General features: G+C 63.8%; 58 protein-coding genes and 1 tRNA gene (1 of these 59 only partly in view). 32 read left to right on the top strand and 27 right to left on the bottom strand.

The genetic code is table 11. The features are described 5' to 3' along the window. On the bottom strand, positions 1-304 hold the beginning of the coding sequence (locus V5735_RS16045) for an SLC13 family permease (protein WP_423744421.1). The gene continues 1487 nt to the left of window position 1, outside the view; the window shows 304 of its 1791 coding nt (coding positions 1-304); the start codon lies at positions 302-304; its stop codon lies beyond the left edge, outside the window. Positions 305-551: 247 nt separating this feature from the next. On the opposite strand from V5735_RS16045, the gene V5735_RS16050 reads away from it, so the two are divergent. The 4 genes from V5735_RS16050 to rqcH all read left to right on the top strand — a co-directional run bounded on the left by V5735_RS16050 (position 552) and on the right by rqcH (position 4508). After that, the gene (locus tag V5735_RS16050; protein ID WP_423746039.1) at positions 552-1418 is read left to right on the top strand and encodes a universal stress protein; all 867 of its coding nucleotides are present in this window, start codon (positions 552-554) and stop codon (positions 1416-1418) included. 43 nt (positions 1419-1461) lie between these two features. Then, on the top strand, positions 1462-1986 hold the full coding sequence (locus tag V5735_RS16055; RefSeq protein WP_423744422.1) for an SHOCT domain-containing protein: 525 nt from the start codon (positions 1462-1464) through the stop codon (positions 1984-1986). A gap of 117 nt (positions 1987-2103) precedes the next feature. After that, complete coding sequence (locus V5735_RS16060) at positions 2104-2343, top strand: hypothetical protein (protein WP_423744423.1); 240 nt, start codon at positions 2104-2106, stop codon at positions 2341-2343. Between the two features lie 83 nt (positions 2344-2426). After that, positions 2427-4508: a ribosome rescue protein RqcH gene (rqcH, locus tag V5735_RS16065; protein WP_423744424.1), complete on the top strand. Its 2082-nt coding sequence runs from the start codon at positions 2427-2429 to the stop codon at positions 4506-4508. A 2-nt stretch (positions 4509-4510) separates the two neighbouring features. On the opposite strand, the gene V5735_RS16070 is transcribed toward rqcH, so the two are convergent. Then, entirely contained in the window at positions 4511-4960 is a 450-nt protein-coding gene (locus tag V5735_RS16070; RefSeq protein WP_423744425.1) for a hypothetical protein, read from the bottom strand. A 162-nt stretch (positions 4961-5122) separates the two neighbouring features. Between V5735_RS16070 and V5735_RS16075 the strand changes: the two genes are divergently transcribed. The 3 genes from V5735_RS16075 (at position 5123) to V5735_RS16085 (ending at position 7600) form a co-directional block, all read left to right on the top strand. Next, positions 5123-5815, top strand: coding sequence for a DUF4013 domain-containing protein (locus tag V5735_RS16075; RefSeq protein ID WP_423744426.1), 693 nt, complete (start codon positions 5123-5125; stop codon positions 5813-5815). Between the two features lie 84 nt (positions 5816-5899). Next, positions 5900-6985 (top strand): mRNA surveillance protein pelota, encoded by a 1086-nt coding sequence (locus tag V5735_RS16080; protein ID WP_423744427.1) that lies wholly within the window; start codon positions 5900-5902, stop codon positions 6983-6985. Positions 6986-7063: 78 nt separating this feature from the next. Further along, positions 7064-7600: a hypothetical protein gene (locus V5735_RS16085; protein WP_423744428.1), complete on the top strand. Its 537-nt coding sequence runs from the start codon at positions 7064-7066 to the stop codon at positions 7598-7600. Positions 7601-7615: 15 nt separating this feature from the next. On the opposite strand, the gene V5735_RS16090 is transcribed toward V5735_RS16085, so the two are convergent. Continuing rightward, positions 7616-8350 (bottom strand): MBL fold metallo-hydrolase, encoded by a 735-nt coding sequence (locus tag V5735_RS16090; RefSeq protein ID WP_423744429.1) that lies wholly within the window; start codon positions 8348-8350, stop codon positions 7616-7618. Positions 8351-8787: 437 nt separating this feature from the next. Here V5735_RS16090 and V5735_RS16095 point away from each other — a divergent pair, with 437 nt between their 5' ends. From V5735_RS16095 to V5735_RS16105, 3 genes are all read left to right on the top strand, one after another. Next, on the top strand, positions 8788-9843 hold the full coding sequence (locus V5735_RS16095; protein ID WP_423744430.1) for a succinylglutamate desuccinylase/aspartoacylase family protein: 1056 nt from the start codon (positions 8788-8790) through the stop codon (positions 9841-9843). Positions 9844-9900: 57 nt separating this feature from the next. After that, a complete protein-coding gene (locus tag V5735_RS16100) occupies positions 9901-10314 on the top strand; it encodes an SRPBCC family protein (protein ID WP_423744431.1) in 414 nt (137 codons plus the stop codon). Positions 10315-10384: 70 nt separating this feature from the next. After that, entirely contained in the window at positions 10385-13111 is a 2727-nt protein-coding gene (locus V5735_RS16105) for an ATP-dependent helicase (protein ID WP_423744432.1), read from the top strand. A gap of 35 nt (positions 13112-13146) precedes the next feature. On the opposite strand, the gene V5735_RS16110 is transcribed toward V5735_RS16105, so the two are convergent. Further along, positions 13147-13317 (bottom strand): hypothetical protein, encoded by a 171-nt coding sequence (locus tag V5735_RS16110; RefSeq protein WP_423744433.1) that lies wholly within the window; start codon positions 13315-13317, stop codon positions 13147-13149. Between the two features lie 322 nt (positions 13318-13639). Between V5735_RS16110 and V5735_RS16115 the strand changes: the two genes are divergently transcribed. Next, entirely contained in the window at positions 13640-15259 is a 1620-nt protein-coding gene (locus V5735_RS16115) for an SLC13 family permease (RefSeq protein ID WP_423744434.1), read from the top strand. Between the two features lie 27 nt (positions 15260-15286). Here V5735_RS16115 and V5735_RS16120 read toward each other — a convergent pair whose 3' ends face one another. Beyond that, a complete protein-coding gene (locus tag V5735_RS16120; RefSeq protein WP_423744435.1) occupies positions 15287-16516 on the bottom strand; it encodes a lactate racemase domain-containing protein in 1230 nt (409 codons plus the stop codon). Positions 16517-16549: 33 nt separating this feature from the next. After that, a complete protein-coding gene (locus tag V5735_RS16125) occupies positions 16550-19246 on the bottom strand; it encodes an AAA domain-containing protein (RefSeq protein ID WP_423744436.1) in 2697 nt (898 codons plus the stop codon). A 138-nt stretch (positions 19247-19384) separates the two neighbouring features. On the opposite strand from V5735_RS16125, the gene V5735_RS16130 reads away from it, so the two are divergent. Further along, positions 19385-21406, top strand: a complete 2022-nt coding sequence (locus V5735_RS16130) for a prolyl oligopeptidase family serine peptidase (protein ID WP_423744437.1) — start codon at positions 19385-19387, stop codon at positions 21404-21406. A 1-nt stretch (position 21407) separates the two neighbouring features. Here the strand turns inward: V5735_RS16130 and V5735_RS16135 are convergent, their stop codons facing one another. Then, positions 21408-22598 carry an alanyl-tRNA editing protein gene (locus tag V5735_RS16135; protein WP_423744438.1) on the bottom strand — a complete coding sequence of 397 codons (1191 nt, stop codon included), beginning with the start codon at positions 22596-22598 and terminating at the stop codon, positions 21408-21410. A 32-nt stretch (positions 22599-22630) separates the two neighbouring features. After that, positions 22631-23146, bottom strand: coding sequence for a helix-turn-helix domain-containing protein (locus tag V5735_RS16140; RefSeq protein WP_423744439.1), 516 nt, complete (start codon positions 23144-23146; stop codon positions 22631-22633). A 108-nt stretch (positions 23147-23254) separates the two neighbouring features. On the opposite strand from V5735_RS16140, the gene V5735_RS16145 reads away from it, so the two are divergent. Continuing rightward, a complete protein-coding gene (locus tag V5735_RS16145; RefSeq protein WP_069449898.1) occupies positions 23255-23458 on the top strand; it encodes a TOBE domain-containing protein in 204 nt (67 codons plus the stop codon). A gap of 43 nt (positions 23459-23501) precedes the next feature. Then, positions 23502-23855, top strand: a complete 354-nt coding sequence (locus V5735_RS16150; RefSeq protein WP_423744440.1) for a VOC family protein — start codon at positions 23502-23504, stop codon at positions 23853-23855. A gap of 26 nt (positions 23856-23881) precedes the next feature. Here the strand turns inward: V5735_RS16150 and V5735_RS16155 are convergent, their stop codons facing one another. Further along, positions 23882-24076, bottom strand: coding sequence for a hypothetical protein (locus V5735_RS16155; RefSeq protein ID WP_423744441.1), 195 nt, complete (start codon positions 24074-24076; stop codon positions 23882-23884). A gap of 123 nt (positions 24077-24199) precedes the next feature. On the opposite strand from V5735_RS16155, the gene V5735_RS16160 reads away from it, so the two are divergent. Then, the gene (locus V5735_RS16160) at positions 24200-24556 is read left to right on the top strand and encodes an SH3 domain-containing protein (RefSeq protein ID WP_423744442.1); all 357 of its coding nucleotides are present in this window, start codon (positions 24200-24202) and stop codon (positions 24554-24556) included. 48 nt (positions 24557-24604) lie between these two features. Further along, positions 24605-25003, top strand: a complete 399-nt coding sequence (locus tag V5735_RS16165) for an acyl-CoA thioesterase (RefSeq protein WP_423744443.1) — start codon at positions 24605-24607, stop codon at positions 25001-25003. A gap of 77 nt (positions 25004-25080) precedes the next feature. Here V5735_RS16165 and V5735_RS16170 read toward each other — a convergent pair whose 3' ends face one another. Both V5735_RS16170 and V5735_RS16175 read right to left on the bottom strand, forming a co-directional pair. Then, a complete protein-coding gene (locus tag V5735_RS16170; RefSeq protein ID WP_423744444.1) occupies positions 25081-26694 on the bottom strand; it encodes a hypothetical protein in 1614 nt (537 codons plus the stop codon). A 396-nt stretch (positions 26695-27090) separates the two neighbouring features. Beyond that, positions 27091-27175, bottom strand: a tRNA-Leu gene (locus V5735_RS16175). A gap of 310 nt (positions 27176-27485) precedes the next feature. Here V5735_RS16175 and V5735_RS16180 point away from each other — a divergent pair. Together V5735_RS16180 and V5735_RS16185 are read left to right on the top strand one after the other, a co-directional pair. Next, entirely contained in the window at positions 27486-28046 is a 561-nt protein-coding gene (locus tag V5735_RS16180) for a DUF420 domain-containing protein (protein WP_423744445.1), read from the top strand. Between the two features lie 101 nt (positions 28047-28147). Then, on the top strand, positions 28148-28324 hold the full coding sequence (locus V5735_RS16185) for a hypothetical protein (RefSeq protein WP_423744446.1): 177 nt from the start codon (positions 28148-28150) through the stop codon (positions 28322-28324). Between the two features lie 34 nt (positions 28325-28358). On the opposite strand, the gene V5735_RS16190 is transcribed toward V5735_RS16185, so the two are convergent. The 5 genes from V5735_RS16190 to V5735_RS16210 all read right to left on the bottom strand — a co-directional run bounded on the left by V5735_RS16190 (position 28359) and on the right by V5735_RS16210 (position 32079). Continuing rightward, positions 28359-28910 carry a hypothetical protein gene (locus V5735_RS16190; protein WP_423744447.1) on the bottom strand — a complete coding sequence of 184 codons (552 nt, stop codon included), beginning with the start codon at positions 28908-28910 and terminating at the stop codon, positions 28359-28361. A 59-nt stretch (positions 28911-28969) separates the two neighbouring features. Next, positions 28970-30433 carry an amidophosphoribosyltransferase gene (gene purF, locus V5735_RS16195; protein WP_423744448.1) on the bottom strand — a complete coding sequence of 488 codons (1464 nt, stop codon included), beginning with the start codon at positions 30431-30433 and terminating at the stop codon, positions 28970-28972. Between the two features lie 162 nt (positions 30434-30595). Continuing rightward, on the bottom strand, positions 30596-30772 hold the full coding sequence (locus V5735_RS16200; protein ID WP_007977666.1) for a 50S ribosomal protein L37e: 177 nt from the start codon (positions 30770-30772) through the stop codon (positions 30596-30598). Next, the gene (locus V5735_RS16205; protein ID WP_007977665.1) at positions 30769-30951 is read right to left on the bottom strand and encodes an LSM domain-containing protein; all 183 of its coding nucleotides are present in this window, start codon (positions 30949-30951) and stop codon (positions 30769-30771) included. Before V5735_RS16205 ends, V5735_RS16200 begins: the two co-directional genes overlap by 4 nt. 60 nt (positions 30952-31011) lie before the next feature. Next, positions 31012-32079 (bottom strand): M20/M25/M40 family metallo-hydrolase, encoded by a 1068-nt coding sequence (locus tag V5735_RS16210; RefSeq protein ID WP_423744450.1) that lies wholly within the window; start codon positions 32077-32079, stop codon positions 31012-31014. 111 nt (positions 32080-32190) lie between these two features. Between V5735_RS16210 and V5735_RS16215 the strand changes: the two genes are divergently transcribed. Next, positions 32191-32418: a hypothetical protein gene (locus V5735_RS16215; RefSeq protein WP_423744451.1), complete on the top strand. Its 228-nt coding sequence runs from the start codon at positions 32191-32193 to the stop codon at positions 32416-32418. 42 nt (positions 32419-32460) lie between these two features. After that, positions 32461-33408, top strand: coding sequence for a zinc-dependent metalloprotease (locus tag V5735_RS16220; protein WP_423744452.1), 948 nt, complete (start codon positions 32461-32463; stop codon positions 33406-33408). Positions 33409-33418: 10 nt separating this feature from the next. On the opposite strand, the gene V5735_RS16225 is transcribed toward V5735_RS16220, so the two are convergent. After that, positions 33419-34540 (bottom strand): carbohydrate kinase family protein, encoded by a 1122-nt coding sequence (locus tag V5735_RS16225; RefSeq protein WP_423744453.1) that lies wholly within the window; start codon positions 34538-34540, stop codon positions 33419-33421. Between the two features lie 32 nt (positions 34541-34572). Between V5735_RS16225 and V5735_RS16230 the strand changes: the two genes are divergently transcribed. After that, positions 34573-35712, top strand: a complete 1140-nt coding sequence (locus tag V5735_RS16230) for a Gfo/Idh/MocA family protein (protein WP_423744454.1) — start codon at positions 34573-34575, stop codon at positions 35710-35712. 10 nt (positions 35713-35722) lie between these two features. On the opposite strand, the gene V5735_RS16235 is transcribed toward V5735_RS16230, so the two are convergent. Further along, positions 35723-36574, bottom strand: coding sequence for a translation initiation factor eIF-2B (locus V5735_RS16235; protein ID WP_423744455.1), 852 nt, complete (start codon positions 36572-36574; stop codon positions 35723-35725). A gap of 121 nt (positions 36575-36695) precedes the next feature. Between V5735_RS16235 and V5735_RS16240 the strand changes: the two genes are divergently transcribed. After that, on the top strand, positions 36696-37001 hold the full coding sequence (locus V5735_RS16240; RefSeq protein WP_423744456.1) for a hypothetical protein: 306 nt from the start codon (positions 36696-36698) through the stop codon (positions 36999-37001). Here the strand turns inward: V5735_RS16240 and V5735_RS16245 are convergent. The 3 genes from V5735_RS16245 to V5735_RS16255 all read right to left on the bottom strand — a co-directional run bounded on the left by V5735_RS16245 (position 36998) and on the right by V5735_RS16255 (position 39673). Further along, positions 36998-37537: a hypothetical protein gene (locus tag V5735_RS16245; RefSeq protein ID WP_423744458.1), complete on the bottom strand. Its 540-nt coding sequence runs from the start codon at positions 37535-37537 to the stop codon at positions 36998-37000. The two genes, V5735_RS16240 and V5735_RS16245, sit on opposite strands and share 4 nt — an antisense overlap. Before the next feature lie 94 nt (positions 37538-37631). Continuing rightward, positions 37632-39134 (bottom strand): RtcB family protein, encoded by a 1503-nt coding sequence (locus tag V5735_RS16250; protein WP_423746040.1) that lies wholly within the window; start codon positions 39132-39134, stop codon positions 37632-37634. Between the two features lie 128 nt (positions 39135-39262). Further along, the gene (locus tag V5735_RS16255) at positions 39263-39673 is read right to left on the bottom strand and encodes an archease (protein WP_423744459.1); all 411 of its coding nucleotides are present in this window, start codon (positions 39671-39673) and stop codon (positions 39263-39265) included. Between the two features lie 102 nt (positions 39674-39775). Between V5735_RS16255 and V5735_RS16260 the strand changes: the two genes are divergently transcribed. The 4 genes from V5735_RS16260 to V5735_RS16275 all read left to right on the top strand — a co-directional run bounded on the left by V5735_RS16260 (position 39776) and on the right by V5735_RS16275 (position 43577). Further along, positions 39776-40264, top strand: a complete 489-nt coding sequence (locus tag V5735_RS16260; RefSeq protein WP_423744460.1) for a GNAT family N-acetyltransferase — start codon at positions 39776-39778, stop codon at positions 40262-40264. A 107-nt stretch (positions 40265-40371) separates the two neighbouring features. Then, on the top strand, positions 40372-41544 hold the full coding sequence (priS, locus tag V5735_RS16265; protein ID WP_423744461.1) for a DNA primase small subunit PriS: 1173 nt from the start codon (positions 40372-40374) through the stop codon (positions 41542-41544). Further along, on the top strand, positions 41541-42500 hold the full coding sequence (locus V5735_RS16270) for a hypothetical protein (protein WP_423744462.1): 960 nt from the start codon (positions 41541-41543) through the stop codon (positions 42498-42500). Before priS ends, V5735_RS16270 begins: the two co-directional genes overlap by 4 nt. A 60-nt stretch (positions 42501-42560) precedes the next feature. Further along, positions 42561-43577 carry a sodium:calcium antiporter gene (locus V5735_RS16275; RefSeq protein ID WP_423744463.1) on the top strand — a complete coding sequence of 339 codons (1017 nt, stop codon included), beginning with the start codon at positions 42561-42563 and terminating at the stop codon, positions 43575-43577. A 9-nt stretch (positions 43578-43586) separates the two neighbouring features. Here the strand turns inward: V5735_RS16275 and V5735_RS16280 are convergent, their stop codons facing one another. Next, positions 43587-44222 carry a helix-turn-helix domain-containing protein gene (locus tag V5735_RS16280; protein ID WP_423744464.1) on the bottom strand — a complete coding sequence of 212 codons (636 nt, stop codon included), beginning with the start codon at positions 44220-44222 and terminating at the stop codon, positions 43587-43589. 98 nt (positions 44223-44320) lie between these two features. Between V5735_RS16280 and V5735_RS16285 the strand changes: the two genes are divergently transcribed. Then, positions 44321-45394 carry a medium chain dehydrogenase/reductase family protein gene (locus V5735_RS16285; protein ID WP_423744465.1) on the top strand — a complete coding sequence of 358 codons (1074 nt, stop codon included), beginning with the start codon at positions 44321-44323 and terminating at the stop codon, positions 45392-45394. Positions 45395-45691: 297 nt separating this feature from the next. Here the strand turns inward: V5735_RS16285 and V5735_RS16290 are convergent, their stop codons facing one another. Both V5735_RS16290 and V5735_RS16295 read right to left on the bottom strand, forming a co-directional pair. Next, the gene (locus tag V5735_RS16290) at positions 45692-47953 is read right to left on the bottom strand and encodes a CDC48 family AAA ATPase (protein WP_423744466.1); all 2262 of its coding nucleotides are present in this window, start codon (positions 47951-47953) and stop codon (positions 45692-45694) included. Next, the gene (locus tag V5735_RS16295) at positions 47950-48192 is read right to left on the bottom strand and encodes a DUF7127 family protein (RefSeq protein ID WP_423744467.1); all 243 of its coding nucleotides are present in this window, start codon (positions 48190-48192) and stop codon (positions 47950-47952) included. The genes V5735_RS16290 and V5735_RS16295 overlap by 4 nt, the downstream gene beginning before the upstream one ends. A 183-nt stretch (positions 48193-48375) precedes the next feature. Between V5735_RS16295 and V5735_RS16300 the strand changes: the two genes are divergently transcribed. Beyond that, positions 48376-49152 (top strand): alpha/beta fold hydrolase, encoded by a 777-nt coding sequence (locus V5735_RS16300; RefSeq protein ID WP_423744468.1) that lies wholly within the window; start codon positions 48376-48378, stop codon positions 49150-49152. Positions 49153-49166: 14 nt separating this feature from the next. On the opposite strand, the gene panB is transcribed toward V5735_RS16300, so the two are convergent. After that, positions 49167-49976 carry a 3-methyl-2-oxobutanoate hydroxymethyltransferase gene (gene panB, locus V5735_RS16305; RefSeq protein ID WP_423744469.1) on the bottom strand — a complete coding sequence of 270 codons (810 nt, stop codon included), beginning with the start codon at positions 49974-49976 and terminating at the stop codon, positions 49167-49169. 104 nt (positions 49977-50080) lie between these two features. On the opposite strand from panB, the gene V5735_RS16310 reads away from it, so the two are divergent. After that, entirely contained in the window at positions 50081-50329 is a 249-nt protein-coding gene (locus V5735_RS16310; RefSeq protein WP_073096571.1) for a DUF5822 domain-containing protein, read from the top strand. A 194-nt stretch (positions 50330-50523) separates the two neighbouring features. Beyond that, positions 50524-51174 carry a helix-turn-helix domain-containing protein gene (locus V5735_RS16315; protein ID WP_423744470.1) on the top strand — a complete coding sequence of 217 codons (651 nt, stop codon included), beginning with the start codon at positions 50524-50526 and terminating at the stop codon, positions 51172-51174. Positions 51175-51213: 39 nt separating this feature from the next. On the opposite strand, the gene V5735_RS16320 is transcribed toward V5735_RS16315, so the two are convergent. After that, complete coding sequence (locus V5735_RS16320; RefSeq protein ID WP_423744471.1) at positions 51214-51732, bottom strand: HAD family hydrolase; 519 nt, start codon at positions 51730-51732, stop codon at positions 51214-51216. A 72-nt stretch (positions 51733-51804) separates the two neighbouring features. After that, positions 51805-52929: an acyl-CoA dehydrogenase family protein gene (locus V5735_RS16325; RefSeq protein ID WP_423744472.1), complete on the bottom strand. Its 1125-nt coding sequence runs from the start codon at positions 52927-52929 to the stop codon at positions 51805-51807. Positions 52930-53082: 153 nt separating this feature from the next. Between V5735_RS16325 and V5735_RS16330 the strand changes: the two genes are divergently transcribed. Both V5735_RS16330 and V5735_RS16335 read left to right on the top strand, forming a co-directional pair. Beyond that, positions 53083-53646, top strand: coding sequence for a hypothetical protein (locus V5735_RS16330; protein WP_423744473.1), 564 nt, complete (start codon positions 53083-53085; stop codon positions 53644-53646). A gap of 100 nt (positions 53647-53746) precedes the next feature. Beyond that, entirely contained in the window at positions 53747-54583 is an 837-nt protein-coding gene (locus V5735_RS16335; RefSeq protein ID WP_423744474.1) for a hypothetical protein, read from the top strand. Positions 54584-54605 lie beyond the last annotated feature (22 nt).

Raw genomic sequence — 54605 nt, forward strand, 5'->3', positions numbered from 1 at the left:
CCGCGAGGCCGACCGTTGCGAAAACTTGTTTGAACTGGCTGTCACCGACGAGTCCCGCTACACGGTGGCCGAGCAGTTGCACCGCGCCGGTTCGCCGGACGCTCTCGCTGAGGATGAGCATTGCGAGGACCGTGATGGTCGCCTCGTTCGAAAATCCCGAGAGGCCGTCCGTCGGCGACACCTTCGTCCACGGCCCGAGCACCATGAGGAGGACGAGGACGATGAGCGCCGTCACGTCCACGGGGAACAGTTCCGTCACGAACAGGACGAACGCGACGAGGATGATTCCGAGAACGACGAGCATACTGTTCGTTATCGGTGGAATCGGAACACCTGTTTGAAGCGGAATCACCATTCGTACCCCCGTAGTCACGCGTCGCGCCGCTCACGTGCGACCCCACCGTTCATTCATCGGTCGGTGACAAATGGCTACCTCAATAATTCGGGCGCTCCCGACAAAATCCATCGTGTCGCCGAATTTTCCTTTCCACCCTCCGACCGGCGGCGGGGAAATCGATTGAAGTCCGTGCCCGTCGAACGCATCGGTGACGATGTTCGACTCGATTCTCGTTCCGACGGACGGCGGGAGAGCCACGGCGGGGGCCATCGAACACGGCCTTCGAATCGCCGAGAAAACCGGTGCGACGGTCCACGCGCTGTACGTTATCGACACGCCGCAACTGCAGGTGGGCAACGCCGACGAGGGGCTGGCCACGCTCGTGGACCTGCTCGAAACGGAGGGACAACAGGCGACCGCGGCGGTGGCTGAACGGGGGCGCGAGCGCGGCATCGACGTGACGGAAGCGATGACGTCGGGACTCCCGTTCCGGGAAATCCTCGACTACGCGGAGGAGCACGACATCGACGGCATCTCGATGGGTACGGGACACCGCGGCCGCATCGAACGCTACTTCGTGGGGAGCACGGCGCGCAAGGTCAACCGACTCGCCCGCGTTCCCGTGCTGACGGTTCGAGCCGGGGACGACGTTCCCACGCCGGAGTACGAAAACGTCCTCTTGGCGGTCGACGGGACGCAAGGGTCCGAGCGCGCCATCGAAGTGTGCGCCGCGCTCGCGGCGGAGTACGACGCCTTCGTGCACGTCGTCTACGTCGTCGATTCGCGCATCGCCCGGTCGGGGTCGCTGGCTGAACTGATGGAGGACGAGGGGAGCGGGGCGTGTGCCGATGCCGTTTCGCGAATTCGGAGCGCGGGCGCGGAGGCCAGACGGGAACTCCTCCGCGGACGACCGGCCGAGCAACTCCTCGACTACGCGGAGGACCACGACATCGACCTGCTCTCGATGGGGACCCACGGTCGGACGGGTATCGACCGGTTCGTGATGGGGAGCGTCGCGGAGACGGTGATTCGCCGCTCGGAGACGCCCGTGCTCACCGTGCGGGATTTGGAAGGGGAATAGCGCCGTCGATTAGTTTTTGTGCTATCACATCGACTGTTCGATAATGGCCGATTCGGGAGTCCGAAACCACGTCGTCATCTTCGCCGTCGCCTCGTTTTTCCTCTTTTTCCTCGGTATCGTGGCGCTCTTCGGCGGGAACGCGTTCCTCGCTGTCCTCCTCTGGTCCGTCGTCGTCATCGCCGTCACGCTGTTCGTCGTGTCGAACCGCGAGTCGAGCGGGACGCCCGACTCGATAGTCCACGAGTCGAACGAGCCGCGCACGTCGCCGACGCGGACCGATGCCGGGACGACCGCGACGGACTCGACGGACGACGCCCTTTCGACCTTCCGCCGTCGCTACGCCGCCGGTGAGGTCAGCGAAGCCCAGTTCGAACGCGGCGTCGAGCGATTGCTGACCGTCGAGTCCGACAGGGACGAGGCCGTCGTCGCTCTCCGCAATCGGTACGCCCGCGGCGAACTGACCGACGAGCAGTTCGACCGGAAGTTCGAACGACTGTACGCGACGAGCACCGTCGAGAACGCCGAGGAGTCGGTCGAGCGGGGCGAACTCGCGTTCGAAAACGGGTGAGCGGCGACGGGTCGTCGAAATCGAGTGTTCGATGAACCGTCGAAATCGAAGTCGGACGCCCTCCGAAAATGGGAGTTGGACGACAAGATACTTAGCGGCGTCCTCTGAACTGCCGCCATGGCCGGAATCCAGATCGTCATCCCGTGGTTCCTCGCGATTCCGCTCGCCCTCCTCTGTGCGGCGTGGGTGTACCGAGATGCCAAAGAGCGACGGATGGACACCGCCGACATGTGGGCCGTCGGGATGTTCATCGGGTTCTTCATCCCGCCGTTCATCGGTGCCATCATCGTCTACGCGGTCTACCTCCGGAAGCGGAACCGGCGGCGCGGCGAACCGTACGCCGTTCCCGCGGAGTGACGAACTGTTGATTTCCGTCGAATCGTCCCGTGACCGTCGCGTCGAACGACACGCCTTTCCTCCCGCCCGAGAAACCGTGGGATATGGATAGAAAGCGAGAGCTTTCGAGCATCGACCTCGCCGCCATCACGCGGGAGTTGAACTCCTTCGAGGGCGCGAAGGTCGATAAAGCGTATCTCTACGGCGACGACCTGTTGCGCCTCAAGATGCGCGATTTCGACCGCGGTCGGCTCGAACTGCTCGTGGAAGTGGGCGAGGTGAAACGCGCCCACACCGTCGCACCGGAACACGTCCCGCCCGCGCCGGGCAGGCCGCCGAACTTCGCCATGATGCTCCGCAACCGCCTCTCGGGGGCTGACTTCGCGGGCGTCGAACAGTTCGAGTTCGACCGCATCCTCCAGTTCCGCTTCAAGCGCGAGGACGGCGATACGACCATCGTCGCGGAGCTGTTCGGACAGGGCAACGTCGCCGTGCTGGACGAGAACAACGAGGTCATCGACTGTCTGGACACGGTTCGGCTCAAATCCCGCACCGTCGCGCCGGGGTCTCAGTACGAGTTCCCCAGTTCGCGTGTGAATCCGCTCGAAATCGACTACGAGGAGTTCGAGTACCGGATGAACGACTCGGACACCGACGTTGTTCGGACGCTGGCGACGCAACTCAACTTCGGCGGGTTGTACGCCGAGGAGGTCTGTACCCGCGCTGGCGTCGAGAAAGTCACGGACATCGCGGACGCCGACGAGGACGAGTACGAACGGCTGTACGCGGCCATCGAGCGCCTCCGCGAACCGCTGGAAACCGGAGACTTCGACCCGCGGGTCTACTACGAGGACGACGTTCGAGTTGACGTGACGCCCTTCCCGCTCGAAGAGTACGAAGGGTTGGATTCCGAGGCGTTCGACTCGTTCAACGCGGCTGTTGACGACTACTTCACCAACCTCGACGTGTCCGAAAACGAGGACGCGGGCGAACCGCAGAAACCCGACTTCCAAGCGCAAATCGAGAAGCAACAGCGCATCATCGACCAACAGGAGGGTGCCATCGAAGGCTTCGAACGGAAGGCGGACGCCGAGCGAGAGAAGGCGGAACTCCTCTACGCCAACTACGGTTTCGTGGACGAAATCCTCGCCACGGTTCGGAATGCTCGCGCCGAGGACACGCCGTGGGCGGACATCGAAGCCCGATTCGAGGAGGGTGCGGAGCGCGGCATCGAGGCGGCGGAAGCCGTGCAGGGAATCGACCCGAGCGAGGGAACCGTCACGGTCGAAATCGACGACACGAAAATCACGCTCTTCCCCGACGACGGCGTGGAGAAGAACGCCAACCGCCTCTATCAGGAGGCCAAGCGAATCGAGGAGAAAAAGGAGGGCGCGCTGGCCGCCATCGAGGACACCCGCGAGGAGTTGGAGGAAGTCAAAAAACGCGCCGAGCAGTGGGAAGAAGAACCAGAAGAGGAGCGGACGGAACCGGAGAACATCGACTGGCTGTCGCGGGCGTCGATTCCGGTTCGGAAGCAGGAGCAGTGGTACGAGCGGTTCCGCTGGTTCCGCACCTCCGACGGCTTCCTCGTCCTCGGCGGGCGCAACGCCGACGAGAACGAGGAACTGGTCAAGAAGTACATGGACAGAAACGACCTGTTCTTCCACTCGCAGGCACACGGCGGACCCATCACCATCCTGAAAACGTCCGACCCGAGTGAGCCGTCGAAGGACGTGGACGTGCCCGAGCAAAGCAAGCGGGAGGCCGCCCAGTTCGCCGTCTCCTACTCCTCGGTGTGGAAGGACGGCCGCTTCGCGGGCGACGCCTACATGGTCAACCCCGATCAGGTGTCGAAGACGCCCGAGAGCGGCGAATACCTCGAAAAAGGTGCGTTCACGATTCGCGGCGACCGGACGTACTTCGACGACACGGCGGTCGGCGTGGCCGTCGGCATCACCGTCGAACCGAACACCCGCGTCATCGGCGGCCCGCCGTCGGCCATCGAAAAGCAGGCCGAGACCGTCATCGAGGTCGAACCGGGCCAGTACGCCCAAAACGACGCAGCGAAGCGACTCTACCGCGAGTTCCGCGAGCGGTTCGAGGACACGTCGTTCGTCCGCAAGGTGGCGAGTCCCGACCTGATTCAGGAGTTCCTCCCGGCGGGCGGCAGTCGGATGGTGGACTGAGTTCAGTTTCGTTCGGTGAGCGTTTCCGACCGAATGTCGATGGAATCGGTTCGGATGTCGATGGTCACGGACAGTGCACCGGGTTTTGCAGGCTTGCTGTTTTTCAGGCCGCTCCGGGTTTCCGCCGTAATCGGCTGGTTGGAACTGCTGACCGAGGAAATCCGTTTTCGCTCTCCCGTTTTAATAATAAAGCGCTTCGATATAACTTCCGTCCCCCCAGAAATAACGATGGAGAGGTCTTGTTTCTCGTCGGTGTGATTGACCGCGTAAATCGGGATTTCGTCCCGTTCTGATTTCGAGGTCGTTCCGTGTGCTTTCGATCTACCGTTCGTTTTCGTCGTACTGCTCGTTTCTCCGTTCGAATCCGAGAGGGCGTTACAACCCGCGAACATCCCGAGCACTGCCGAACAGCAACAGCGACCGAACCGCCGCCTCGACGCGGACCAATCCATGCGCAAACGGTTGTCGCTTCGTTGGTGTGAGTCTTTCGACATGACGCCGATGTTAGTTCGCTCTAACACCTCCTCCTCCCGAGCAAACGGTTAAGCTCTCAGGCGTCGTCTAGAGTACTGTATCGGGAGAGTCTACGGGATTCGACCCGAGGGGGGACACAAATGTTCAACGAAAGCATCCGGTACCTGAAGGACAGTGACGACGCCGCGATGACGATACTCGTCGGCGGCCTGCTCATCATCTTCGGGTTCCTCATCATCCCCGCACTCATCGTGCAGGGATACGTGATTCGCGTCCTGCGCCGTGTTTCGGACGGAGACACCGACGCTCCGGGATTCGGCGACTGGACGAAATTAACGCTAGACGGACTCAAGGCGGTCGTCATCACGGTCGTCTACGCGCTCGTACCGGCGGTGTTGGCCGTCGTGTTCGTCGGCGGCGGCGTGGCGCTCGCGGACAACGCGCCCGCGCTAGGCGGCCTCGTGGCCATCCTCGGCGGCGTGCTGACGCTGGTGGTCGGCCTCGCGGTGTGGTACGCCCTTCCCGCCGCGCTCGTTCGGTTCGCCGAGAAGAACACGATGGGGTCGGCGTTCGAGTACGAATCGCTCGTGCCCATCCTCCGCGACGGGGAGTACGGAACGGGTTGGCTGCTGGCGCTGGGCGTCCTCGTCGTGGCCGGTGTCGTCGCGAGCGCCGTCGGCGCGGTCCCGCTCCTCGGTTGGCTCGCGGCCGTGTTCGTCGGCTTCTACGCGCAAGTGACCGCGGCGTACATCTACGCACGGGGGTACGCCGAAGCGGACGAACACCGACTGCAGAAGGGGTCCGAAGTCGAGGACGGGCAACCCGCGGTCTGATTCTCTTTCGTTTCCGTCGGGACGACTCGTCGCGTTAGGGAGCGAATAGCAGGGCACTTACCGCCGGAAAACACACTTCTATTCATGCAGATACACGACCGGACGTCCATCGACGGGACCCGTGAGCGCATCACGCTCGTCCCCGAGAGTCTGGACGACCTCTGGCATCTGACGTATCTCCTCGAACCGAGCGACGACGTGTCGGGTGATACGACCCGGCGCATACAGCGCGCCGACGACCAGATGCGGGATACGGGCGGCGAGCGCGAACACATGCACATCACGCTCCGGGTGGAGGACGTGGAGTTCCACCGGTTCGCCAACCGCGTCCGCGTCGGCGGGGTCATCACCGACTGCTCGCGGGAGGACCAGTTGGGCCTCCACCACACGCTCAACGTCGAGGAGCGCGAGAAGATAACCATCGAGAAGGAGTGGAAACGCGACCAACTCGACCGACTGGACGATGCGGTCGAAGCGACGGACAATCCGGACGTCGCCATCGCCACCGTCGAGGAGGGCGAAGCCTACATCCACACCGTCGCCCAGTACGGCGCGGACGAGTACACGTCGTTCACCGGAACGACCGGGAAGGGCGAGTACGCTGGTGGCCGAACCGAACTGTTCGACCAGTTGGGGTCGGCGCTCTCGCACCTCGACGTGGACGCCATCATCCTCGCCGGGCCGGGGTTCACGAAACAGGACGCCTACGACCACATCGCCGAGGCGTACCCCGACCTGACCGAGAAGATAACGACGGTGGACGTGAGTTCCTCCGGGGACAGGGGCGTCCACGAGGTACTGAAACGCGGAGCGGTGGACGACGTGCAGGCCGAGACGCGCATCGCCGAGGAGGCGGAACTCATCGACGACCTGATGAAGCGAATCGGGGAGGGCGCGAAGGCCGCCTACGGCATCGAGGAGGTCAAGCAGGCGACGGACTTCGGTGCGGTCGAGCAACTGCTCGTGTTGGACGAACGACTTCGCAAGGAACGCGGTGCGCTCGGCGAAGACGAGGCGGGCGGCGAGTGGGAGATCGACGTGAACGAAATCATCACCGACGTGGAGCGGAAGGGCGGCGACGTGACCGTCTTTTCCCACGAGTTCGCGCCGGGAGAACGGCTATCGAACCTCGGCGGCATTGCCGCGTTGCTCCGCTATCGGCTGAACTGAGTCCGCGTGGGCCGGCGGACTATATTCCGTCCGTTCGGCAAGAACGCTTACCAGCGCCCCCGCCGAAATTTCGGACGGATGTTTCTGTATCTGGCGGGGAAGTTGGCTATCGTCGCGGTGTACTACTTCGTCAGGCTTGTTCCTGTCGTCGGCTTGAAACTCTCGGAGCGGTACGAAGACCGGATGTTCGGCCCGCTGGTCGAGGACGTTTCGGTCGTCGAGACGACCACCGAGCGGTCGGGGGAGTCCGTCACCGTCGAACTGACGCTGGACAACGACAGCACCCTCGACGCGCACATAGTCGGCGGGAGCGTCCGCGTGGGACACTCACGGGACGGGGAGACTGTCTGTTCGTTCGTCTGGACGAAACACTTCGAGACGCCGCCGAAGAACGTCGAAGTCACGAAAATCGATGGAGGAGAGTGGGGGACGATTCGGCTCGAACACTGCATCGACGGCGACGAGTTGTGTCTGGACGGAGCGTTGCGACTTCGGCGGGTGTTCACGATCCGAGGCCGGGAGCTACCACTCGGTATCGCCAACTTCACGCTCCCCGAGGAATCGGTTTCTGTCGAAACGGGCGAACCCGCGGAACGGACGACGGCAGACGTGTAGAACGGCGGTCGAAGACTATATTTCGACCGACAGCAGGTCCTCCGCGAACCCGACGTCGCCGTCGTAGTGCTCCGCGATGGATTTCAACATCGCCTCGTGGTTGCCGTCCGTGTGCGGATAGAGGTGGGTCAGATAGACGCGACCGATGTCGGTCCCCGACAGCGCTTCGCCGAGTTGCGACGGCGTCGGATGGTTCGAAACGTCCACCTCGTCGGGGAACGAGCAATCGTGGACGAGCACGTCGCACTCGTCCGCGAAGTTCGCCAACCCCTCGAACGCCTCGCTGTCGCCGCTGAACGTGAACGCGTCCCCGAACCGGTAGGCGAGACAGTCCATCGAGTGGCGCGTCTCGAACCCTTCGACGTCGAAGTCGGCGACGGAGAACTCCTCGCCGGGGACGACTTCGCGCACTTGGAGGTCCACCCGACCGTCGAGGTAGTCGTGGACGGAGAGAAGCCCCTCGATGAGGGCCTTGGTCCCGGTCGGACCCACGACTTCGAGTTGTTCTTCGCCCGCAAGCCAGCGGGCTTTTAGGAGGGCCATGAGGTCGGAAACGTGGTCCACGTGGTGGTGGGTGAGGAGGACGGTCGAGACGTTCTCGTAGCCCACGCCCGACTGCTGGAGGCGGTGGAGGACGCCGCTGCCACAGTCCACGAGAACGCGACGGCCGTCGTCCTCGACGACGATGCCGGTCTGGAACCGACTGCCGGTCGGCATCGCGCTTCCCGTGCCGAGAAACGTGATTCGCATGTGTAATTCCCCGTGTGGGAGGGTGAAAAAGGTTCAGTCGTGGGGTATGGTGGCAGAGGCCTCGAATTCGACGCCGTGACGAACGCGGTGAATTACGGTGACTGACGGTGTTTCAGGCTTCGTCGGAAACGTACCGGTCGCGTGTCGCCGACACTCGCTCGGTCCGACGCCAATTCGATTTTCTGACGGGTTCGGGAAGGGGGATGATGGGTCACCGTACGCGGGCTGTCGGTGTTCCCGGTGCGACTACCGAACCGATTCCGACGTTCACACCAGGTGACGCTTAGGACGAATCAAGTTCGGTGACACGGCGATTCCAGCGCTCTTTATCGCGTAATCCGTTTCCGCCGACGAACGTTTATCGTCCCTTTCTCGGGGATTATGCTCGAAGGATGCCTATAACAAAATGTCAATGGATGTGTAGATTTGGGCGGGTTATGAAGGAATTTACGATCGACAGTTCGGAAAGTCAGACGAGTCGACGAACGTTCCTGCGAGCAGGAACCGCCGCAGTCGCAGCGACGACGCTCGGCGTTTCGGCGACGGGGCTTGGTGGCGCACGTTCGACGGATACATACAAGATTCGCGAGGGCACGGAGGACGAAACGGAGGTCGTCGTGATCGACTCGGGGTCGTCCGGTCCGACGGCCGTCGTCGTCGGGGGGATGCACGGCAACGAACCGGCGGGCTACAAGGCGGCAGCAAAGATGCGAGACTGGTCGATAGACGAAGGGAAACTCGTCCTGATACCGAAGTCGAATCCGACCGCGATAGAGGACGACACCTACTCGAACGACCGCGGGAATCTCAACAGGCAGTTCCCGCCGGGGGAGGAGCCGAAAACCCCGCTCGCGCGAGCCATTTGGGACGTCGTTACCGACTACGATGCCGACGTCGTGTTCAACCTACACAGCTCCAAGGGCATCTACAAGAAGGACGTCGGTCCCGAGGGCGTCGGACAGGCCATCTACCCCACGACGATAGACGATGCGCCGCGGAACGCCACGAACGCTGCGGAGTACATGAACGAAAACCATCTCGGCGACCGGGAGGACTACTACGAGTTCAAGCGCGGTAACTTGATAGACGGCGACCGACCGCTGTTGATCCACAAGGTGAACTCGGACCTCGAAAAGCCCGGCTTCATCGTCGAAACGACCCGGTACGGAACGTCGTTGGAGACGCGCGTCGATTGGGAACTCGAAATCGTGGAGTACCTCCTCAGCCAGTACTCCATCGACCGCTCCTCGGGAGGGTCCGACGGCGGTTCGTCCGACGATGGTAGTTCGGGCGACGACTCGTCCGGTGATGGTTCCAGCGGCGATTCCTCGGACGACGATTCGTCGAACGACGGAAGCTCCGGCGATGGCTCGTCGGACGGTGAAGATTCCGGCAACGACTCCGCCACGACCGACCGAGAACGGATTCAACAGTACCTCGAAGAGAACGAGGACGCCGACTGGGCGACCCTCGTACGACAACTCCTCGACTGACGGTCGGCCGGGTACCGGGAGCAACACCGATTTCGTCCCTCGTCGCGTCGTCCCGGTATGCAGAGCGACGTTCGAGTCGAACGCGGACCCGACGGACGTCACCTTGCCGTCTCGCGGACGACCGCCGCTCCGCCGGAACGCGTCTGGACCGTGCTGACGGATACGACCGCGTGGCCGTCGTGGGGACCGTCCGTCACCGACGTGGAGTGTTCCGACCGCGTGATTCGAGTCGGCTCCACCGGCCGGGTTCGGACGCCGCTCGGCGTCTGGGTTCCCTTCGAAATCACGACCTGCGAGGAGTTTCGGTGGACGTGGACTGTGGCGCGCGTTCCGGCGACCGGCCACCGCGTCGAAGCCTTCGAAACGGGGAGTCGCGTCGTCTTCGAACTTCCCCTTCTCGCGGCGGGCTACGTTCCCGTCTGTCGGCGTGCGCTCGACGCCATCGACCGCCTCGCGGACGAGGAAATATAGTGTCGTTTCGAATTTCACTTTCACTCCGCTGGCATAACCCTCTTTGCCGCCCGATACCAACGCGGAACAAATGGACGCGAGAGGGCTGTTGGCCCGCGAGGAGTTCGATTTCGACCCGGAGACGGTCGCAATCGAAGACGAGGCGACGTTGGACCTCCTCGAACCGGCAGTGCGGGAGTGGTGGGTCGAGCAGTTCGGCGCGTTCGTCCCCGAGAACGGCGGCTTTTTCACGCCGCCACAGCGCGAGGCCATTCCGCTGATTCACGGCCACGACAACGCCCTCATCGCGTCGCCGACGGGGAGCGGGAAGACGCTCGCGTCGTTCACCGCGATTCTCGACGAACTGTTTCGGCGGGAACAGGAGACGGGACTGGAGAACTCGGTGTACTGTCTGTACGTCTCGCCGTTGAAGTCGCTGGCCAACGACATCCACCGCAACCTCGAACTGCCGCTGTCAGGAATTCGGGAGAAGATGGACGACGTGAGCGAGGTTCGTCACGCCATCCGGCACGGCGATACTGACAAAACGGCGCGGCAGAAGATGCTGACGGAGACGCCGCACATCCTCAACACGACTCCCGAGACGCTGGCCATCCTGCTCAACTCGCCGAAGTTCCGCGACAAACTCGGGAGCGTCGAGTACGTCATCGTGGACGAAATCCACAGCCTCGCCGACGGAAAGCGCGGGACGCACCTGTCAGTCAGCCTCGAACGATTGGAGAACATCGCCGACTCGTCGCCGACGAGAATCGGCTGTTCCGCGACGGTCGAACCGCTATCGGACATCGCGGAGTTCCTCGTCGGCAGGGCGGAACCGGGCGGAGAGAGTCGCCCCTACGAACTCGTGGACACGCGATTCGTCCGCGAGTTCGACCTCGAACTCCGGTGTCCGACCGACGACCTCGTGCACACGCCGCGGGCCGTCGTGCAGGACCGGTTTTACGACCAACTGCACGACCTCATTCAGGACCACACGAACACGCTAGTCTTCACGAACACGCGGTCGGGGGCCGAGCGCGTCCTGCAGAACCTCCGCGAGACGTTCGCCGAGTACGACGAGGAGAACTCGGGCTGTCACCACGGAAGTCTCTCGAAGGAGTCCCGTCAGCACATCGAGGAGCGCCTGAAGAACGGGGAAGTGGACGTGGTGACCACATCGACGAGCCTCGAACTCGGCATCGACATGCCCCACGTCGATTTGGTCGTGCAGGTCGGTTCGCCGAAGAGCGTCGCGTCCCTGCTCCAGCGCGTCGGCCGGGCGGGTCACCGCCTCGGTCAAACCGTCACCGGCCGCGTCGTCGCGCTCGATAGGGACGAACTGGTGGAGTGTGCGGTCATGCTGAAGAAGGCCGAGGAGGGCTTCGTGGACCGCGTGTTCGTCCCCGAGAACGCACAGGACGTCGCGGCCCAGCAGGTGTACGGGATGGCGATAAACGAGGTTCGCCCGGCGGACGACGTGAAGGCGACGCTCCGGCGAGCGTATCCGTACCGAAACTACTCGGATTCGGAGTGGGACTCCCTCCTCCAGTATCTCACCGCGGACTACGACGGGATGGAGGACAGAAACGTCTACGCGAAGGTGTGGCGCGACGAGAACGACCCTCCGGACGGGGAGTACCACTATCCCGACTTCCCCGTCGGCGAGCCGTTGATGGGAAAGCGCGGGCGACTCGCCCGCGTCATCTACATGACCAACATCGGGACGATTCCCGACTCGTTCACCTGCGACGTGTTCACCCGCGCCGACAACGAGTGGGTCGGGGATTTGGACGAGAGCTATCTCGACACGCTGGAGAAGGGCGACGTGTTCGTCCTCGGCGGCCAGCACTTCGAGTACAAATATCGGCGCGGGTCGAAGGTGTACGCCGACCGCACCAGCGCACGCCCGACGGTTCCGTCGTGGTTCTCCGAGCGCCTGCCGCTCTCCTACGATTTGGGGCGGGAAATCGCCGCGTTTCAGGGCGAACTCCTCTCGCGGTTGACCGACCGCGGCAAACCCGCGGTTCGGGTGTGGCTTCGGGAGTTCCCGCTGGACGAGAACAGCGTCCGGGCCATCGCGCGGATGTTCGACGAGCAGGTCCGCTACGCCGGGGAAGGGAGCGTCAGCACGGACGAGCGACTCACGGTGGAAATCGAGATGGACCGCGAGGAGTACGAGCGCCACTACTACGTCCACTCGAACTACGGGCGACGGTTCAACGACGGCCTCTCGCGGGTCGTCGCCTACCGCTGTGCGCAGGCGGCCAACACGAACGTCGGCGTCGCCGTCGCGGACAACGGCTTTACCGTCTCGATGCCGTTGAATCGGAAGGTGGACGTCCCCGGCATCATCGCGGACATCGACCCCGACGAGGTACGCGGGGATTTGCGCGCCGCGCTCTCGAGCACCGACCTCCTCCAGCGGTACTTCCGCATCAACGCGACGCGCTCGCTGATGATTCTGAAACGCTACAAGGGCTACGAGAAGTCGGCCAGCGAACAGCAGGTATCCAGCGAGATGCTGCTCGGGTTCGCCGACGAACTGGACGAGTTCGCGGTCATGGAGGAAACGTACCGCGAAATCGTGGAGGACAAACTCGCGCTCGAAGCGGTCGAGGAGATTCTGGGGAAGGTACAGGGCGGCGACATCGACGTCGTGCAACACCGCGTCGAGTCCCCGACGCCGCGGGCGTTCGGACTGGCGACGCTGATGGCGAGCGACGTGGTGCTGGCGGAGGACGAGAGTGCGGTCTTACAGGAGTTCCACGAGCGTGTTATGGAGTCGATTTCGGAGGAAGAATCCGCGATGTCGGAATGAGACGCCGCGCGTGGGGCGGTATCGATGACGACTTCTCATCGTTTCCGTCGCAGGATGGTGCCGAGCACGATACCGACTGCTGACCCGATGGACATCCACACGGCCAAACCCCCGGAGAGGATTCCAACTGCGGTTCCGAGCGAGATGCCCACGCCGATGCCCCTCCACATCTCGTCTCGGGCACTATCGTTCGATGTTCTGCTCATGGTAAATATCCGTCCGCTCCAGCTATAACCGTTCTTATCCCGAGAACGGGACGGTGAGACCGTCTTTATTTTGTGCTGTGTTCGTGGCTGGAGAAAAGGTATCATCTCACGACGAACCGCAATTCTCATTCGAATGCCGATGGTGGAAAAGAGTTTCACGGCGGCGTCACCGTGTCGGTAGTGGTCGGGAGTCCTGCAACCTCGAACTGACTGCCCAATTTGGAATTAAAATTGAATTAACTGGATATTTTTGTGTTTTACACATAATATCTATCTATAATCGAAAGGATTAATCTACGGTGCTACATGGCTGTGCGTGACAATGGCACAGACGAATCCACGCAAGCGACTCGGACTTTTCGTTCTCGCACTGCTCGGAACGGCGATTATCGCGGGCGCACCGACTCCAAACGGCCTCTCGGTTCGGGGGCAGTTCGCGTTCGCCACGATGTTCTTCGCGGGGTTCCTCTGGGTCACGGGGGCGCTCCCGCTGGCGGTGACGGCGCTGTCCATACCCGTCCTCCTCACTATTTTCGGCGTCTACGCCGACCTCGACGCGGCGCTCACGGGCTTTGCCGACCACCTCATCTTTCTGTTCATCGCCGGGTTCATGCTGGCGAACGCGCTCCAGAAGTACGACATCGACCGGCGAATCGCCCTCTGGATCATGTCCGTGATGGGGTCGTCGCCGCGTCGTCTCGTCCTCGCGGTCATGCTGGCGACGGCGTTCCTCTCGATGTGGGTATCGAACACGGCGACGGCGGCGATGATGACGCCCATCGCGCTCGGCGTCCTCTCGCAAGTTCTGGGTCGGGAAACGGTGGAAGCGGCGAGCGCGGCGAGCGCGGGGTCGTCCGACTCGTCGCCCGCCCCCGACGGCGGGACCGTCGAGGTCGAGGGCGGAGACGAATCGTTCACCAACCTCCACGTTTCGATGCTTCTCGGGACCGCCTACGCCGCCAGCGTCGGCGGCGTCGGGACGCTCATCGGGACGCCGCCCAACGCGGTGCTGGCTTCGCAACTGAACGAGATTCTGGGCTACGAAATCGGCTTCGCCCAGTGGTTGCTCATCGGCGTCCCCATCGTCGCTATCACCCTCCCGCTCGTCTGGTACGTCCTCACGTATCTCCTCTATCCGCCCCAAATCGACGACGTGAGCGAGGCACAGGAGATGGCTCAACAGTACCTCGAAGAGGAAGGCGAGTTGAGTCCGCGCGGAAAACGCGTGGCGCTCATCTTCACCGGTACCGCCCTCCTGTGGGTGGTCGGCGGGTTGGGCGATTTCATCGGTCCGTACCTGCCGTCCGCGTGGGCGGTCACGCTGTTCGGCGGCGAGGGAACGAGCGTCTTCGGTATCGACGGCCATCAGGGAATACTCTACTACGTGGTCGTCGGCCTGCTCTCGGTTCCGGCGCTCGTGCTGGCGGACACGATGGAGTGGGACGACTTGGTGGACATCGACTGGGGGACCATCCTCCTGTTCGGCGGCGGCATCGCGCTGGCGGACGCGCTGGCGACGACCGGTGCGACGAAGTGGATAGCCGACTCCGTGTTCACGTCGCTCACCGGCGCGCCCATCGTCCTCGTCGTGGGCATCGTCGTCCTCCTCGTCATCTTCCTGACGGAGATGACCTCGAACACGGCGACGGCGACCATCATCGTGCCAATCCTCATCAGCATCGGGAGCGTCTTCGCGGCCACGCTCGGACTCACCGATGTCGCCGCCGCCGTCTTCCTCTCCGTCTCCGGAGCCATCGCCGCGAGTTTCGCGTTCGCGCTCCCCGTCGCCACGCCCCCGAACGCCATCGTCTTCGGGAGCGGCTATCTCAAGCAGGAACAGATGATGCGCGCCGGGGTCGTGTTGAACCTGATAATGACCGTCGTCCTCACCGGCCTCATCTGGGTGCTGTTCCAGTTCGTCTGGCCGCACGTCCTCTGGTAGCGTTTTCGCTCCGGTCGAACTGATTTTTCACTCCGGTCGAACCAACAGCGTATCCAACGCGTTCGGAACGACCAGCACGTCGCTTCCGGGTTCGACGGCTTCCTCGACGGATTCGCGGGGATGCATCAGGCAGTCCTCGACGATTGCCGGATGCTCGCTTCCGGTCACGAACACGTCGTGGTCGCGGAGGACGCGGGCCACGACGAAGGCCCGCTGTGCGCCCGGTTCGTAGCCCGCGCGGAGTTCGTCGTAGAGCGCCGCCGCATCGCTCGCGCCGTCGAGCCTGTCGTAAAATCGCTTTTCCCCTTTTCCCTCGCCAGCGCCTTCGGGCATGGCGGCGGGAACGACGACCCGACCTCCCGGCCGGAGCGGGTTCCGGTCGCCGAGAACGACGTACGTCGCGGCGCGGGTCGCCTGATAGAGGTTCGCGGCTTTCGCCTCGGGAACGCCCGCGATTACCGCGTCGTACTCGTCCTCGGCCGTGACCGACAGCGACTCCTTCGCCGTTTCGGCGAGGTCGGCCACCACGGCGCGGTGGTGTCCGGCACTGGCCCCGAGAATCCCCCGCGGTCCGTGCGTGACGTTCAGACAGAAGTCGAGTCCGGCCACGTCGCCCGCCTCGTCCAGCAGTTCCCGGAACGGGTTGTCCTCGATTCGCCCGAGTCTGACGCCCTCCCGCGAGAGGAGGTCCGGTCCGTGCGTGTACCGGATGAGCGACTCCCCGCCCGCGCCGATGACGACGGTTTTCGCGCCGCCGGAGAATCCGGCGTACTGGTGGGGTTCGACCATCCCCGTCGAGAGCACGCGGTCCGCGTCCGCGACGGTCGGATTCAGTTCGACGGGTACCGCGTCACCGTCCGGCGTTTCGGCGGTTCCGACTTCGATTGCGGCGTCCGCGTCGTGGTTCTCCGCCAGGTCCGCGTGCTCGCCGAACGCGTCGGCTATCTCCTCGTCGGTCATCGGCCGGTGGAGGCCGAGTCCGAGGACGACGGAGACGTGCTTTCGGGGGACTCCGGCGTCCGCCAATTCCGCGAGAAGCACGTCCAGCAGCACGTCGTCCGGCGTGGCCCGCGTCACGTCCGTCACGACGATTGCGACCGTCTCGTCCGGGGAAACGAGTTCGGCGAGGGGCGGGCCGTGCGGGTCCGCCATCGTGCGCTCCGCGGCCTCCCGCGGCGGCACGGCGGTTCCGCCCGGTGGCGAGAGAACGGTCACGTCACGGTCGGAAAGATGGTAGTCCGGGAGGGAATCGTTCATGAACCGAGGTACGGACGACGGGGACGAAAGCCCTTAGGTCGCCCACTCGACCATCCGGTCGTAGAGCGGCGAGGAGCGAAGCGCGCGCTCGTCGCCCACGAGGACGAGCGACTTCTTGGCGCGGGTCAGCGCGACGTTCACCCGGCGGTAGTCGTCGAAGATGGGACTGTCCAAGTCGCCCGTGGCCACGAACGAGACGATGATAATCTCCTTGCTCGACCCCTGGAACCGGTCCACCGTATCGACCGCCACGGATTCGTGGACGCGCCGGGATATCTCCGCGACCTGTGCGCGGAACGGTGCGATGACGCCGATGTCCTCGCGGGCGACGCCCGCCTCCACGTACCGGGAGACGAGTTCGGTGATGCGCTCGGCTTCGACCGGGTTCGTGTTGCCCGCCGTCTTCCCGTCCGGGTCGACGAAGGCGACGCCGGTGCGGAGCGGCGGCGGCAGGGATTCTGGTTCGACGCTCGGCAAATCCTCGATTTTCTGCGCCGCGACCTCGCCGTTCGCCGGACGGAGCGCGCCGTCGTAGAACTCGCGGGACGAGAACGCCTGAATGCGTTGGGCCATCCGGTACTGGCGGTCGAGCATCACGGACGCGTCGGGGTACAGTTCTACGAGTCGCTGGAACAGCGAGGTCGAGAGGTCGCCGCCCACGGCGTCACCGTCCGTGCTCTCTTCGGAGTCCGCCTCCGCGTCGTTCGCTTGGACCACGGGCGGCAGTTGGTGGTGGTCGCCCACGAGGACGAACCGCTCGGCGAGGTTGATGGCCGCGAGCGTCGCCGGTTCGGTCAACTGGGAGGCCTCGTCCACCAGCGCCACGTCGAACGCCTGTTCGCGCATGATTCGTGACCCGCAAGTCGCCGTCGTGGCGGCGACGACGCTCGCCCCTTCGAGTTCGGCGACGCGCTCGCCGGGGTCGCCGCCTCGCTCCAGACGAACGTCCTGCATGTCCTCGCGGACGCCGCTCTCGGTGCCGACGCGGATTGCCTCGTCGAAGCCCTGCTCCCGCAAGGCTTCAAGCGCGTTGTCCACCGCGCGGTTCGTGAACGCCGAGAGGAGGACGCGGTTGCCGTCCTCCACCAGCGCCCGGATGGTCCGCGCGATGGTGTAGGTCTTCCCGGTGCCGGGCGGACCGTGGATGAGCGCGCAGTCGTTCGCGTTCACCGCGAGGTTGACCGCCGCGTTCTGGGCGTCGTTGTTCCCGATGAACGTCCGTTCATTCGACTCGAATTCGGGTTCCCGCCGTCCGAACAGCACGTCCTTCCGCCGTTCGTCGCCCTTCAGCAGGGCGTCGTGGAGCGCGGTCAACATTCCGTCTGCGGAGAACTCCGAGGGATAGACGTCGAGTCGCCGGAGTTCGACGGGTTCGTCCGTCGTGACGACGATTTCGTCGCCCAGTTGCTGAACCCGGGCCAGTTCCGCGTGGCCGCTGACGGGATCGCCCTTGCTGGCCAACACGACGTCGCCCTCCCGAATCTTCGATACCGAATCGTCGGTCCGTCGGGCGCGGAGTTCCCAGCGTCCGCCCTCTATTTGCGTCTGTCCCGCCGGTTCCAAGCCGATGAGCGCTCGGTCGTCGTCCGCCCGTTCCCGGGCCGTCTGCTCCCACAGTTTGGCGTACTCGCGGTGGCTCGCCCGGCGTTCCCGTTCTATCTGCTCGTACTTCTCGCGGAAGTACGCGCGTTCCTCCTCGGGAATCGGCCTGCCTATCTGTCCCGCCTTCGACTCCTGATTCAGGCGGCCGGAGACGACCATGCAGGTGTCCTTCTCGAAACAGTACTCGCACTTGGCGTTCGCCTCGTAGCCCGTCGGCACGTCCATGTCGAACTCCGCCGCGGCGATTTCGTTGCGGGTCCTGACGACGAATTCGAGCAGGCCCTTGCCGATGGAGAACTCCTTCGCGGGCGAGAGGTCGCCCGTCTCCTCGGCGCGGTCCAGCGCGGAGTTCTTCGTGTAGAGGAGCGTTCCCGTGTCCGCGGGCACGCCGCGTTCCTGCAGGAGGAGGGCGTAACAGGCCGCCTGAATCTTGTCCTGAAAGCGCGGGTCGCGGTTCGTGTTCTTGCCCGTCTTCAGTTCGACCGGCATCCCGCGACGGAGCGCGTCACAGCGGCCCTTGATGCCGAACTGCTCGCTGATGAGCGTGTACTCGCTTCGCCAGTCGTCCGTGTCGTCGAGGACGCCCTGTTCGAGCCAGCCCTCGATGGCGCGGGCGTTCTGGCGCACCTCGCCCGCCACCTCGTCCGCCTCGCGTCCGAGCAGGCCGAGTTGCAGGCCGACCTCCTCGACGCGTTCCTCGATGGAGTCGTCCAACTCCCGTCCGCGGAGCAGGTCGCCGAACACCTCGTGGACGATGGTCCCCTTCACGACGGGGTAGTTCAGCGGAATCGCCGACAGTTTGTTCAGGTAGTACATCCGGGGACACTGCACCCACGAGCGGACGTCGGTCACGTTCACGAGGAACGAGGGTTCGACCACGACGTAGGATTCCTTCCCCGTCGCGTACGTCGTCTCGCCGTCGTACTCGGACTCCTCCGCGTCCGTCACCAGCAGTTCCATCCCTTCTTCGAGGTAGTCGGCGGTTTCGGCCCACTTGCCCCACAGCGTCACCGTCTGCGGCACGTCGTCGTCCGGTCGCACGACGACCTCCGCGAGGTCGCGTTCGCCGTACCGCGTGGTCACGGTTCGTTGCTCGCCCGGCGCATTGACGGTCCCCCGTATATTCACGAGACGTTCGTACCCGCCCTCGCGGAAAAATACTGTCGATTACCGCACGTCTCCGCTGTCCGCCACCTCACCCGCCCACGTGTCGTCGCGTTGCCGCTTCCCGACAACGTATTAGCCGCGGTTTCCACTATCGACGGTATGCCACGGACTCCCCCACCCACCGAAACGCGTGATGCCGTCGAAACGCTTCACGGCGAGGAGATACGCGACCCGTACCGCTGGCTGGAGGGCGACGACGAGGACGTTTCGGCGTGGGTGAGTGCGCAGAACGAGCACGCGAAGTCGTTCCTCCGCGGCGAGACGCGCGACGACCTCGAACCCCGGTTTCGGGCGCTGGCGAACTCCGCGGCCTACTTCCCCGTCGTTCCGACGCCGAACGGCTACTTTCAGCGGTACACGCCCGCCGACGAGGACTTGCCGCTGTTGACCGTTCGGGACGACCTCGACGGCGAACGCCGCGTCCTCACGGACCCGAACGAGTGGAGCGACGACGCCACCCTGACCCTCGACTGGTTCGTCCCCTCGCCCGACGGCTCGCTCGTCGCCTACGGCGTCACGGAGGGCGGCACGGAACAGTACGACGTTCGCGTCGTGGACGCGAAAACGGGCGATACCGTGGACGAACTCCGCGAGACGGGTCGAACCGGGGAGCGGTCGTTCGCGTGGACCGACGGGGGATTTTACTACGGTCGAACCGGCGCGCTCGAAGACGGTGGCCAACTCGACAAATCGCTCGCGTATCACCGACTTGATGGGGGCGGCGAGGACGACGCGGACGACGAACTCCCGATCGAACTCGACGGGCAGACGTGGGCGGGCCTCCACACCGACACGGACAGCGACTACCTCGTGGTCGAACTCACGCGGGGGTGGGAACGCACCGACGTCTACGCCGAGCGGGACGGCGAGTTCGAACCGCTCGTGACGGGCGAGGACGCCATCTTCGAGCCACGCCTCCGCGGGAATCGGGCCTTCTTCCTGACTAGCCTCGACGCGCCGAACTACCGAATCGTCGCGGCGGAGTTGGCGGACGCCGCCGGGCGCGACGCACCCGAGGCGTTCGAACCCGTCGTCCCGGAGCGCGACGACGCCATCCTCAGGGATTTCGTGCTCACGACTGACCACATCGTCGCACACTACGAACGCGATGCGGTTTCGGAACTCGTCGCTTTCGACCTCGACGGGACGCGCGTCGAGGACGCGCCGCTCCCCGAGTTGGGGTCCATCGACGAGGGAAGTCTCCACGGTTCGACGGACGAGGAGTGTTTCTTCCGGTACCAGTCGTTCGACCACCCGCCGACCGCCTACCGATACGCCGTCGGCGAGGGCGTGACGAAACTCGACGCGCCCGAGGTCCCGGTCGAGGCCGACCTGCAGGTCGAACGGGAGCGGTACGAGTCGGCCGACGGCACCGAAGTTCCGCTGTTCGTCGTTCACGCGGGCGTCGAACCGGGCGGCGACAACCCGACGCTGCTGTACGGCTACGGCGGGTTCGAACTCAGCCAGACGCCCGCGTTCCGACGTTACGCCGTTCCCTTCCTCGAACGCGGCGGCGTCTTCGTCGTCGCCAATATCCGCGGCGGCGGCGAGTTCGGCGAGGAGTGGCACCACGCGGCCCGGAAGGAGCACAAACAGAACACCTTCGACGACTTCATCGCGGCGGCGGAACACCTCGTCGAGCGGGGTTACACGAGTCCCGAGCGCCTCGCCATCGACGGTCGGAGCAACGGCGGACTGACGGTCGGCGCGAGCATCACCCAGCGCCCGGACCTGTTCGCCGCCTGTCTCTGTATCGTCCCGCTCCTCGACATGCTCCGGTTCCACCGGTTCCTGCTCGGCGCGTCGTGGACGGCGGAGTACGGGTCGCCCGACGACCCGGCGGCGTTCGAGTACATCCGCGAATACTCGCCGTATCACAACGTCGAGGAGCGGGAGTATCCCGCCGTCCTGTTCAAGACGGCCGAGGGGGATACGAGGGTCCACCCGGCTCACGCCAGGAAGATGGCCGCCAGAATGCAGGCGAAACACACCGGAGACGCGCCGATTCTCCTCCGCGAGGAACGGGACACGGGCCACGGCGTCGGCAAGCCGACCGAGATGGTCGTCCGCGAGAAGTTGGACGAGTGGACGTTCGTTTTCGAGCAGTTGGGCGTCGAGTAACTCAGTCTCGCAAGTACGCCACCACGTCGTCGGGGTCCGCCGAGAGGCCGCCGCCCTGTGCGAACGTCGGGCTACCGCCACCGCCGCCGCCGAACTCGGCGGTCACCTCGTCCACCACGTCGCCCGCTTCGACGTCGCCGTCGGTCCCGACGACGAGGAACGTCGACCCCTCTTTTCCGGTGAGCGCAACCACGTCCGCCGTTTCGCCCGCCAGTTCTCTCACCCTGTCGCTGAGTTCGTTCGGGCCAACGCCGTCGATGGTGCCGACCAACCACTCGTGGCCGTTTCGGGCGACGGTTTCCTCGGCGAGTTCGTCGATGGTCGCACCGACGAGCCGTGATTTCGCGTCCGCCAACTCGATTTCCAGCGCGTCGATTTCGCCGGTGAGCCGGTCGATTTCGTCGGGCAAATCCTCGACCCCGGTTCCGGCGATTCGCGCGGCCTCTAGCGCGCTCCGCTTTTCGTCCGCCCGCGTTCGGATGGCCGGTGGGCCGACGGCGAACTCGACGCGCGTCATTCCCTCGCCCGGGTTCGACCGGTCGACGATTGTCACCGGCCCGATTTCGCGCGTGTTCTCGACGTGCGTGCCGCCACAGGCGGCCACGTCCCATCCCTCGACATCGACGACGCGAACGGTATCCGAACCGCTCAGAACGCCTTCTTCGGTCTTCGTGTTGAACGCGATATCCTCGCGTGCCAGCGCCTCCTCCTTCGGGACCGATTCCCACGAGACGGGCAACGAATCCCACACCGCCCGGTTCGTCAGTCGTTCGAGTTCGACGAGAACACCGTCGTCGATGTCCGTCGAGGTCTGGAAATCGACGCGAATCTTCTCCTCGCCGATGTCGAACCCGCCGTAGCCGAGGTCGTCCAAAATCAGTCGTCCCGCCCCGTAGATGACGTGGCTCGCCGTGTGCGACCGCATGCAGTAGGTGCGGAACTCCTCGTCCACCTGTCCGCGAATCTCCTCTCCCTCCTCGAACTCGGGGTCGGTTTCGAGCGCGTGAACGACGTCGCCGTCGCGTTTCTGCACGTCGACGACGGAAGTCCCGCCGAGCGTTCCCCTGTCCGCCGGTTGGCCGCCGCTCTCGGCGTAGAAGTACGTCTCCGAGAGGGAGACGTTCCTCCCGTCGATTGCTGCGACGGTCGCGTCGAAACTCGTCCGATATGGCTCTGCTGGCGCGCGGGTCATACCCCGTTCTCCGAAACGGGCGGACAAAAACGCTACGCCGACTCCGACAGCGTAACGCCGAGATGCTCCTCCAGCGCTTCGATGACCGACCCGCCGACGCCCGCGCGGTTCGCTCGGTTCTGTTCGACCGCGAGGAGGTCGTTCTCCTGAACCCCGAGTTCGTCGGCGAGTTCGCCGCGCTGGAGACCTTCCTCCTGTCGCGCGTCGATGACGCGCTCGCCGTAGTCGGAGACGAGGTACGGCAGCGGGTCGCTGTCGTAACTCGTTCCCTCTTCCTCCCAGTGGCTCGCATCGCCCTTCCGGGCGTCGTCCATCCGCGCCGTGCGCTGGGCCGCCCTGCGCTTGCGATCCTGTTCGCTCATCGCGTTGCCTTCGCTCTTCGATTTCGTCGGCTGTGCGGCGTCGTTGTGGCTCGCACAGTCCGGACAGACGTGGAGCGTCGCGCCCGCGACGCTCGCCTCGGTCAGCGAATCGGACGCCTTCCCGCAGAGTTCACAGGAACCGCCGCTGCCGCCGCCGGACGAGTTCCCGGTCGAATATTTTGCCATACCCCCGTTATGAGGGGCCTACATTTCAATATCGCGTTTGCTCGCCGGAGCAAAGTCCGCCCGAACGCTTATTCTCGGCCTCGTCGTCTTCGTCCCGGGGGAACTCGGATGTTAAGCGCACGAAACCGACTCGACGGGGAGGTAGTGGACGTAGAAACCGGCGACGTGACCGCCGAGGTGGTTCTCGACGTGGGTGGCGAGGAAGTTGCGGCCGTCATCACCCGCGAATCGGCGGAAAACTTGGAAATAGAGGAGGGAATGGAACTGACCGCCGTCGTGAAGGCGACCGACGTGATGCTCCGGTCGGATTGAACGGGGCGAAACCCATTTTTCGACCCGCCGCGTCGTCCCGTCCATGAGCGGCATCGTCTTCTTCGCCAGCGAAGTTCGCGCCGAAACCGTCTCGTTCTACGTCGACCGCTTCGGGGCGGACGTGTGGCTCGAACAGACCGACTGTACGGTGTTGCAGTACGACAACATGCGCTTCGGTTTCTGCGAGCGCGAGTCGGCCGACACCGACGGCATTCTCACGTTCGTCACCGACGACCGGGACGGCGTGGACGCGCTGTACGACGACCTGGCCGATTGCGCATGCGACCCGCCGGAGGCGAACCCCCGCTACGACATCTATCACTTCTTCGCCGAGGACCCGGAGGGGCGCGCCGTCGAAGTGCAGTCGTTCGACAGCGTAACCGAGCCGGTTCGGTAGCAATCACGTGGAGCGACGGACGCGTATCACCGTGCCATCGAGTCGGCGATTCGCTCGACGGCGCGAACGAACCGCCAAAACAGGTACAGTCCGAGCAGGGGGAACACGATACCAAACCACGCCAGCGGCTTGCTGGCGAGCAGAATGCTGTACAGGAACGTCAGGACGCCGACGATGACGATTCCCCAGACGACGACCGATTCGGTTGAGTCGGAGGGCATGGTCGATTCGTATCAGCCGACAACGAAATAGATTGCCGTCCGCGACTCGCCGCCCGGCTCCGTCTCTCGCTCGATGGCGCGCTTTCGAAATGCGGATGAGAGTGCGGGTGAAGGTGGCTGGTGATGAACGTCGACCGAGTAGGAACGTACCGGGTGGCCGAGGCACACGAATCCGAGTTTCCCGACCCGATTGACGTGACGGAGAGCGAGGAAATAGAGGTCGGCGAGCGGGACACCGAGTGGGACGGGTGGCTCTGGTGTGTCGATTCGGCGGGCAGGGAAGGATGGATTCCGGAGGAGTACGTGACGCGCCAGGGAGATACCGGTACCTGCCTCGCCGACTACACTGCAACGGAACTCACCGTCTCGGTCGGCGAGCGAGTCGTCTCCCGCGGCTCCGTCGCGGGCTGGCAGTGGTGCGAAACCCGCGGTGGGGACGAAGGATGGCTTCCGTCTGTGAAGCTCCAGAAAACGGAGTAGCCGGGACGGAATCGACAGATGGTTTAGCCGCTTTCCGCTACGTGTTTCATGGACGAATTCGGCTACACGACTGCTATCGAGGTGCGCTACCGCGACCTCGATACGATGGGTCACGTCAACAACGCCGTCTACGCGACGTACCTCGAACAGGCGCGCATCGCGTACTTCCGGGACGTTCTCGGGGTCCCATCCGACGAAATCAACGGCGTCATCGCCCACCTCGAACTCGATTATCACCGGTCGATAACCGGCGGAGACGACGTGACCGTCGGCGTGCGCGTCGCCGACATCGGAACGACGAGCATCATGATGGAACACGAGATCCGGGCCGGAGACGAGGTTGCCGCCACCGGTGAAACCGTCCAAGTCGTGTTCGACGAGTCGGGCGACCCCACCGAGATTCCGCCAGAGTTGCGCGACCGAATCGCCACGCACGAAGGGTTCTGAGTATCGAGTGTAGGACGATTTTCGACGAAAAGAATATCGACAGGGTACTGTTTTGTCGTTGCTACTGAACGACGACGTTACTTGACGGTGTTGTTGCCGGTGTCGAGACCCGCACAGCCGTCGTCACGGATGCCGTTGTAGAGCGTGCTATTGTATATCTGGATGTCGTGGCTGGCGTCGAGCAGTCGGACGCCCTCGTTGCCTCGTTGCGACTTGGCGGTGATACCGTCGTACTCGGTAAATCCACTCTCGTCGAGAATTCCGTACTTCTGTGCTTCGTACGTGCCGCCGTTGACGTGGGAATGGTCCGCTCGGTTCCAGAGCGCGTGTCGGTCGGAACTGCTGGTCTGCGTGACTTCGACGTCGGTGAGGGTCGTGTCTTCACGGTCGTTCCGTATTCCCTCACGGAATCCGGCGCCGGTAACGCCGGCACCGTCCGTGATGGTCACGTTGTCGAGAGTGACGTTTGCGGGTGAAGATTCGCCTTTTATCCAGACGCCGTACCCGCCCGCTGGCGACCAGTCGATGGTCGTATCTTCGACAGTGATCGGTCCGCATCCCGGGTTGGCGACGATACCCTGTATCGATTCGCTCGATGTGGAGGAGATGTCGACGTTCCGCACCGTCGCGGATTGACAGGCATCCATCACGACGATTCCTTGCATTCCTTCGTGGGCGGCGTCGAGTGTGATGGTTGCATCCCGGACGAGAACGTTCGTGCCGTCTTCGATACGGATTCCCCCCGGCTTCTGGAAGTTCGGTCGAGTCGTGTCGATATGGATTGTCGGGTACTTGACTACGCTGTCGATACCGCCGATGCGGAGTGCGGCGGTGGCACTGGTTCCGAACAGACCGCCGTAGATGATTCGCTTGCCGTCGCCGTCGTCGGCGTAGACGCCGTTGTCCGGGAATCCCTTGATGGTACAGTGTTTGATAGTGAGTTCGCCGACGTGTTTGTTGTTCACGATGCCGGTCGGACCACGCCAGAGGTTCCCGTCGTTCGGCGTCTCGCTGACATGGGCCGCGCCGTCCGGTGCTCGGAAGTTGTCCACGATACCCGTCCCGCTCGAACTCCGAATGTTGAATCGCCCGGGTCCGTAGGTTCCGCTGTCGTGTCGGCCGTAGATATCGATTTCGTAAACTTCGAGGCCGTCGTTGACCGCGGCTTCGATGACGCGAATACCCGTGTCATCCGCCGTCTGGTCCACTTCGAAGCCTTGAAACAGCAGGTCGCTGCTCGAACAGTTGTCCACTCGCCCGAACGAGAACAGTTGCATGTCGCTCGGGTTCCCACCCGCGTAGGTAAAGTTGTGATAGTCGGCGGGAACGAGCGTCGCTTCGGGTCCGAAAATCCCGACGTGGTTAAAATTGCTCATCGAGACTTGCTCGTCCATGTAGTACTCCCCTTGCGGGAACTTGAGGAGCGTATCGTCGCCGTTGTCGTCGAGGAGACTTTGTATCAATCCAGAGACGGACTGGTTGCCGGTGTCATCGGCGCCTTTGTCGGTCACGTCAATGACCGTGCCGTAGTCACCGTCGTATGTGTCGTACGCCGCACCGGCGGACGTTCGCCGGGATGCGAGGAGCGGTGCACCGATGGCCGCGGCTCCGAGACCTTTCAAGACGGTGCGACGGTCAGATATCGGGTTGTCTATTGGCTGGCTCGTGCGAGATTCGTCGTTGTCACTCATGGGTGTGCGTAAGTCGTTCTGAAATTTTCGCCGGTTCTATACTTGTACTCGGACGGTAGATTTCATACCATAATGTAAAGCAAGAATAATTATAATATCAATCTTTTGGCCAAGTATTAAATTATTATTTTATTTATATGGTTGTATTAGTTTATATGATGGAATAATATGGGTCGCTCGGTCGTTTATCGTCGTCGCGATGCGGCCGTTTCTTATACCGACTGCTCACCGGCGGACACCGACGGGACAGCGCCCTCGCTGTGTCGCGGAAATGTGTAGTGAAAATTGAACCTGCCGCAGCTGGCGAACGTTGGTTCGGTAGGAATTGTGCGTGGGTGATGTCCACGAAGGAGATCACCTGCATCGTTGATGTTCGCGGCGAAGCCGCGTATGCGATGCGTGGGACCGGATTTGAACCGGCGGACCCCTACGGGACAGCGCCCTCAACGCTGCGCCGTTGGCCTAGCTTGGCTACCCACGCTCGCTGTATCTGTCTGCACTCAATCGTAGATGGTGGGATAATAAAAGGCCTTTCATTTGGCCCGGCGACGGCAGGCGTTCGCACGGACATGACAACGGGCGTCCAATACGCTAATACTTTCTGGGAACCATGCTGAATTGATGTCGCTTGGCCTCATCTCCCGGCTGAAAAATACGCGCGTCGACTACGTTTGCCCGGGGTGTGCCCGCGCGTTCGACCTGCCGTTCGACCGGTGTCCCGTCTGTGAGTGCGACAGACTGTACAAAATAGTGAAATAACTGGTATACCGACCGGACTGCAAGACGCGAGTATGGAATCCTCCGTCCGAAACAACGTTCCGACGCTGACGGCGCTCCTGAGCATCGTCTCGCTGGCACTCGTCTTCGGTGCCGTGTTGGGCGTCGTCCCCGAACACGCGATTCCGCGCGCACCCCACTGGTTTTTGGAGGCGATTCCGCACCTCAACGCCATCATCAGCGTCGCCGCCATCGCCATCATCGGCACCGCGTGGCACGCGATTCGACACGGACACGTCGTCCGCCACCGCGCCGGAATGCTGACCGGACTCGGCCTGTTCGTCCTCTTCCTCGGCCTCTACCTCTACCGCGTTTCGTTGGAGGGACCGACCGAGTTCCCCGGCCCGAAGACCGTAAAACAGTACCTCTATCTCCCGATTCTGGCGATTCACATGATCCTCGCCATGGTGTGTATCCCCCTGCTCTACTACGTGCTCTTGCTTGCCCTCTCCCATCCGGTAGCGGACCTCCCGAAGACGAACCACCGTCGCGTCGGGCGCATCGCGGCGTCGCTCTGGCTCACGTCCTTCGCGCTCGGGGTGGTCGTCTACGCGCTGTTGTACGTGGTGTATTGATTCTCTCAAGCCGAGAATACGGCTGTTTTAGACCTTCTATCGCCGAACGAAACGAAATCTAGCCACACGATATTTGCGGGCCGACCCCGTACAATCTGTACATGCCAATACCGGGATACGACCCGGACGACCTGGACGAACTGCTCGCGGAGCGACTGGAGGCGCGCGACGGAGGCGTGTCCCTGACCCCTCGTCAATGGCGGGAGTACGAAAACGGTGCGAGCCTGCTCGACGTGCTGAACGACACCGATATCGAGCGATTGTTACACGAGGAATGACGTCGCAAAAACGAGTTCGGTAGCGGACGCGCCGTTAGTCGCCCGGACGGACCCCCGAAACGAGGAATCGGTCACAGAACAACTCTGCAAGCCGTGGGAAGGCGGCGATTCCGACGCTCGCGAGCGCCATCGAAAACGCGACGGAAACCAGCGGTAACCCCATCGCGTTCGCCACCGTTCCGCCGCCGTACGCCACGGCGGCGAGAACCCCGTTGAAGTAGACGAGTCTGAAGAGCAACAGGGCGGGAGCCAACGACACCCACCCTCGCGTCTCCGTGGCAAGCGGCGGAAGCCATCCGCCGCGGATCAACGCGGCCACGACGACCATCGTCATCCACCCGACGAACGCCGAGGTTTTCAGGCCGAAAAAGCGGTTCGGCGCGCCGACCCTCACGTACCAGAGGAACGGGATGAGCGGCAGCGAAACGTCCGCGAACGCGTAGACGATATCGTCGAGAAACCGCCCGAAGCCGCTCTTTTCGGTGGACGTTATCTGTCCGTGACCGAACCAACTCCCCCGGCGGTGGCTCCGGGCGGCCCGCGTCGAGCGACAGGGGTGGTCGTCCCTGCCGGACGGATTCGGCATACTACGGGGATATACACGCGAAATCCCCTAAAACTACGGTCTCGGTCGCTAGAGTGGAATTAGTCGCTCGCGCCGTCGATGACCGGGCGCGTCACGTCGCGGTCAGTCTCCTCGTCGTCGATGTCGTAGGGATACTCGCCCGTGACGCAGCCGAGACAGAGGTCGGATTGGGAGACGGAAAGCGCATCGGCGATGGCTTCCTTCGAGAGGTAGGCCAGGCTGTCGGCGGAAATCGCTTCCCGAATTTCCTCGACGGATTTGTCGGAGGCGATGAGTTCCTCCCGGGTGGCCATGTTGATGCCCATGTAGCAGGGGGCGACGATCGGCGGCGCGCCGATTCGCATGTGGACCTCCTCGGCCCCGCAGTCCTTGAGAAGTCGAACGAGTTGCGTCGAGGTGGTCCCCCGGACGATGCTGTCGTCGATGATGGTGACGGTTCGACCCTCGACGGTGGATTTGATGGGGTTGAGTTTGAGGCGAACCGCCCGCTCGCGTTCGTCCTGCGTCGGCATGATGAACGTCCGGCCGACGTAGCGGTTTTTCATCAGGCCTTCGGCGAACTCCACGTTCGACCCGTCTTCCTGTGCGGCCTCCGCGTACCCCGACGCGAACGCGCGGCCGGAGTCGGGAACGGGCATCACCACGTCGGTCTCGATGCCGCTTTCCTCCCAGAGCTTTCGCCCCAACTCGCGTCGCACTTCGTAGACGAGGTTGTCGTCGATGACGCTGTCCGGGCGGGCGAAGTAGACGTGTTCGAAAAAGCAGTGGGCGGGTCGGTCGCGTTCGACGAGTTGGTAGGTGTCGTACCCCGCGCCGTCCGGCCGGAGGACGACGAGTTCGCCGGGCCGAACGTCGCGGACGAGTTCGCCGTCGATGGTGTCGATGGCCGACGATTCGGAGGCGATGACGTAGCCGTCCTCGACTTCGCCGATGACGAGGGGGCGATTGCCCTCCGGGTCGCGTACGCCGAGCACCGTTTCGTCGTGCATGATGGCGAGCGAGTAGGAGCCGTGTATTCGGCTCATGGTTCGCTTCACCGCGCGAACGAGGTCCTCTTCGAGGAGGTTGCGTGCGAGGTCGTGAGCGATGACCTCGGTGTCGCCGTCGGACGTGAACGCGTGACCCTTTCCGGCGAGTTCGTCCCGAATCTCCTCGGAGTTGACGAGGTTACCGTTGTGCGAGAGCGCGAGCGACCCGCTCTTGAACGAGACGGTGAAGGGCTGGGCGCAGCTCTTGTCCACGCTCCCGGCGGTCGGATAGCGGACGTGGCCGATTCCGGCGCTTCCCTTCAGGCCGTCGATGTCCGCCTCGCTGAAGGCGTCTCCGACGAGGCCCATCGAAACGTGGTCGTGTTGTTGGAAGCCGTCGTGTGTTACGATGCCTGCCGACTCCTGCCCGCGGTGCTGGAGGGCGTACAGCGAGTAGTAGAGGGGGCGTGCCGCGTCCCGACCCGCGAGCGACGCGCCGACGACGCCACACTTCTCGGTCGGTCCGCCGAGGTCTCCGTCCCGGCCACATGACATAGCTGTCCGTAGCGCGGGACAGTAGTAAAAACCCTCGTTATCGTGCCGTATTTTCCATCGTTTCAGACAGAAATATGCACACTCGTGTATATCGGCGGTTCGAAATAGCCGACGGCTGGTCGAGAGAGACGTATCGAGATGGAGAAAATCCGTAGCAGGCGGTTAGTTGTCGCCCGCTCGACTCTGCCACTCGTAGTCGCGTCGCTTGCTCGATTTGCCGAAGCCGCACGACGAGCAAACGCCTTTTTTCACGTGATACGATTTCTCGCCGCAACGGCGGCATTTCACGTGCGTCGTTTTGTTCTTCTTACCCTGGCTTGGAGTTCCTGCACCAGTCATGGAGTAATCGAAACGACGTTATCGCCGCGTATAATGGTTGTGTCTTCGTCTTCGATGACGAGGTTCATGTGCTGGTCGTAGCCGGTCAGCGTGCCGGTGTACTCTTCGCCACCTTTCAACTGCACTGTCACCGCCGAGTTCAACGACGCTTCGAGAACGTCGAGTGGTCGTCCGCTCATATCAACAATCCCAGTGTTTGTGTTGATAAACGTACCGGAACGAGAGTCGAGTGGTTCCGTTCAGATGTCAACTTCGAAGCCGTCGCGGTCGCTCGCTCGCACCGCGAATTCGGCGAGCAAGTCGGCGGAGGCGTCCAAGTCGTCCGTGTCGATGACCTCGACGGGGGTGTGCATGTAGCGGTTCGGCAGTCCGAGGTTGAGCGACGGCGTGCCGCCGCGGGCGGTAAAGAAGGCGTCCGCGTCCGTGCCGGTGTAGATGCCCGCCGCCTGTAGCTGTACGGGTATCTCCGCCTCGTCCGCCGCCTCGCGGACCGCCGCGACGACTTCGGGGTGGTTCGCGCTGCCGCGGGCGACGACGGGACCGCCGCCGAGGTCGATGGTGAGGTCCGAGAATCGCTTCTCGCCGCCGACGTCCGGGCTGTCCATGGCGTGCGTCACGTCGATGGCGACGATGGCGTCCGGGTCGAGGTCGAAGCCGACCATCTTCGCGCCCTGCAATCCGAGTTCCTCCTGTACCGTGCTCACGGCGTACACGGTCGCGTCGACGTCTCGCTCGGCCGCCCGGCGGAGCGCTTCGGCGGCCACCCACGTGCCGACGCGGTTGTCGATGCCCGGTCCGGCCAGTCGCGCTCCCCGAAGGTCCTCGATGGTCGGCGTGTACGTTATCGGGTCGCCCACGTCGACCAGTTCGGCGGCCTCCTCCTCGCTTTCGACGCCGATATCGACGTGCTGTTCCACGATGTCGTCGAACTCGTCGTCCTCGGTGTCGCGCAGGTGAATCGCTCGCTGGCCGACGACACCGTTGACGGTGCCGTCGTCGGCGTGAATCACGACGTGTTGCCCCTTCGTGACGGTGCGGTCCGTCCCGCCGATTCGGTCGATTCTGATGAAGCCGTCGTCGTCGATTCCGGCGACGATGAACCCGATCTGGTCGGCGTGGCCCGCGAACGCGAGTTCGGGACCGTCGCCTTCGACGACCGCGACCGCGTTCCCGTACTCGTCGGTTCGCACTTCGTCCGCGAACTCCGAGACGTACTCGACCCAGACGCGCTGGCCCGGAACCTCGAATCCGGACGGACTGGGCGTCGTCAACAGCGTCTCCAGAAACGTGCGTCGTTTCTCGTCCATAGTCGGAAAGGAGCGATAGTGCGCCTTCAAACTCCCGAAGACGACGAAAAATAATAAAATAGTAGACACGTCCCCAGAATCGATAAGGGGACGACCGTCGATTGCTGTTGCATGGGGGTTTTCGAACTGCATCTCCACGAACCGAACTTCACGCTCAACACGGGCGAAACGAAATCGTCGGCCGGATTCGGCCCGATGTCGGAACCGGAATCGGAACCGGAAGGCGAACCCGGTGAACGGGGGACGGAACCGCCGTCCATCGCCGGGAAACTCGGACCGCTCATCGTTCTCGCGGTCGTTATCGCGCTGGCAAAACGGGTGAAGCGGCGACGGGAGTGACCGGACAGAAGGATTTTGTCGGCGTGACTCCAACGTAGTGCTGTGAATCTCTACCGTAGCGTCCGTGCCGTCACCGGCGCGTCCGGCAGCGGCCCCATCGATTGGACCGCGGTGGCCGACGCGGCGAAGGCGGCGACGGACCCCGGGTCGATAGACCTCTCTCCGGCGGAACAGACCGGCTATGCGACCGACGTGCGCGACGCTCGCGCCCGCGTCCGGGAGGTCTCGGGCGTCTCCTTCGACGTCCCGAAGACCGTGGAAATCCAGAACCGACACCACTGGATAGACGCGAACATCGCGACTTTCGAGCGCGTGATGGAACCCATCGAGGAGTACGGTCCGGACGTGCTCCCCGGCGTCGCTCGCGTCCTCAACACGGGAACGATGTCGTTCATGCTCGCCCTCCTCGGCAACAACGTCCTCGGGCAGTACGACCCGCTCTTGCTCGCCGAGGGCGACGACCACGCGCTCTACTTCGTCCACCCGAACATCACCCGTATCACCGAGGAACTGAACGTGGACCCCGACCGCTTCCGCCGCTGGATCGCGTTCCACGAAGTGACCCACGCCGCGGAGTTCGGGGCCGCCCCGTGGTTGTCGGACTACCTCGAACGCGAGATGGAGTCCGGCATCGAGGCGCTCGCCCACGGCGAGGTGGACCGCGAGGCGTTCAAGGAACTCGACACCGCCATGACCGCCGTCGAGGGGTACGCCGAACTCCTGATGGACGAGGCGTTCGACGACGAGTACGAGGACCTCCGCGCGAAGATAGATGCGCGACGGAAGGGGATGAACCCGCTGTCGAAACTCGTCCGCCGCATGCTCGGGTTGGGCATGAAACGCCGACAGTACGAGCGCGGGAAGGACTTCTTCGAACAGGTCGTCTCGGCCAGTTCCGTCGAGGCGGCGACCCGCGTGTGGGAGAAACCGGAGAACCTGCCGACCGACGACGAACTCGACCACCCCGAGCGGTGGCTGGCCCGCGTGTAGTCGGCCGACGCTATTTCGTCCACGCTTCGCTCAGTACCGCCTCGGCATCGACGGTCGTCGCCGTTTCGACGTACCGCGACGTGCACACGTTCGCCAGCGCCAGCGTCGGCCCCCAGTCCCACCCGCTCGCGCGACCGAACGTCAGTCCCCCGGAGAACCGGTCGCCCGCCCCCGTCGTTCGCTCGACGGTCGAAACGGTGCAGTTGGGAACGGTGAGAGTCCCGTCGCGGGTCGCGGAGACCGCCCGCTCCTTGCCGTGATACACGACCGCGGAGACGGCCGCCTCGTCTCGGATTCGTTCGACCGAGTCGGATTTCGACTTGCTCCGACCGCCGATCACCTCCGCGAGGCGGTCGGCTTCGAGGTCGTTCACGCTCAGGACGACTTCGAAACGGTCGTCGAGGTCGGAAAGCACCGAGAAGTAGTCCGCTATCGTCTCGGCTGCCACGTCGGTCAGGTCGCCGGGGTCGAGGACGAGCGCGCCACCGTCGCCGTCGCCGTCCCCGTTCGTCGGGGCGAGCGAGCGAAACACGTCGAGGAGGGCCGGGAACGACGCGATGTTTCCGCAGCACGCCGCATCCGCGTCGCGTATCGGCGCGAAATCGCCGCCCATCGCGGTTCGTACGTCGGCCGCCGTCCAGTCCTGTATCGCGTCCGACTCCGCGGCGAAGAGAACGCCGTCGTCCCCGAGTTCCAACACGGACACGGCCGCCGGTTCGCCCATCGAGACGCACGGGAACGGGAGGTCGGCGAGCAGCGGGTCGTCCAGATGGCCGTACAGTTCCGGGTCGCCCCCCAGCGCGTGCACCTGTTTCGCCATGTTGACGGCCTGTCCGCCCGCCTCCCGCGTTTCCGGTTCGAGGTGGAACGACCGCTTGCCGTCCGCGAGTTCGTCGGAGAACGCGGTTACCGAGTCGAGTCGTCCGGCGGGCGAGCGAATTCTCGAAAACGTATCGACGCTCCCGTCGGGGAACGCGACGACGCGGGGAGAGGGATTACCCGAGAGTTCAGCACGGAGTTCGGCGTACGCCACGCGACGATATTCGGCCGCCGCGATGATAAGGAGTCGGTCGGGTTCGGGCGATATGCGCGCCGGAGTTCCGACCCCGTCGCCCGGCGGGCCACTAAACACTAAATCCCTTCCCGAAGAACGTGAACGCAATCATGACGCTGAAAGTCGGTGTGTTAGGCTACCGGTTCATGGGAAAAGCCCACGCGAACGCGCTGGCGCGGTTGCCGATGTTCTTCCCGGACGCGCCGGATGTCGAACGGCACACGCTCATCGGGCGGGACGAGGAAGCGCTTTCGGAGGCCGCGGACCGACTCGGCTTCTCCTACACGAGCACGGACTGGGCGGAAGTCGTCGACGAGGTGGACGTGTTCTACAATCTCGGACCGAACTTCGTCCACGCGGACCCCTCCATCGCCGCGCTGGAGGCGGGCGTTCCGGTCCTCTGTGAGAAACCGCTGGCGGCGAATCTCTCCGACGCCGAGCGGATGGCCGAGGCCGCGCGGTCGGCGGACGTCCCGACCGCGACGGCGTTCAACTACCGGTTCATCCCGGCCATCCAGTACGCGAAGGGACTCATCGAGGACGGCGCGCTCGGCGAGATTCACCAGTTCCGCGGTCGCTACCTCCAAGATTGGCTGGTCGACCCCGACGCGCCGTGGTCGTGGCGCAACGACGAGGAGTTGGCGGGAAGCGGCGCGCTCGGCGACCTCGGCGCGCACACCATCGACCTCGCGCGCTTCCTCGTCGGCGACGTGGAGCGCGTTTCCGGCCACCTGCAGACGTTCGTGGACGAGCGTCCGGTAGAGGGGGCAACTCCGGAGGAGTCCCCGGAAGGCGGTGAAGCCGCCGGAGACGAGACGCGACCGGTCACGGTGGACGACGCCTACTCGGCGCAGGCCGAACTGGAGGGCGACGTGATGGCGACGTTCGAGGCCTCGCGGTTCGCGAACGGTCACAAGAACGACCACATCATCGAGATTCACGGCTCCGAGGGAAGCCTGAAGTTCTCGCTCGAACGCCTCAACGAACTCGAAGTCCTGCGCGGCGAGAATCGCGGCTACGAGACGGTGCTCGTCACCGACGAGTCCGACCCGTACGTCGAGCACTGGTGGCCGCCGGGCCACGTCATCGGCTGGGAACACACGTTCGTCCACGAGAACTACGAGTTCTTGTCGGCGGTGAAGGAGGGGGAGGAATACCACCCGAACTTCGCGGACGGCGTGGCGGTGCAGAAGGTACTGGACGCCATCGAGCGAAGCGACGAGAGCGGCGAGTGGGTACAGGTCGAATAAGGAGTCGGCGTCAGTACTCCCACGTCCCCTCGTCCGTCACGACGGAGTCGAGGAGATCGGTCGGCGTGGCGTCGTAGGCCGGGTTGCAGACCGCAAAGCCCTCCGCCGGTTCACGGATGACTTCGCTCGGTGAGCGAAAGTCGTTCTCGAACCGGAACGCCTCGCCGACGATTTTCGCGCTGGAACCGACGGCCGTGACGGGGACATCGACCTCGTTCGCGGTGACGGTCAGCGGGAAGGTGCCGACGCGATTGTAGAGGGTCTCGTCCACGATGCAGTCCATTCCGGTGAACACGCGGTCACACTCGGGCAGGTAGTGGCCCGCGGCGCTGTCGACGATGAGCGTCGCGTCCACCTGATCGATTTCGCCGAGCACGCGGGCGGTCTTGCGGCCGAGGTAGCGCGGGCGGGCCTCCATCACGTACACGTCGAGGTACGCGCCGTCCGCCACGGCGGTTTCGACAGCTTCCAGCACGGTCGAGGAGTAATCGTGGGTCATGATCGTCATGCCGTCCTCGAACAGCGGCGCGGCGTTTTCGGCGGCGCGTCGCTTTGCGGTCACGACCTGCTCGACGACGCTATCGATGGCCTCCTGCGTGTTCTCTTTCGCCTGCTCGACGGTCTCGTTATCCGCTTCCGTCACCATCGCCACGATGGCCCGCTGGGTCGTGACGAGCGAGGCGTGAGACGGGTTCGCCCGACGGAGGACGCTGCTGTTGTGGTCGAGCGCGCGCTCGAACTCCTCGACGGTCTCGAAGTCGCGGTCCACGAGGTCGGAGAGCGCTCTCGCCGCCTTGACCGCGACGGTCGAGGAGCTGTGCGTTTGCATCTCCTGTATCTCCTCGACTGTCTCGTCTATCATGCGCTAACGAAGTTCGCCGGGCTACAAGATTGTTCTGGGTTTCCGGTTTCGCTCCGCGTCACCATCCCTCCTCACCACGGGTGACGAACGGTTTACCTTCTCCCGACGCTAATCGGTCATCATGACCGTGCCCGTTCGCTACTACTGTCCACACTGTGGTGCCATCGCAACGCTCCAACGCGATGCCCGCCTGGCCGACAAATCGGTCACGGCCGACCCCTTGGACGGCTGGGAGTACGCCAACGCCTACGACGAGTTCGAGGACGCGGACGGCGTGGAACTCGTCTGCGGCGCGAGCGAAACCGACGGCGACGGCTGTGGCGAACTGTACTTCCTCAACTTCGTCCGCTATGAGAAGGGAGAAGAACTCGACCCGAACGTACCGCTCCGACCCGAGGACGCGCCGAACTTCGATTTCAGAACTTAGCGTATCCGTAGCCGAAATCCCCACTCGTACGTGCTGTCGTCCACGTAGTACCTATCGACGAAGCGATAGCGCCCCGACGGATAACAGGTGTCCGATTCCTCGTGCGTCAACACGTCCCATTCGACGTGCGCCTCGTCGCCGGAACTGAATCGTCGGTGTTCGGTCGCGCCGCGTCCGGTCGACGGCGTTGTCCACCAACAGCCGTCGTGGTGACTGCCCCTCTCGGCTTCGTATTCGAGAACGAGTTTCGAGCCGTCGGGTCCGGCGGCGAGCGTATCCGCGAACGGGCCGGGGTAGTTGAACCGAACGGTGCGAGGTTCGTCCCCTGTGTACTCGAAGTCGACTCGAATTCGCGGCGGATGCGCCGCCGTCTCGTCGGAGAGAAGCCTCGCCGAGAGCGTTGCCGGAAAGTCAGCCGGAACGGGGTCGTTTTCGATGGAAAAACCGGACTCTCCACGAGAGAGATGGAGGACGTCCCCGAGACAGCCTGCAGTCACGCTCGTTCCGACCGCGCCGAGCAACGCTCGTCGTCGCATGAGGTAGTTTCACCCCACAGGTATCAAAATGTTTGGATTAGTAAAATGAACGTTGTACCTATCCGTCCGCGGAGGATTCCGCCGCGACGGCGCGTCAGCCTTTGATATTGCAGACGGGAAACGTTCGGGCGACCGTGTCTCCGATTCCCAGCGCGTCCGAGACGCGCACGACTTCGTCCACGTCCTTGTAGACGCCCGGCGCTTCCTCCGCGACCGTCGCGCCGCTCTGGGCTTTGACGTAGATGTGCTCGCGTTCCAGTTCCTCCTGCACGTCCCCGCCCCAGTAGTCCTTCTTCGCCTGCGTTCGACTCATCACTCGGCCCGCGCCGTGTGCGGTCGAGCCGAATCCCAGCTCCATCGACGCCTCGCCGCCGCGGAGGACGTAGCTTCCCGTTCCCATGCTGCCGGGGATGATGACGGGTTGGCCCACGTCGAGGTACGCGCCGGGCACCTCGGGATGGCCCGCCGGGAACGCGCGCGTCGCTCCCTTTCGGTGGACGAACAGCTCTCGCTCCTCGCGGTCGACGGCTTCTCCGTCTCCCACCGGTCGGCCCTCCGGACCAACCCTCACGACGTGCGTCTCCTTCTTGGCGATGTTGTGCGCCACGTCGTACAGCAGTTCCATCCCCATCGTCCGCCACGGCCGGTCGAAAACGTCCTCGAACACCTCGCGGGTGCGGTGCATGACGAGCTGTCGATTCACCCACGCGAAGTTGATGGCCGCCCCCATCGCCGCGTAGTACTCCGCGGCGAGTCGGCTCCCGGCGGGCGCGGCCGCGAGTTCCCTGTCCGGGAGTTTCGACAGCAGCCCCGAGTGCCGTTTCTCTATCTTCCGGAGGTAGTCGGTGCAGACCTGATGGCCCAGTCCGCGACTGCCGCAGTGGATGAGCACGACGACTTGTCCCTCCGAGAGTCCGTACGCGTCGGCGACCTCCTCCCGGAACACGTCCGTCACGCGTTGGACTTCGAGGAAGTGGTTGCCGCTCCCGAGGCTTCCGAGTTGGTTCTTTCCCCGATTCTTCGCCTTCGTCGAGACGGCCGACGGGTCGCTCTCCCCTCGGACGCCCTCGTCCTCGCAGTGTGCGAGGTCGGCGTCGGTCGCGTAGCCCTCGTCCAGCGCCCACGCCATGCCGCGCTCCAGCACCTCGTTCACGGTGTCGATGCCCGACTCGACGACGCCGCCGCCGCCCAACCCGGACGGGATGGCGTCGAACAGCGCGTCCACGAGTTTCTCCTCGTGGCCCCGCACGTCGTCCATCGTCAGATTCGTCCGCATCATCCTGACGCCGCAGTTGATGTCGTAGCCGACCGCACCCGGCGAGATACAGCCGTTTTCGGCGTCGATTCCGGCGACGCCGCCGACGGGGAAACCGTACCCCTGATGTCCGTCCGGCATGCAGACGGCGTACTTCGTCACCCCCGGCAACTGGGTCGCGTTCCGCAACTGCTGGAGCGTCTTGTCCTCGGCAATCTGGGAGAGCAGTCGCTCGCTGGCAAGGACGCGAGCGGGCGTTCCCATTTTCCCCTCCCGTGGAATCTCCCACACGTACTCCCGAACCCGTTCGAGCGTGACGTCCCCCGCCGTGTACGTCTTCATACGTGCTACTTCGAGGCACACGTGGGAAGGCGTTTCGGGGGTGATGAACTTCCCCGTCGTTTCGCGGCCGACGACGATTTCGTCCCGTTCACCCCGTCCATTCCCCGTTCTCCCCATCCGTTCGCCGTTCACACGTCGAACACGACGTAGGCGCGCCAGCCGTCGTCGGCCTCCTCGACGACCATCTCGGAGTAGGTGACGGCCTTGACCTCCCGCGCCGAGAGGTCGGCGAGCGGGACGCCGCGTGCGCTCCCGTTGAGATGCCAGCCGTCGCCGTCCTCGCGAACGTTCGCCTCGTTTTCGACGGGGAGCACGGCTCGGACGTCGCGCTGGTAGATGAGTTCGTCCAAGTAGTCGAACAGGAGCGCCTCCCGGCTCTCGGCGCGCACGTCGAGGTCGAAGCGCGTTCCGCCCGACGGGATGTCGTCGCACATGGCCGCCGCCATGCCGTCCGCAACGGCGGCGAACGCGTCGGAGATAGTCTCTCCGGTCGCCTCGACCCCGATGTCGGCGGTGTGTTCTCGGAGCGCGTAGCTCATCGTCTATTCCTCGCTCGCTACCGGTTTGAGGCTTGCCACTCCGACATCTCGATGATTCGTATGCCGGTGGAATTATATTTGTCTGCCTGCTACTCCCTCGCAGTGAGCGTAAACATCGACACGCGCGTCGTCGGGCCGGGCGACAATCGCTACGTCGAGGAGGCGTGGCAGCTGAAAGAGCGCATCCGGCAGCGCGATGGCGTGCTGAAACAACGACGGGGATTCTTCACTGACGCGTACCGACGATCGACCGTCTACTGCTACGTCACCGAGGGCGACGACGGCGAACGACTCGTCGGGTTCGCGGCGGTCCGACGCGACGGATACATCCTCTTTCTCGCGGTCGCACCCGAGTTCCGGGGCGAAGGGTTCGGTCAACGGCTCGTCGCGAAGGTCGCGGACAATCACGCCTCCGTCACCTGTCACGCCCGAACGACGAACGAGAACGCACTCGACTTCTATCGACACCTCGGCTTCGCCGTCGAGCGTCGCATCGACAACTACTACGAGGACGGCGGCGACGCCTTCTACCTCCGTCTAGGCGAAGAGGAAGGCATCGCCAAACGGCTCTCGGATTTCATGCGTAGCTAACCGTTCGGTTCCGACTCGAACGGCGGACCGGTGATATCGTCCCGAACAGCGACCGCGTAATCCGAAGAAACAACGCTTTAATCAATCGGGTGTTTCATGAACGTACGATGGAAGAGCGGACGCGTGCGTACCTCCGAGGCCGGTTCCGTGACCACTACCGAACGGTAGCGCCGGAACTCCCGCCGGACGCCGACGAGCGCGAGTGGGGGTACATCCCGTGGACCGCCGGACCGGGGACGACGATGGTTCGGCACAACTCCCTCCTCGACCTCGGCACCCTCGGCGGCTTTCTCGAACGCGAGCGTCCGCGACACGTCTACTTCTCCGCCGGTCGCTACCGCGACCCCGGCGCGGGGACGATGGACGCGAAGGGCTGGCAGAGCGCCGACCTCGTGTTCGACTTGGACGCGGACCACCTGCCGGGCGTCACGCCCGAAACGCCCTACGCCGACATGCTGGCTCGATGTAAGGAGGAGCTGCTCGATCTCCTCGACATCCTCGAACGGGATTTCGGCTTCGAGGACATGACGATAGTCTTCTCGGGTGGGCGCGGCTACCACGTTCACGTTCGGGACGAGGGCGTCAAGGGATTGGGCCGCGAGGGACGGCGCGAAATCGTCGATTACGTTCGGGCGGGCGACGTGGACTTCGAATCGCTGGTACAGTCGGAGACGGTCGCCGGAATCGGACTCAAGAACCCGACGCAGAAACGAACCCTGCCGACCAGCGGCGGGTGGGGCGGTCGCGTCCACGCGTACGTCAACTCGTTCGTGGACGACCTCCTGTCGATGGACGAAGCCGACGCCCTCGAACGATTGCAGGAGTTCGATGGCATCGGCTCCGGCAAGGCGAAGGGAGCGTACAACGCCGCGACGAACAACCGCCGGGAGATAGACCGCGGGAACGTGGACGTTCACCCGGCTTTCTACCAACTCGCGCGGATTCTGGCCGACGACGTGTTCGCGGCCGAAAGCGCGGCGGTGGACGAACCCGTCACGACCGACACGCACCGCCTGATACGACTTCCCGGTAGCCTCCACGGCGGGAGCGGGTTGGAAGTGACGCGGATTCCGCGCGACGAACTCGACGATTTCGACCCGCTCCGTGACGCGGTTCCGGAGACGTTCCGGTCGCACGAAGTGACGGTCGAACTATCGTCTGAGGCGCACGTTTCGCTCGGTGGCGAAAGCTTTAGGCTCCCGGCGGGTGATGTATCGATTCCCGAATACGTCGCCATCTTTTGTATGGTGCGCGACCGGGCAGAAAAGGGGAAAGAATGAATCTCGACGAACTCCGCAGTGTGCAGAGCAAGGAGCGCTCGAAGGACAGCTTACAGCATCTGCGCGAGTCGTTTTACGCGGACGTCGGGGCCTACATCCGCGGCCTCCGGAAGGAGCGCGAGCGGGCCGCCGAGCGGGCGGACGACCCGTTCGATTCCGCTGAAGTCAATCAACTCACCGACGAAATCAAGACCGCGGAGGAGGTCGTCGAGGCGGTGTACGAACGCCGCGTCGGCAAGGTCGTCAAGCGTGCGAGCCTCTCCGCGGCCGGAATTCCGGCCGACGAGGACGGACTGACCAGCGAGGAACAACAGCTGTTTGCGGACCTCGTAGGCCGTATCGAGTCGAACAAGGAGACCGTTCTCGACGTGTTGGCGGGGAACGAGGAGAGCGCCGAATCGACGGCGAGCACCTCGGACGCCCCCGACACGGCGACCGCCGACCCGAGCGCACATACCTCGACCGCCTCGGACGCACCCGTCTCCGATACGATGGATACCGATACGGCCGCCTCCGACGTGAACGCCGCCGAATCCGAACCGGACCCCGCGGGCGACCGTCCGTCGGACGAGGCGGCCGCGATTGCGGGGGAGCACGACGCGACCGCCTCGTCCCAGATGGACGAGTCTGCGCCTCCCGAACCGTCGCCACCCAGCGAGGCGACCGCTCGGGAGCCGGGGGAGGCGTCCGCGCCGGACGCGGACGGACCGGAGTCCTCCGCTCCATCCGAATCGTCCGCCCCATCCGCTTCGGATGCGGATACTGGGCGGTCCGCCGAATCGTCGGACTCGGACCCCGCGGACGACCGGACGACGGTCAGAATCACCCGCGATGTCGGGTCGATTCTCGGCGTGGACGAGCGCGAGTACGACCTCGAAACCGAGGACGTGGTTGCGCTCCCGTCCGAAAACGCGGGACCGCTCATCGAGCGCGACGCGGCGGAAAAACTCGACTGATTCGCGTCGTTCGAGCGACGACTGATTCGTTTTAAGACATCTCGATTCGAACGGGCGCGCATGGTCTCCGGATTCTGGTGGTACGTCCTCTTCGCGCTGGTCGGGACGGCGGTCGTCTGGAAGGGCAGCGACATGCTCGAACGGTCGAGCAAACGGCTGTCGCTGTACTTCGGCCTGCCGCCCGTCGTTCAGGGAGCCATCGTCGTCGCCGTCGGGTCGAGTTTTCCCGAACTGTCGAGTACGGTCGTCTCGACGTACGTACACGGCGCGTTCGATTTGGGCGTGAGCGCCATCGTCGGGTCGGCCATCTTCAACCTGCTCGTCATCCCGGCGCTCTCGGGTATCTTCGCCGATGGCGTCGATGCGGACCGGTCGATAGTCTACAAGGAAGCGCAGTTCTACATGGTCGCCGTCGCGGTGCTCCTCATCACCTTCGCGCTGGCGGTTATTTACCACCCGGTGGCGAACACGCGTCTTCACGGAACGGTGACGTGGCAACTCGCGCTCATCCCCATCGCGTTCTACGGTGTCTACATCTTCACCCAGTATCAGGACACGCAGGACTACGACGCGGCGGCCCCGCCGAACGGCATCTCGCCTCTCCGCGAGGTAGCGACGCTCCTCGCCAGCCTCGCCCTCATCGCGGTCGCGGTGGAAGGGCTGGTTACGGCCGCGCTCGGGTTCGGCGACCTGTTCGGAACGCCGGATTTTATCTGGGGGCTGACGGTCGTCGCCGCGGGAACCAGCCTTCCCGACACGCTCGTGAGCGTCCGCGCCGCGACGGACGACGAGGGCGTGACCAGCATTGCGAACGTCCTCGGGAGTAACGTCTTCGACCTGCTCATCGCGGTTCCGGCTGGCGTGATGGTGGCCGGGTCGGCCGAGATAGATTTCTCCGTCGCCGTCCCGCTGATGGGTTTTCTCACGCTCGCCACCGTCATCGTGTTCGCCGTCCTCCGCACCGAACTCTCGCTCTCGAAAAACGAATCGTGGGGGTTGCTCGCCGTGTACTGCCTGTTTCTCGTGTGGATGCTGTTGGAGACGGTCGGCGTGACGCACGTCGTTCCGGGTGCGTGACTCGGGACGTTACAGCGGCGTTTCGTTCACGAACGCCTTGAGTATCCGCTCCTCCGCGCGGTGTGCCATGCCGCTGGCTGCGCCGGTCGTGATATCGAGTTCCGCCGCCAGTTCGGTCAGCGTACATCTACGCGGCGTATCGTAGTATCCCCGCTCGACGGCTTCGGCCACGAACTCGCGCTGGGCGTCGGTGAGAAGGTTCCCGCGGCCGTCGGCGGTTTGGGAGAGCGAAAGCACTTCGAACGTCGCACCGATTTCCCGGAGTCGGTCCCCGAGGCGGGAGAGGTGTTCGTGTGAAACGGTCGCCGAGGCGACCATCTCCCCGTCCGTGACAGTAACGGGGCAGACGGGGACGACACCCGCATCGACGGTGGCGGCGTGCACGATGGACTCGGTGGCGGTGTACTGGATCACGGCGGTTCGATTCTCGGCGTGTGAGAGGTCGTAGGACCGAATTTCGTCGATGTCGTCGAGCGTCGCGGTGACGGCCTCGATGTCGTCGGTTTCGACTTCGAACACGCCGAACAGGCCGTCGCGCGCGTTCGTCACCGTCAGGAGCGTGAACTCGTCGTCGGGGCGTTCCGTGGAGAGCTTGACGAACCACTCCTCCGGGGGTGGAACTATCTTCAGACGAACGGTAGCCATGACTATCGTTCGGTCACCGACGCTAATCAACCGATTCATACCAGTGTTAACATGTTGAGACGCGAGTTGAATCGCGTCGGGGCGGTAGTGCGTACCGTATGACGACGGAAACGCGGAAGAAAACGAAAACCGGAACGACCGCCGAGCGAACTGGCGAAGGAGATATGGCCGTCACCGAAATTGTAATGCCGCGGATGGGCACTCCCGACGTACTCACTACGCGACGACGACCCCTCTCGTCGCCGAACGACGACGAAGCAGTTGTCCGCGTCGAAGCCGCCGGGGTTTCGTTCGCCGAGGTGCAGATGCTCCGCGGACGGTACTTCAACCAGCCGAAATTCCCGTTCGTCCCCGGCTACGACCTCGTCGGGAGGGTGACCGAAGTCGGCGCGGACGTCACTGTCATCGAGCCCGGACAGCGGGTCGCGGCGCTCACCGAAACCGGCGCGTGGTCCGATCACGTCGTGCTCCCGGCCGGGAAACTGGCTCCGGTCCCCGACGAACTGGACCCGACCGCGGCCGTCGCAGTCGTAACCAACGGCGTGACGGCGTGGCAGATGTTGCACCGGGTCGCCGAGGTGAAAGCGGGGGAGACCGTGCTCGTTCACGGTGCGTCCGGCGGCGTCGGGACGCTACTCACCCGTCTCGCTCGACTCGCGGACGTTCGCGTCATCGGTACCGCCTCGGCGGAGAAGCAGGATGCGGTGCGGGAGTTGGGCGCGATTCCGCTGGAGTATCGAAACGACGACGTTCCCGCTCGCGTCCGGGAACTCGCGCGGGACGGGGTGGACGCCGTCTTCGACCACGTCGGTGGCCCGGGATTGACGGACTCGTGGCGGATGCTCGGGTCGGGCGGAACGCTGGTTTCCTACGGCGTGGCCGGAACGCTCGACGCGAAGGGACATCGGCTTCGTCCGTTCGTCCCGATCGTGGCCCGATTGCTGTTCTGGAAGCTCCTCCCGAACGGCCGCGACGCGACGTTCTACTACGTCGACCGCTGGCCGAAGTACTTCCGGGAGGACGTGACGAAACTGTTCGACCTTCTCGCTCGAGGTGAACTCGACGCCACCATCGACGAGCAGTTTCCGCTCTCCCGGGCGAGCGAAGCGCTCGAAAAACTGGAGTCCGGCAAGGTAACCGGGAAGGTCGTGTTGGTTCCCGATGGAGAGTAGCGCGTTTCGCTATCCCTGTACCAGCAGTCCGTCGATTCCGAACTGAACGATGCGACAATTCGCACGAAATGCCGACAGCACCGCGATAGGCAATCGACACAACCGCAAGTCACTAGTGTCATCTCCGGAAAATCTCCGATTTTCCGGGCCGACGACTGAATGGAGACGAACGACTCGCTCTGCGAGTCGTTCGTCAAAATGAAGGAGGAGCGCTTTTGATGAACGTTTTACAGGGAGGCTGTCAGCGGTCGCGCGCTACTGCACGCGACCGCTGATGTCCGACCGTCGTAAAACGTTCTATTGGAACGTCCGACCCAACTGCTCTTCCGTCTCGGGTTCCGCGGTGTCGAAGCGCTCTTCGATTTCCGCGTAGCGTTCGCGGGTTTCCTCGGTGACGCTGGGCGTCACCTCGTCGAGCGCGTCCTCGAAGTGCTCCGCGGTGATGCGGACGTTGCCGACGCTCTCGACGATGTCGTCCGGCGAGACGCTCTCGATGAACTCGCGGCTGGCGGCCATCGCGGCCTCGCGGCAGACGGCTTCGATGTCGGCACCGACGTAGCCGTCGGTTTGCTCCGCGAGTTCTTCGAGGTCAACGTCGTCGGCCAGCGGCTTGTGGCGGGTGTGGACCTCGAAGATGGCGTGACGCGCCTCCTCGTCCGGCACGGGCACGTGGACGTGACGGTCCAACCGTCCCGGACGCAAGAGCGCCGAGTCGATGAGGTCGGGGCGGTTCGAGGTGGCGATGACCACGACGTCTTCGAGTTCCTCGAGACCGTCGAGTTCGGTCAGCAGTTGCGAGACGACGCGCTCGCTGACCTGCGTGCCACCGCCGCCGTCGCGGCCGCGCTCCGTGGCGATGGAGTCGATTTCGTCGAAGAACACCACGGTCGGGGCGTTCTCGCGGGCCTTGCTGAACACTTCACGGACGCCCTTCTCGCTTTCCCCGACCCACTTCGACAGCAGTTCGGGACCCTTGATCGAGATGAAGTTGCTGTCGCTCTCGTTGGCGACGGCCTTCGCCATCAGGGTCTTTCCGGTTCCGGGCGGCCCGTACATCAGGACGCCTTTCGCGGCCTGCATGTCGAGCGCTTGGAACACCTCGGGGTAGTCGAGCGGCCACTGGATGGTCTCGCGGAGGCGCTCTTTGGTGCCCTCCAAGCCACCGACGTCCTGCCACGTCACGTCGGGGACTTCGACGAACACCTCGCGAAGCGCGGAGGGTTCGATGCCCTTCAGCGCCTCCTTGAAGTCCGCTTCGGTGACCTTCAGTGACTCCAGTACGTCCGCCGGAATCTCCTCCGAATCGAGGTCGAGTTCCGGACGGACGCGCCGGAGCGCGTTCATCGCAGCTTCGCGAGCCAACGATTCGAGGTCGGCACCGACGAAGCCGTGGGTGTTGTCGGCGTACGCCTCCAAGTCCACGCCGTCGGCGAGCGGCATCCCGCGGGTGTGAACCTGCAGGATTTCGAGGCGGCCCTCGCGGTCCGGCACGCCGATTTCGATTTCGCGGTCGAAGCGACCACCGCGGCGAAGCGCGGGGTCCACCGCATCGACGCGGTTCGTGGCGGCGATGACCGTCACCTCACCGCGCTCTTCGAGACCGTCCATCAGCGAGAGGAGCTGCGCGACGACGCGGCGTTCCACGTCCCCGCCCGCCTCCTCGCGCTTGGGTGCGATGGAGTCGAGTTCGTCGATGAAGATGATGGCCGGGGAGTTCTGTTCGGCCTCCTCGAACACCTCCCGCAGTTGCTCTTCCGACTCGCCGTAGTACTTCGACATGATCTCCGGGCCGGAGATGGTCTGGAAGTAGGCGTCGATTTCGTTGGCGACGGCCTTCGCCATCAGGGTCTTCCCGGTTCCCGGCGGGCCGTGGAGCAGAACGCCCTTCGGCGGGTCGATGCCGAGGCGGCTGAACAGCTCCGGGTGGCGCATCGGGAGCTCTATCATCTCACGAACCTGTTCCAGTTCGCGCTCCAGACCGCCGATGTCCTCGTAGGTCACGTCCGGTCGGGCTTGACCGCCCGCACCGCCACCGGCCGTAATCTCCTCGGCCGGGCGTTCGCTAATCTGAATTTCGGTGGCGTCGGTGACGACGACGGTTCCGTCCGGGTCGGTTTCGGCGACCTTGAGCGGAATCGACTGGCCGGAGCCCATTCCCATCAGGCCGAATCCGAACGGGATCGCCTGCCCTTGGGTGATGGCTTGTCCGCTCAGCTTATCGCGGATGTGCGGGGCGATGTTCCCGCGAATCTGGAGGTTCTGCGGGAGCGCTATCGTGACCCGGTTCGCCGGGTTCACGTCGGCTTTCTCGATGCCCACTTTGTCGTCGATGCCGACCCCGGCCTCCTGCCGGAGCTTTCCGTCGATACGGATGATACCGCGACCCTCGTCCTCGGGGTAACCGGGCCAAACCCGCGCGACAGCACGACCCTGCCCATGCCCCTCGATGACAATATAGTCGCCGTTTTCGACACCCAACTCCTCCATGGAGCGTCGATCAACCGCCGCGAGTCCGCGACCCGCGTCCTTCTGCTTGAGCGGTTTGACTGTAAGTTTCATTGTCCCACCTCGATAGTGAGGATACCATTGTTGATAAACGCTTGCGCGTCACCGTCCGGCAGCTCGATTTCGCTTTGGAAACTCTCGCCGTCGCGCTCCACGACGACGATCGCGGCGTCATCCAGCACGTCGACCGACACCTCTGCCGTGCCGAAATCCGCGACGATGAGCTCTTCGTCGCCGTACTCGTAGCGGCGTGCAATACTGTCTTCTTGCTGTGATATTCGTTCGAGCGTCATCTTTAGCTAACCTTGGGTTAGTTGCGCTACTATAAATATGCTTCGTATATTGAGGCGGTGCTGTATGGCGATTTTACAATAATCTCTCGAAATGCGGTCCACACCCCTTGCTCTATTCCGATGCGAATCGTAGCCGACAGTACGAGGTCGAACTTTATGTTTCGTGCGTGAGAACGAGATGGTATGGAGTCGGTCACACATCACGACCGGAGGACGGTGTATCGCGTCGCGGACCGCGGTGGGGAGGGGTCCCCCGTCTTGTTCGTTCACGGCAGCGGCGGCAGCCACGAAATCTGGAAGGCGCAACTCGCCCGCCTCGCGTCAGAGTTCCCCGTCGTCGCGGTCGATTTGAGCGGCCACGGGGAATCGGACGACGTGGACGCCGACCCGGGGTGGAGCACCTTCTCCGCGTACGCCGACGACGTGCTGGCGGTCGCGGAGGAGACGGGTGCGCGAACCCTCGTCGGCAATTCGCTCGGCGGAGCGGTCGTCATGCACCTCGTTCTCGAACGGGGATTCGACGCCGATGCGCTCGTCCTCGCCGGAACGGGTGCACGGCTCTCGGTGTTGGACGACCTTCTCACGTGGTTGGACGACGATTTCGACCGCGCCGTCGAGTTCCTCCACGACGACGACCGACTCTTTTACGACCCGGACGACCGGTACGTCGAACTGTCGAAGGAGTCGATGTACGAGGTCGGACAGCAGGTCACGAGCCGCGATTTCCACTCGTGTCACACCTTCGACGTGCGCGACCGGTTGGGCGACATCGCCGCGCCCACGCTCGCCGTCGTCGGCGAACACGATATGCTCACGCCGCCGTGGTATCACGAGTTTTTGGCCGACAACGTACAGGACGGGCGCTACGCGGAAATCGAGGACGCGGCGCATCTCGCCATGCTCGAAACGCCGGACGCGTTCAACGAAACGCTCGTGGAATTCCTAGAGGACGTTCGATAGAACGGAAAATCGCGTCAGTACACGCCGTCCAACTCGTCCTCGACGTGACTGTGTTCCTCGGCGGGGAAATCGCCCGACTCGACCTCCTCCCGGAAGGCTGACACCGCGCGTTCCATCTCGCCTTTCACGTCACCGAACTGCTTCGAAAAGGGAGGACTCCAGTTGCCCAAGCCGACGGCATCGTTGATGACGAGAACCTGCCCGTCGGTGTGCGGTCCCGCCCCGATGCCGATGGTCGGGATGTCGAGCTCGGCCGTAATCGTTTCCGCGAGGTTCGCCGGAACGTGTTCGAGGACGAGCGAAAACGCTCCCGCCGCCTCGTGTTTCTCGGCGAGGGTGAGGATTTCGTCCGCGTCTTCCCGCGTCGTTCCCTGTCGAACGTGGCCCACCTGATTGACGCTTTGAGGTGTCAGCCCGAGATGAGCCATCACCGGAACGCCGAGGTTCGAGAGCGTTTCCGTGAGTTCGACGGTGTGTGGCCCGCTCTCGATTTTGACGGCGTTCGCGCCCTCCTCTTTCAGCATCCGACCCGCGTTCTCGACGGCGCTCTTCTCGTCGTAGCCGAAGCTAAGGAACGGCAGGTCGGCGACGACGAGGGCGTCCTCCGTCCCCCGGACGACCGCGCCGGTTCGACTGGCAACTTCGTCTACCGTCACCGGCAGCGTCGAATCGTATCCGAGGGCCGCGTTTCCCATACTGTCTCCCACGAGTATCATATCGACACCGGCGTCGTCCACGATGGCCGCGGTCGGCGCATCGTAGGCCGTCAGCATCGTGATCGGCTCTTGTCCCGCCTTGGCGCGGATGTCCCTCACCGTTGGCATACATCGAACTCTACGGCCCGACGGCTTAACGTGCCCGGTCGGTGATGCGTTCGCCGAAATCCGACCTGATAACTCTTAAGCCGACGCGGTTCCCGCGTTCACTCGTGCCTGAACCAGTCGAAACCCACAGTCCCGACGGCATCGACTACGGATGGGTGATGCAGGTGACGTTCGTCACCACCATCGTCGTCGGTGCGCCACTCGTCGCGCTCCTCGCACTCTTCTCCGGCGTCTCGCTTCCGACGTGGGCATCGCGCGTGTCGTTCGCGGTTCGAGTCGGTGCGATTGTCTGGTTTATCACCGCGATCGGCGTTTTTCTCTACGCTCGCACCCATCAAACCGTTGGCCAGTGACGTTCATCAAAAACGTACATTGTTACGCGTTTCCAACCGAGAGGGCACGTTTTCTGGGAAATTTTGAATATATCTGGAATCTGGTGTATCTTCGACTGCTCCACTTCCCGTCCGCGATTTTCTATTTCGTCACCTCGAATATCTATAATCGCACGGCCAATAAGGGTATTAACCACAACTCCTGAGAAAGGGCTATGACGGGAACCATAGCCGAAGTGGCGTTTCCCGCCGAACGGTTTGCCCTCGGTCACACGCTCGATGCGCTCGATTCGATTCGGTTCGACATCGAGCAGGTGGTTGCGTACAATCACAACCACCTCATGCCCTTCGTCTGGGTAGGAACGGACAACAGACAGGGCATCGAAACCGCGCTCACCGCGGACGAGAGCGTACGCGATTTCCAACTCGTTGGGGAGTTCGACACGGAATGTCTGTATCGTTTGGAGTGGGTGAAGGATATCGACGTACTGATTCAGATACTCGTCGAGGAGAACGGAACGGTGCTGGCCGCGACGGGGAAAGAAGACACGTGGAAGTTACGGTTGCTGTTCAGCGACCACGACGCCGTGACTCGCACGTACGAGTACTGCCGTCGCCGGGGTATCGACCTCGAACTCCAGAACATCCACGAGTTTTCGAAGGGGAGAACGGGACGGTACGGACTCACGCAGAGCCAACAGCAGACGCTCATGCTCGCGTACGAGACGGGGTACTATTCCATTCCGCGAAACGCGTCGGCCACCGACCTCGCCGATTCGCTCGGCGTGACCCATCAATCCATCTCGGAGAAACTGCGGCGCGGACACGCGAACCTCCTGAAGAACACGCTCGCGCTCAATCAGTAGCCGAGTAGCACTACACGTACTCGAAGTAGCCGAGTAGCACTACACGTACTCGAACGCGACGCCCGCTCGTTCTGCCGTCAGTTCGTCACGCGGAGAGTCGCCGATGAACAGCGCCGGGCCGTCGATTCCCAGCGTCCGGAGCGTCGCCCGAAGCGGTTCCGGGTCGGGCTTTCGCGTCGGAACGGAATCGCGGCCGACGACCGCATCGACGGCATCGGCGAGTCCGTGCGTTTCGAGGCTGACGTGACAGGAGGCCTCGCAGTTCAGCGAACACACGCCGACCGGAACGTCGCGTCGAAGCAGTTCGTCGGCGTGCGGCAGTCGCTCCGAGCGCCGCGCGCCGAGACACTCGTGGTCGCCGATGACCGACTCGACCGCCCCACGGGCGTTCGCCTCGTCGGCCAAGTCCAACATCGCCCAGAGGTCCGCACCGCTCGCGTCGACGCCGTGGTCGGAGAGGACATCGGCGACGTCCCGTGCGACCTGTTTCCAGTTGACGACGAGGTTCACGAGCGTCCCGTCCAAGTCGTACACGACCGCCGAAACGTCGTCTATCACGGTCGTCGGTAGGGAAGGGGAGAGCAAAGGGACTTCGGTCGACGACAGTCCGGGTTTCCCGGCAGTCTCGCCTCAGTCGAGGAGGTTGCGGGCGATGACCTTCTTCTGAATCTCCGAGGTTCCCTCGTAGATGGTCGTGATCTTCGAATCGCGGTAGAATCGTTCCACGTCGAAATCCGTCGTGTAGCCGTAGCCGCCGTGAATCTGGACCGCCTCGTTCGTGATTTCGACGGCGGACTCGCTGGCGAAGTACTTCGCCATGCTCGCGGCCGTCGCGTGGTCCTCGCCGTTATCCGCGCGGCGGGCCGCATCGCGGGTCAGCAGTCGCCCCGCCTGCAACTTCGTCTGCATGTCGGCGAGTTTGTGCCGGATGGTCTGGATATCGGCGATGGGCCGGTCGAACTGCTCGCGGTCCTGTGCGTACTCCACGGCCTGGTCGAGCGCCGCTTGCGAGAGGCCGACCGACTGACTGGCGATGCCGATGCGCCCGCCGGTCAGGATGTGGAACGCGGCGGACAGCCCTTTGCCTTCCTCCGTCAGCCGATACTCGGCGGGAATCCGAACGTCGTCGAAGATGAGGCTGGTCGTGTCGCTCGCCCGCAGGCCGAGTTTCTCTTCTTTCTTGCCGACTTCGACGCCCGCGTCCTTCGGGACGACGAACTGCGTGACGCTCCGCGGGTCGTCGCGGTCCGTCTTGGCGAACAGGACGATGACGTCGGCCCGCTTGCCGTTCGTTATCCACTGCTTCTTGCCGTTGATGACGTACTCGTCGCCCTCGCGGCGCGCTTCCGTGGACATCTCGGCCGGGTTCGACCCCGCTTCGGGTTCCGACAGCGCGAACGCGCCGACCGGGCGACCCTTCGCCATGTCGGGGAGCCAACGTTCTTTCTGTTCCTCGCTGCCGAACTCCGCGAGACAGGAGGTTGCGAGACAGTGTACCGACAGCGCCGTCGCAACCGACAGGGTGCCGTAGGCGACTTCCTCGTTGACGACGCTGTACGTCAACTTGTCCACGTCGAGTCCGCCGTACTCCTCGGGGACCGTCATCCCCATCATGTCGAGGTCGGCGAGGCCGTCCCACACGTCCTCCGGGAACTCCTGTTTCTCGTCGCACTCGGCCGCGACCGGTCGAATCTCCTCGACGGCGAACTCCCGAACCACGTCCCGAATGGCTCGCTGTTCCGCTGAAAGGTTCATGATGGTTCTTCGAGTGCCGGAGGAAAAAGGTACCCGTTCCACGCCGTCCGCGTGCCGTGTTCGCACCGCGACAACGACGCACATCGCCGTCAGGACGGGTACAGATACGAAAAAGCGACACGTTTAATCCTTCCTGCGTGTCACGGTGTATCCATGCGGATTCGAGAGTGGCAGGACATCTTGCAGGACGTCGTTGACCGGAGCGTCGACCCCGAGGGGTGGCGGGCCGCCGGCGGACAACGAGCCGGTGGCGTCGGCGAAGACCTGTATCTCGGCCATCCGAACGCCGGTCTCTACCACCTGAAGACCTACGCGAAAAACCCGTTTCAGGTGCGGGGCGTCGGCACGCACGTCGCCCGAAAACTCGACGACGAAATCGGGAGCTACCTCCCCGAGAAGGACTTCCGGGACGGACGATTCGCCGTGCGGAACCCCGAGGAGAAGCACCCGGAGGAAAACGAGATGGAAGCGCGCGCGAAGCGCGTCGAGGAGACCATCAAGGCGCACGCCGACGCGCCGACGTCGGGGGCGGACCTCTTCGACGACGTGATGGAGGCGCTCGAAAGTCCGGCGTTCGGGCCGATGGAGTTCGACGGCTACGACCGCCCCGACGCCGTTTCCGACCTCGCTGAGACGTTCGAGGAATCGGAAAAATTGCTGAACGAGGAGTTGGACGACCTCATCGACGAGGATGAAGTCGGCCGGGGATTCCAGTAACGGTTCTCGATTTTTTCTTCGACGATGAACCGGTCAGCGGATTCACGGGTGGCGAAACTGATAGTAGCGCTGAGCGAGTAATGGGAACAGTGACCTTCGGATGCGTGTGACCCATCCCGACCTCACGGTCACCGACAGTGAATCGAGAACCGGCGGACGAGTGATCGCGCTCATCGGTATTCTGCTGTCGATGGTCGTTATCATCGACCTCTTTCTCCGTGCGGAGTCGGTGTGGTTCCCGGAGTTCATCATCGAGATGACGCTCTCGGCGATGCTCATCTTCGCCGGCTACCGGCTCACAAGAAGCGACCTCGATGCGACCACGCTCCGACGGGTGGACGTTTCCTGCCTCAAAGGAATGGTGACGCTCGGTATATTCGCCGCGGGCGTCATCGTCACGGCGAAAGTCTCCGGGTGGCACATCGCAAACCCCTATTTTCTCGCACAGACCTTGGTGACGAGCGGCGCTCTGTTGGGATTGGTCGTCGGCATCGCCGGGTTGGTCGGCCCCCTTCGCCCTGACCCGGGCGACTCGCGGGACGAATCCGACGCGTCCTCGGCCGACCCAAAGGATTTGCCGGGCGCGGAACCGACCGATTCGGCGCTCCCGCGGTTACCGACGGCCGCCGCCGCCGACGACATCGACGTTCCGTCCGGCGTGATGGACGACTGGCTCGACGTGTTGGCGGACCGTCGATGCCGACACGTGCTTCGAATGGCGATGGACGCCCCCGACGGCGTGCTCACGGTCGAGGAGTTGACGTCCGGCGACGAACTCCGGTCGATGTCGCTCGAAGCGAACCTTCGACACGTCACGCTCCCGAAGTTGTGGGACGTTCACCTCATCGACTACGACAACCGGACGGGGACGGTTCGCTACGACGCCCCGCCCGAGTTCGAGACGCTCTTCGGGGTCGTCGAGCGCTACCGCCAGTGATTCCGCGGTGTCCCGACGGGAT

Source organism: Haladaptatus sp. SPP-AMP-3 (genome assembly GCF_049568665.1).
Taxonomy (GTDB): Archaea; Halobacteriota; Halobacteria; order Halobacteriales; family Haladaptataceae; genus Haladaptatus; species Haladaptatus paucihalophilus.

What these genes read in the sequence shown, in the direction of transcription:
- V5735_RS16285 (WP_423744465.1), top strand. Translation starts at nt 44,321, where the DNA reads ATGACGACGGAAACGCGGAAGAAAACGAAAACCGGAACGACCGCCGAG.
- V5735_RS16145 (WP_069449898.1), top strand. Translation starts at nt 23,255, where the DNA reads ATGTTAAGCGCACGAAACCGACTCGACGGGGAGGTAGTGGACGTAGAA.
- V5735_RS16085 (WP_423744428.1), top strand. Translation starts at nt 7,064, where the DNA reads ATGTTTCTGTATCTGGCGGGGAAGTTGGCTATCGTCGCGGTGTACTAC.
- V5735_RS16290 (WP_423744466.1), bottom strand. Translation starts at nt 47,953, where the DNA reads ATGAAACTTACAGTCAAACCGCTCAAGCAGAAGGACGCGGGTCGCGGA.
- V5735_RS16205 (WP_007977665.1), bottom strand. Translation starts at nt 30,951, where the DNA reads ATGAGCGGACGACCACTCGACGTTCTCGAAGCGTCGTTGAACTCGGCG.
- V5735_RS16180 (WP_423744445.1), top strand. Translation starts at nt 27,486, where the DNA reads ATGGAATCCTCCGTCCGAAACAACGTTCCGACGCTGACGGCGCTCCTG.
- V5735_RS16325 (WP_423744472.1), bottom strand. Translation starts at nt 52,929, where the DNA reads ATGAACCTTTCAGCGGAACAGCGAGCCATTCGGGACGTGGTTCGGGAG.
- V5735_RS16080 (WP_423744427.1), top strand. Translation starts at nt 5,900, where the DNA reads ATGCAGATACACGACCGGACGTCCATCGACGGGACCCGTGAGCGCATC.
- V5735_RS16075 (WP_423744426.1), top strand. Translation starts at nt 5,123, where the DNA reads ATGTTCAACGAAAGCATCCGGTACCTGAAGGACAGTGACGACGCCGCG.
- V5735_RS16295 (WP_423744467.1), bottom strand. Translation starts at nt 48,192, where the DNA reads ATGACGCTCGAACGAATATCACAGCAAGAAGACAGTATTGCACGCCGC.
- V5735_RS16070 (WP_423744425.1), bottom strand. Translation starts at nt 4,960, where the DNA reads ATGGATTGGTCCGCGTCGAGGCGGCGGTTCGGTCGCTGTTGCTGTTCG.
- V5735_RS16060 (WP_423744423.1), top strand. Translation starts at nt 2,104, where the DNA reads ATGGCCGGAATCCAGATCGTCATCCCGTGGTTCCTCGCGATTCCGCTC.
- V5735_RS16130 (WP_423744437.1), top strand. Translation starts at nt 19,385, where the DNA reads ATGCCACGGACTCCCCCACCCACCGAAACGCGTGATGCCGTCGAAACG.
- V5735_RS16110 (WP_423744433.1), bottom strand. Translation starts at nt 13,317, where the DNA reads ATGAGCAGAACATCGAACGATAGTGCCCGAGACGAGATGTGGAGGGGC.
- V5735_RS16135 (WP_423744438.1), bottom strand. Translation starts at nt 22,598, where the DNA reads ATGACCCGCGCGCCAGCAGAGCCATATCGGACGAGTTTCGACGCGACC.
- V5735_RS16090 (WP_423744429.1), bottom strand. Translation starts at nt 8,350, where the DNA reads ATGCGAATCACGTTTCTCGGCACGGGAAGCGCGATGCCGACCGGCAGT.
- V5735_RS16105 (WP_423744432.1), top strand. Translation starts at nt 10,385, where the DNA reads ATGGACGCGAGAGGGCTGTTGGCCCGCGAGGAGTTCGATTTCGACCCG.
- V5735_RS16335 (WP_423744474.1), top strand. Translation starts at nt 53,747, where the DNA reads ATGCGTGTGACCCATCCCGACCTCACGGTCACCGACAGTGAATCGAGA.
- rqcH (WP_423744424.1), top strand. Translation starts at nt 2,427, where the DNA reads ATGGATAGAAAGCGAGAGCTTTCGAGCATCGACCTCGCCGCCATCACG.
- panB (WP_423744469.1), bottom strand. Translation starts at nt 49,976, where the DNA reads ATGCCAACGGTGAGGGACATCCGCGCCAAGGCGGGACAAGAGCCGATC.
- V5735_RS16120 (WP_423744435.1), bottom strand. Translation starts at nt 16,516, where the DNA reads ATGAACGATTCCCTCCCGGACTACCATCTTTCCGACCGTGACGTGACC.
- purF (WP_423744448.1), bottom strand. Translation starts at nt 30,433, where the DNA reads ATGTCATGTGGCCGGGACGGAGACCTCGGCGGACCGACCGAGAAGTGT.
- V5735_RS16185 (WP_423744446.1), top strand. Translation starts at nt 28,148, where the DNA reads ATGCCAATACCGGGATACGACCCGGACGACCTGGACGAACTGCTCGCG.
- V5735_RS16150 (WP_423744440.1), top strand. Translation starts at nt 23,502, where the DNA reads ATGAGCGGCATCGTCTTCTTCGCCAGCGAAGTTCGCGCCGAAACCGTC.
- V5735_RS16215 (WP_423744451.1), top strand. Translation starts at nt 32,191, where the DNA reads ATGGGGGTTTTCGAACTGCATCTCCACGAACCGAACTTCACGCTCAAC.
- V5735_RS16055 (WP_423744422.1), top strand. Translation starts at nt 1,462, where the DNA reads ATGGCCGATTCGGGAGTCCGAAACCACGTCGTCATCTTCGCCGTCGCC.
- V5735_RS16250 (WP_423746040.1), bottom strand. Translation starts at nt 39,134, where the DNA reads ATGAAGACGTACACGGCGGGGGACGTCACGCTCGAACGGGTTCGGGAG.
- V5735_RS16240 (WP_423744456.1), top strand. Translation starts at nt 36,696, where the DNA reads ATGACCGTGCCCGTTCGCTACTACTGTCCACACTGTGGTGCCATCGCA.
- V5735_RS16160 (WP_423744442.1), top strand. Translation starts at nt 24,200, where the DNA reads ATGAACGTCGACCGAGTAGGAACGTACCGGGTGGCCGAGGCACACGAA.
- V5735_RS16165 (WP_423744443.1), top strand. Translation starts at nt 24,605, where the DNA reads ATGGACGAATTCGGCTACACGACTGCTATCGAGGTGCGCTACCGCGAC.
- priS (WP_423744461.1), top strand. Translation starts at nt 40,372, where the DNA reads ATGGAAGAGCGGACGCGTGCGTACCTCCGAGGCCGGTTCCGTGACCAC.
- V5735_RS16315 (WP_423744470.1), top strand. Translation starts at nt 50,524, where the DNA reads ATGACGGGAACCATAGCCGAAGTGGCGTTTCCCGCCGAACGGTTTGCC.
- V5735_RS16255 (WP_423744459.1), bottom strand. Translation starts at nt 39,673, where the DNA reads ATGAGCTACGCGCTCCGAGAACACACCGCCGACATCGGGGTCGAGGCG.
- V5735_RS16210 (WP_423744450.1), bottom strand. Translation starts at nt 32,079, where the DNA reads ATGGACGAGAAACGACGCACGTTTCTGGAGACGCTGTTGACGACGCCC.
- V5735_RS16270 (WP_423744462.1), top strand. Translation starts at nt 41,541, where the DNA reads ATGAATCTCGACGAACTCCGCAGTGTGCAGAGCAAGGAGCGCTCGAAG.
- V5735_RS16190 (WP_423744447.1), bottom strand. Translation starts at nt 28,910, where the DNA reads ATGCCGAATCCGTCCGGCAGGGACGACCACCCCTGTCGCTCGACGCGG.
- V5735_RS16170 (WP_423744444.1), bottom strand. Translation starts at nt 26,694, where the DNA reads ATGAGTGACAACGACGAATCTCGCACGAGCCAGCCAATAGACAACCCG.
- V5735_RS16050 (WP_423746039.1), top strand. Translation starts at nt 552, where the DNA reads ATGTTCGACTCGATTCTCGTTCCGACGGACGGCGGGAGAGCCACGGCG.
- V5735_RS16200 (WP_007977666.1), bottom strand. Translation starts at nt 30,772, where the DNA reads ATGACTGGTGCAGGAACTCCAAGCCAGGGTAAGAAGAACAAAACGACG.
- V5735_RS16095 (WP_423744430.1), top strand. Translation starts at nt 8,788, where the DNA reads ATGAAGGAATTTACGATCGACAGTTCGGAAAGTCAGACGAGTCGACGA.
- V5735_RS16330 (WP_423744473.1), top strand. Translation starts at nt 53,083, where the DNA reads ATGCGGATTCGAGAGTGGCAGGACATCTTGCAGGACGTCGTTGACCGG.
- V5735_RS16140 (WP_423744439.1), bottom strand. Translation starts at nt 23,146, where the DNA reads ATGGCAAAATATTCGACCGGGAACTCGTCCGGCGGCGGCAGCGGCGGT.
- V5735_RS16235 (WP_423744455.1), bottom strand. Translation starts at nt 36,574, where the DNA reads ATGATAGACGAGACAGTCGAGGAGATACAGGAGATGCAAACGCACAGC.
- V5735_RS16280 (WP_423744464.1), bottom strand. Translation starts at nt 44,222, where the DNA reads ATGGCTACCGTTCGTCTGAAGATAGTTCCACCCCCGGAGGAGTGGTTC.
- V5735_RS16275 (WP_423744463.1), top strand. Translation starts at nt 42,561, where the DNA reads ATGGTCTCCGGATTCTGGTGGTACGTCCTCTTCGCGCTGGTCGGGACG.
- V5735_RS16115 (WP_423744434.1), top strand. Translation starts at nt 13,640, where the DNA reads ATGGCACAGACGAATCCACGCAAGCGACTCGGACTTTTCGTTCTCGCA.
- V5735_RS16245 (WP_423744458.1), bottom strand. Translation starts at nt 37,537, where the DNA reads ATGCGACGACGAGCGTTGCTCGGCGCGGTCGGAACGAGCGTGACTGCA.
- V5735_RS16100 (WP_423744431.1), top strand. Translation starts at nt 9,901, where the DNA reads ATGCAGAGCGACGTTCGAGTCGAACGCGGACCCGACGGACGTCACCTT.
- V5735_RS16155 (WP_423744441.1), bottom strand. Translation starts at nt 24,076, where the DNA reads ATGCCCTCCGACTCAACCGAATCGGTCGTCGTCTGGGGAATCGTCATC.
- V5735_RS16230 (WP_423744454.1), top strand. Translation starts at nt 34,573, where the DNA reads ATGACGCTGAAAGTCGGTGTGTTAGGCTACCGGTTCATGGGAAAAGCC.
- V5735_RS16300 (WP_423744468.1), top strand. Translation starts at nt 48,376, where the DNA reads ATGGAGTCGGTCACACATCACGACCGGAGGACGGTGTATCGCGTCGCG.